The following is a 42,443-nucleotide window of genomic DNA, read 5'->3' as shown; positions in this document are numbered from 1 at the left end:
GTACGGTTTGATGAGGGGAAGCTGAGAGTAAAAGAGACAGCATGAGCTGTCCCTTTGAAATCAGTTTTCTACTCTACAAGCAATATGTCATAATGGGTAAAAAATTTTATTTATTTCCGTTCATGTGTCAATTACTCTCGTATTTTTACGAACGATTGTCCGTTTTTAACCGTTTAAACGGTGTTAAAATATTACATAGAAACAAAAAAGAAAGGATTAGATCCGGTGAAAAAAATATGGTCCGTCATAATGGTCATAGCCGTTTTTTTCTCGTTAATGATTGTAAGCAAAGCTCAAGTAGTTAAGGCAAATTCCGAAAATGAATATTGGTTTCTAATGATACAAAATGCTTATGACACACAAATGGGAATAGGTGGGAAAAGTGGAACAAAAGAAGAGATATTTCAATTTTTAGGCCCTTATTTTACGGATGAATTTAAAGAAAAATTTTTTCAAGAGCATGTCTATTTTATTCAAGACAAATATTTTGTGCTTGGAACAGATAATCCTGTCTATTATATCCCTTTATTTTCATATAGTGAAAAAACAAAAACGTTAAAAGTCAACAATAATGAAGTAATCGTCTATGAATATTTTCCGCCAAAAACTTTAGGTCCGGTAAAACATAATGGTCTTTATGAAGGGGTAAAATTAGTGAAAAAGGATGAGGGCTGGAAAATTCATTCAATAATAAAGCATAAAGAAATCATTGATTTCATTCACAAATTGGAACCAGAAAATAATCTTCATAGCCAAAATGAGTCAAAGATGAGAATTGCAAAGAAACTGTACGAAAAACCAATATTATTCGTTAGCTTATTTTTCAAACTAATTAGATAAAGCTTCCTATAATGGGGAGCTTTTTTTGTTGTTAGATATAGTAAAAGATGTAACATCCATGATGGATAAAATTCTTATCATTGAAAAAGATAACAATATCTCATGAGTTTTAAGGAGGAGCAAGAATGTCGTTGTTAGAAGGAATATTGAAGCGCTTACGAAATTTGCAAGAAGATCCGAAGAATAATGAACGTTATTTCGAGATAAACGGGAAAAAGAAGTGTAAAGTAAGTTATATACGAAATACTTCATCTTATGAGCTAAAAATTTTTAACGTGCAAGGAGGAAATGGTACATACCAATTTGATGACATTGATATGACGGCTATAGAAATATATGATTTATTGCAAAGTGAGAAAGAACAGTAAGTAGTTCTTTCTTTTTTATTGTCATTTATTGTTCATCAGTACCGCTTGGGCAATTTTTTATCGAACGTAAAAACTTTTCAGCATTCGTGCATAAAATAATAATAACGATATTTCCGAAATTTCTACTTTAGTTTTTAATACTTTTCAAGTAAATCAAATTGAAATATGTTAAAATGTAATCGAATGTTATTTTGGAAATGGGGAGTTTTCGCCATGATAAGTCTTCAAACGGGAGAGTTGCTAAAAGGGAGCATTGAAGAATTAATAATTCCATCAGAACGTGTTGCTCATGTTCAAGTAGGTAACAGTTTAGAACATGCCTTGTTAGTTTTATCAAAAAGTGGTTATACAGCTGTGCCTGTATTGGATCCAAAATATAAACTTCACGGATTAATAAGCACCCCATTAATCATGGATGCAATTATGGGAATAGAAAGAATTGAATTCGAAAAACTTGACCAGATTAAAGTTGAAGAAGTTTCCGATAAAACGACACCAGTATTAAAAATCTACGATTCTTTTAGTAAAGGATTGAAATCATTAATCAATCATCCGTTTGTATGTGTCGAAAATGAAAAAGGAATCTTTGAAGGAATTTTAACTAGAAGAGCGATGTTAAAAAAACTAAATAGTTATTTACAAAAAATTAATCATCAATATGAATAAAATCCACACGAATGTGTGGCTTTTTTTAATTTTCCTTCATAAGATAGACAACCTCTCTACAAATTCACAGGAATTTGAAAATATAATATAATAAAAAATACAAAAAGTAATAAGTAAATCTTATAAGGCAGGTGAAGGGATGACTTTTTCAGAATTTCAACTATTATCCGTTCTTGCCCAAGAGATGAATATGAGAAAAGCTGCTGAACGCTTATTCGTTTCCCAACCAGCACTTTCCCAACGACTGCAATCGATAGAGAAAGAGTGGGGGGCAAAACTATTTATTCGTTCTCAAAAAGGTTTGACATTAACCCCAGTGGGAGAAATTGTTGTAAAGTTTGCAAAACAAGTAATTGAAATGGAAGAAAAAGTGCGAGAAGAAATCCAGTCGTTAGAATCAGAAGTTCACGGAACATTAAAAATCGCCTGTGCGTCTATTGTTGGACAAAATTGGTTGCCTCAAGTATTAAAAAGATTTGTCGAACGATATCCCCATGCAAAAATTTCATTAATTACCGGTTGGAGTAGTGAAATATTAAAAGCAATATACGAAGATCAAGGACAAATTGGAATTATTCGAGGGACACCTGATTGGAAAGGTGTTAAAATTCATCTATTTAAAGACCACTTATATTTAGTCGACCGGGAAATTCAAAAAGTCGAAGATATTTTAAAAACCAATCGTCCATTTATTCAATTTAAAAGTGATTCAAATTATTATCAAGAAATTCAAGATTGGTGGCACCGTCAATTTCAAATGACTCCAAAGCGTACCATCATTGTTGATCAAATTGAAACTTGTAAACAAATGACATTAAACGGAATCGGCTATGCCATTCTTCCGGAAATTACTTTAAATGGGGAAGAAGAAAACATTTATAAAATCCCTTTACTTGATGATAAAGGAGAACCGATTGGTCGAGATACATGGCTTCTAGGTTATGAAACTTCTTTTCAGTTAAAACAAGTGAAGGCATTTATTGAAATTATAAAAGAATTTTTATATAAGAAAGATTAATAAGCCATTGTCTAACTAGCAATGATTTGATAATGTATGACTAATCAACATAATGGGAGGAAAGAAAATGAAACAAATGGATGCAAATGAAATTATATCTTTTATTCAAAATAGTAAAAAATCAACTCCGGTAAAGGTTTACATAAAAGGTCGTTTAAAAGGAGTTTCTTTACATTCAGATATTCAAGCATTTGTGAATGAAGATACTGCAATTTTATTTGGTGAATGGTCGCTAATCGAAGAAGTTTTGAATGAATGTAAAGATCAAATTGAAGATTATGTCATTGAAAATGATCGTAGGAATTCAGCTATTCCGTTATTAAATTTAAAAAACATTAAGGCAAGAATTGAACCAGGTGCAATAATTCGTGACCAAGTAGAAATCGGTGATAATGCTGTAATCATGATGGGTGCTGTTATTAACATTGGGGCGGTCATTGGTGAAGGTACAATGATTGATATGAATGCCGTTTTAGGAGGTCGAGCAACAGTAGGGAAAAACTGCCATATTGGTGCTGGAGCGGTATTAGCCGGAGTCATTGAACCACCTTCCGCTAAACCGGTGATTATTGAAGATAATGTTTTAATCGGTGCTAATGCTGTTGTGCTAGAAGGTGTGACCGTAGGGGAAGGTGCTGTTGTTGCTGCAGGAGCAATTGTGGTAGACGACGTACCTCCATATACAGTGGTTGCTGGAACTCCAGCACGTGTGATTAAAAAAATTGATGAAAAAACGAAATCCAAAACAGAGATTAAACAAGAACTCCGTCAATTATAATCAAGTAGCGTGGATCATTTCCACGCTACTTTAGCTACAAAAAGGGGAGAATATGAATGCTTGAAGGGCTACAAACGTTTATAAAAATTCGTCGAGACCTGCATCAAATTCCTGAATTAGGTTATGAAGAGTTTAAAACACAACGATATTTATTAAATTATATTGAAAGCTTGCCGAAGGATCGATTAGAAATACGAACATGGAAAACCGGTCTAATTGTAAAAGTAAAGGGGAATAAACCAACAAAAGTTATTGGTTATCGAGCTGATATCGATGGATTACCTATTACAGAAGAAACCGGTCTTTCATTTCAATCGATTCATAACGGAAAGATGCATGCTTGTGGTCACGATATACATATGAGCATTGCTCTAGGAGTTTTAACTTATGTAATCAAACATCCCATTGATGATGATATCGTTTTTATTTTCCAACCGGCGGAAGAAGGGCCTGGTGGTGCACTTCCGATGCTTCAATCCAATGAGTTAAACGATTGGAAACCTGATCAAATTTTCGCTCTTCATATTGCCCCGGAATATCCTGTTGGTACGATTGCTTGTAAAAAAGGATTATTATTTGCTAATACATCAGAACTATTTATTGATTTAAAAGGAACAGGTGGTCATGCTGCCTATCCTCATCGTTCCAATGATATGGTTGTTGTTGCCAGCATGCTTGTTACACAATTACAAACGGTCATTTCAAGAAATATGGATCCACTTGATAGCGCTGTTATTACGATAGGGAAAATAACCGGTGGATATGTACAAAATATCATTGCAGAAAGTGCTAGACTTGAAGGAACAATCCGTACCTTATCGGAAAGTTCAATGATTACTATCAAAGAACGAATCGAAGCAATTGTGAATGGAATAGAAATTGGTTTTAACTGTAAGGCTACGATTGATTATGGGGCCAATTACTATCAAGTATACAATGATCCAAAATTAACAGAAGAATTTATGACTATTGCTCAACAGAAAGCAAAGGTCATCGATTGTAAAGAAGCGATGACAGGTGAGGATTTTGGTTACATGTTAAAAGAAATACCAGGCTTTATGTTTTGGTTAGGAGCAGATTCTAATTACGGATTACACCATGCAAAATTAAATCCGAACGAAGATTGTATAATAGTGGGGATAGATGTAATCATTGAATATATAAATAAAATAGGTAAAAGAAATAGATAGCTATACATTATTAAAATCCACGATACCCCATTTTATGGTAGAAAAAATTCATGAGCAACGAATAAATGACCTCGATACTGAACCGAGGTCATTTTCCATGATTACACCTAAATAAATATTTTTTTATTTATAACATGATCTGCTTAATATAGAAGGATTGTTAGGTGAAAGGAACTTTTAAATCTTCTTATATCTATTTTAGATTAATTACTATGATTGCAATACAAAAACCTTGATTAGAGTTTACCTTTTATACATGTGCTCTATTCGGGGAAGGTTCATCGTGAAGAGTCATTATTCTCACATTATCTTGTAGAAACGATTGATTTTCTTCTATATAGTAATGCACCTAAAATAAAGGATATTATTCCCCATGCAACTAATACACCAATACCTAACCAGTAATTGCCTGTAAGGATTCCTTCTCCATATACCATTGAATCCCGAATGCCTTCCGCAAAATAAGTTAGTGGGAGAATATAGGAAACTGGTTGAAGCCAACTTGGCATAGTTTCAACCGGAAAGAATACCCCGCTTAAAAACATCATAAGGAAACTGGCAATATTTCCAACTCCCATATATGCTTCCGTTGTTTTGCTATAGGAAGATATGAAATAACCTATAGCATTAAAGGATAAAGCCCCTAATAAAAAGACAATCATTAAGCTCATGAAATTTATATGGAGATTTGCTCCAAAGATAACACTACCAATGAAAGTTAAAAGGATAAGCTGGATAATTGCATAAATGACTCGCATGATCATATCACTAAATCCAAATATGCTCATATTTGCAGGAGTCATTCTTAAACGTTTTAATAATCCTTTTCTTCGCATTTCCACAAAACCTACCATGCCAAACAATCCACCTTGGGCTATAGATAGAGCAATCATCCCTGTTAAAATAAAGTCTTGATATTCAATATTTTCTTTTCCTGAGGAAATAGCTTCAAAATCTAAACGGTATGTCGGAGTAGCTTGGGCCATGGCAAGATTCGTTGATTGAATATATTCATCTAAAATTCCCCGTACAGCCTGAGTAGTTACACTTTGCTCGTCTTCTTTATTAACCATTAAAAGAAAAGATCCTTTATTTTCTGTTCCAGGTAAAACAATAGCCGCATCTATTTCTTTCTCTTTTAATAATTTTTCTGCTTTTTCTTTCGTTACATTTTCTGACTCAATCTGAAATACAGGAACTTCTTTCAATTGACTAAATATCATTTCTGATTCTGAATTCACATCTTCTTGAACAAAAACAACTTTCGCTTCAAAATCTTCATTTGAATTGCCGCTAAATATCACCATAAAAATAACCATTAAAATTACCGGAAAGAAAATTCCCCAAAACCATGATTGTTTTTCACGTAATGTCATCCTTAATTGAGTTTTAAACATTTCGATAAATTGTTTCATTTTAATCCCTCCATTCTTTCCCCGTATAAGCAATAAATACATCCTCTAAACTCATTTCGTGAATGGAGACTTGATCTACTTGATATCTCTTTTCTTTTGTAAAACCAAATAATTCATATAAGCTAACTTCCGGATTGTTCGTCCAAAGTTTTAGGGATACTCCATCTCGCTCCACCTTTTCTACAGTAGATATATTGTTGATATATTTTTCTGCATCCTTAGCTGCTAGCTCTCCATCTTGGAAAGTTATTAAAATCTCTCGTTCTTTTGTTAACTGTTGTATAAGCGCTTTTGGAGAGTCAATAGTAATTACTTTCCCTTGATCCACAATACATACCCTATCACTTAATGTTTGTGCTTCTTCCATATAGTGTGTTGTTAAAATTGTGGTTTTTCCTAATTCTTTTAGTTTAAAAATGATATCCCAAATATTGCGACGGGCTTGTGGATCAAGACCAGTTGTAGGTTCATCAAGGAAAATGATTTCTGGATCATTGATCATCGCTAATCCTATGGCTAAGCGTTGACGTTGCCCCCCTGAAAGTTTCTTCACTTGTTTTTTTCGATGATCTGTTAAATTAACCATTTCTAATATTTCTTTCGTTGACCTTGCTTTAGGATAAAAAGAAGCAAATAAATCTAAATTTTCTTCAGGTGTAAGTAAATCAAACATTGCACTTGTTTGTGGTTGAACTCCTATTTTTATTTTGATTTCATCTGCATTTTTATCCCAAGTTAATGTCCCAAAACGTATTTCACCTTGGTCAGGTTCTACTAATCCTTCAATCATTTCCAAAGTGGTTGTTTTTCCTGCCCCGTTTGGACCAATGATGGTGAAAATTTCCCCAGCTTCAACAGAAAAGCTAATGTCTTGGACAGCATGAACACTTCCAAAAGATTTTTTTAAATGTTCCACTTCTAAAACCGGCATTTGTTCATCCTCTCTTTCTTATCCATTCATACAAAGTTAATTTTATATGAAAATTCCATATTTAATACCATTTTTTTTGAGTTTTTTAAATTAATTGAATTTTTACTTACCTCAGCCACACACTCACCTCCAAGCTTACTTTCATACGAAATAATGCTTCAATAAGTAGTTTCATGACTGTTTGTCCAATTATATGCATACATTGGTTTTAGGAGGGATGGAAATGTATCAATGGAAAGTTTCTAATATCCTACGATATATTGTTGCCTATATATTTACCATTTCGGGATTAAAGAAATTACTAAATGAGGAGATTGCCGATCATTTTATGAATTTAGGCACTTTCTATACGAAACTAACGTTGTATATTGTTGCATTACTAGAAATAGTCTGTGGCATATTAATAGCTTTCAATAAATGGGTAAAACTTGCAAGTATTCCGCTAATCATCATAATAATTGGAACATTTTAATCACAAAAGTACCGATACTTCATACCAGTCTACTTTCTCTTCCAAGCTAAATTAGATATCGCTATGCTTGTCTTATTGATTGTTGTCTATCAAGAACATTCATCTTGATCCATCCATGCCTTTCCAATATATGTAAATAACACAGAAACTAGCAAGAAAGATTTTACCCACTCTAAACTTCCACTAGGTAAGGAATTAAGATGTGAGTTTCTTTTTTTTGTAAAATTGTTATAATTTAGAACGAATGTTCTTGTAGTATGGAGGAAATATATGGAGTTAGTTTTTTATGAGGAGAAATACAAGGATAAAATAATTAATTATGAATTAACAGATGAACAACTCCGCTATACTGGACATCCCGTAGAATGGATCCATTTATCCAATATGGATCCAAGTCGTTATTCTGTTTTAGCCTTGGAAAAGGGAAACCTTGTTACATTTTTTGTATTACATAAAAATGAAGGGGTAAAACCTTATTCCGATAATATTCATGCCATTATTAAGAGCGTTTTCCACCGATTTCCGATACCAAGGGATGGGATATGCGAAAAAAGCATTAATGTTATTACCTCCATTTGTGAAAGTGAACTTCAATGATATTAATGAAATTGTTTTAGCCGTTAATGTACAAAATGTGGTATCACAGAAACTATACAAAAAATGTGGATTTATTGATAACGGTGTTCGGAAAATGGGTAAAAAAGGTGAACTTATCATAATGAGTTACTATTTGTAATGAAAACTAAAATAGCAAAAGGATAGATGTTAGGAAGTTTACTTAAACATCTATCCTTTCCATTTTGATCGTTTGATTTGTAACGCGAAATTCAGCTTTCTATTTCCTCATTTTCTGTATTTACCATAATAGCGGCCACACGAGTCAGCCTTTCATAGAAGGCTTCACCAGCAGGATGTTTATCTAATCCTACCTCTTGGAATGCTTCTTTCATGCATCTTAACCAGCATTCTGCCCTTTTTGGAGTAATTTTAAATGGCATATGACGAAGCTTCATCATTGGCGACCCAAATTCTTGACTATATAAAGGTGGACCTCCTAAAAACTGCGGCAAAAATAATTTTTGCTTCCGTTTAATTTCTTCCATATCTCCTTTAAATAACGGAGCTAAATCTGGATCCGCATACACTTTTGGATAAAAATGATTAACTAGCTCATCTATCTTTTCCGCACCTATTTGGTCATATAGACTACCTTGTATATCCGGCTCATTCACGGTTTTTTTACCTCCTTCCATCATTTAAAAATCATTATACATGGTTTGCTTTTTTTGCCTCGTGATTTATATCACACTTAAAGAACAATTCCATTTCTTAAGTACAAATATTAAAATGAGAATGTTTTGCTCCTTCACATAAAGGCAGGAGTATCCATTTATGGGTCTCTTCCATTTCAGTCGTAGTTTTATTATTTTTGGAAAGATTTCATTTCGGCATATGTTTGTCGAAATATGTATTATATTTACATAATTTTTTTAATTTTCGAAATAATAATTTAAAAGTTCATGATCACGTTTAATTCGTAAAAAATATGGGAAAAACAATGTGTAGGGCATACATATCTCTATCTTTTTGTCTTTTTAAGTTACATTTGTTGAAAAGAAAAAATATTATGCCTATAATAGTTCATGTCGAAAGGGAAAATTTTTCCCGATTAAAATTACATATGGAGGGATTTTTAATGCCAGAGCGTATGGTAGGAAAACAAGCTCCACGTTTTGAAATGGAAGCAGTTATGCCTAACAAAGAGTTTGGGAAAGTAAGTTTAGAAGAAAATATGAAAAATGATAAGTGGACAGTTCTTTTCTTCTACCCAATGGATTTCACATTTGTATGTCCAACAGAAATTACTGCAATGAGTGATCGCTACGAAGAGTTTGAAGACTTAGATGCAGAAGTAATCGGAGTTTCTACTGACACTATTCATACTCACTTAGCTTGGATTAATACTCCTCGTGACAAAAACGGACTTGGAGATATTAAATATCCATTAGCTGCTGATACTAACCATGTTGTTTCTCGTGAGTATGGTGTATTAATTGAGGAAGAAGGAGTAGCTCTTCGCGGTTTATTCATTATTAGTCCAGAAGGCGAACTCATGTATCAAACAGTTTTCCATAACAACATCGGTCGTGACGTAGATGAAACATTACGTGTTCTTCAAGCATTACAAACAGGCGGTCTTTGCCCTGCAAACTGGAAACCAGGTCAAGAAACTTTAAATGTGTAATGTATCTTTTCAATAATGAGGCCTAACGATATGTTAGGTCTTTTTTCCGATATTATCCCAGGAGGAGATTTCACATGAAATTACGTGAACCAATGCCAGAACTTACTGGTGCAACAGCATGGTTAAACGGTGAAGTAACTAGAGATGATTTAGTCGGCGAAAAACCGACATTAATTCATTTCTGGTCCATTAGCTGTCATTTGTGTAAAGAAGCAATGCCACAAGTTAATCAATTTCGTGATCAATACAAAGATAAATTAAATGTAGTTGCTGTTCATATGCCAAGATCCGAAAATGATTTGGATTTAGAAGAAATTAAAAAAGTTGCCCAAGAGCACGGAATTACACAACCAATTTTTGTCGACAGTGAACATAAACTAACTGATGCATTTGAAAACCAATATGTTCCTGCTTACTATGTATTTGATAAAGATGGTAATTTACGCCATTTCCAAGCAGGCGGCAGTGGAATGAAAATGTTAGAAAAACGTGTAAATCGTGTATTAAACGAAATGGAAAATGCACAATAATTATTAATTAGTTCAAAATATTGCTCCTGAACTAGATAAGCATGTTTATCTAGTTCAGGATTTTTTTATGAATTGTAGTTGAAAGAAAGCTATAGAATAAAATTATTATTTTATTTGCAACTTGAACGTTTGAGGATGAATCTTCCTAACTAGTGATTAAAAAATCTTGCAAGTCGTATTGATTTATTTGCAAGTCGAACAATCGAAGTTGATTTTCTATCAAAAAGGAAGGATTGGCTTGAGCCAATCCTGACCAATGGAATGTATATTTGCAACTCTGCTAATGGAATTTGAAAGTTTTTGAATCATTCTTGTAACTTTTCAATTTTATTTGCAACTAGAAAATATCGTATTTGCAAGTGAAAATGATAAATTTGTAATTATCGAAACATTATTTGTAACTTGTGAATATGAACTTGCAAGTCTCTTATAAATCTTGCAACTAAGTTGATTTTATTTGCAAGTGAACATTCAAGAGTAAATTTGTTAAATAAGTGATCGAAAAATCTAGGAACTAAACTATTCTTTGCTAAAAACTAAAAGTAAAATTATGTAACTCCAGTCATTGACAAAGTACCTTTCATGTGTATCAACTTCAATTTCCGTCATATTAAATGGCTCCTACTGAATGTTCATCATCCTATTTATCAAACTTTTCAAAAATAAAAAAAAAGTAAAATAAAATAGTGGAAATTTATTTCGAAAACCGTTATATTTAAATATACGTTTGTCAATTTACTTCAAAGAGGGGGAGTCGAGCATGGAAACCTTTAAAAAGTTAAAAAGGTTTTATTGGCCGTATCGAAAATATTTCTACATATCGGTCATTTTCATGTTGTTACTAACATTTATTACAGTCGTTTATCCAATCATATTACAATTGACGATTGATGAAGTAATCATAAATCAACAATTTAATTGGATTCCATATTTATCGATTGGATTTATCCTCATAATGGTTGTTAAAGGGGTAGCAACATTTATTCATCAATATACTGGAGATTTATTCGGAATTACATCTGTATATAAACTAAGAAACTCTTTATATGAAAAACTTCAATTTTTGCCATTTCGCTATTATGATAATGCAAAAACTGGTGACTTAATGTCACGACTAACGGCGGATGTTGAGGGATTTCGTTTCTTTTTATCATTTGGAATCGCGGAATTTATTCGTTTCCTTTTATTAATTACGATTAGTGTTAGCGTTATGTTCTATTATTCTATATCATTAACAATTGTTACGATGCTAGCAATGCCATTTTTAGCTGTAGCTGTATATCAGTTTGAAAAGAAAGTACATCCAGCTTTTCGAGGCATTCGAAAATCGTTCGGAAAATTAAATACAAATGTTCAAGAGAATATTAGTGGGATTAATACGGTTAAATCTTTATCAAGAGAAGAGTTCGAAATTTCAAAATTTAATCGTTCGAATGGCGATTATCGCAAGAACTATATTTTTACATCAAACATTTGGGCGAAATATTTCCCTCTCATGGAGTTTATCGGAAATTTAAGCGTGGTGTTTTTACTATCATATGGTGGTTACCTTGTTATAAATGATGAAATTCGACCTGGGGAGCTTGTCGCATTCTATAGTTTAGTTGGATATATTATTTTTCCAATTATGAACTTGGGATTTGTCATCAATATGTTTTCACAATCAAAAGCTTCAGGGGAACGTCTTCTTGAAATATTAGAGGAACAAAATGAAATCGTTGAAAAGGAATATCCTATTTATCGCGATAAACTACAAGGACATGTTGAGTTTAAAAATGTCACATTGAAGTACCCAACCGATGAAAAAGCGGCATTACAAGATATCTCGTTCGAAGCGCAGCCGGGAAAAGTCATCGGTTTGATTGGATCAACAGGAGCGGGAAAAACGAGTATTACTCAACTAATTACTCGTTTTTATGAACCAATAAAAGGAGAAATCCTCATTGATGGTATTCCAATCAAAGAATATTCTCTCACATCATTAAGGAAAAATATCGGTTTTGTTTTGCAAGAGTCGTTTCTATTTTCGTCTACAATCAAAGCTAATATTTCTTACGGTAGACCTGATGCAACCATGGATGAAATTATACAAGCGGCAAAACTAGCACAAGCACATGATTTTATTATGGAGCTTCCAGATGGATATGATACCCTTCTTGGAGAAAGAGGAATGGGATTATCTGGTGGACAAAAACAAAGAATTGCTATCGCAAGAGCTATTTGTTTAAACCCTAGTATTTTAATATTGGACGATGCGACGAGTGCAGTGGATATGGAGACAGAGTTCCAAATTCAAAAAGCGCTAAAAGAAGTTATGAAAGGAAGAACGACATTTATTATTGCACACCGCATATCATCTTTAAAACATGCAGATGAAATAATCGTATTAGAAGAAGGGAAAATCGTCGAACGTGGTGTCCATGAACAGTTAATTCATAACAATGGTCCGTATCAACGGATATATGACATTCAATACAAAGATCAAAAAATCCTTCTTCAGTCGCAAATGGGGTGAAAGCATGGAAATCGCAAATAAAAAGAAAATTAACCCAAACGTTTTAAAAAGGTTTCATTATTCACAAGATTCAGCGATAGAAAAACCTTTTAACTGGAAACAAATGATGAGACTATTAACTTATATGAAACCTTATTCAAAAAATTTGTTGCCCGCTTCTATTATCATGGTGATGCTTTCAACAGCCGTTCGTTTAGTCATACCAATCTTAATCGGGGTATATACACTGGAAAAAGCGATTGTTGAAAAAGATACGAATCTTTTAATCACTTTAGTAGCAGTTATTGGAAGCTTATATGTTATATCATATGTGGCGAACTATTTCCGAATTAAATGGATGAATCAACTTGGCCAAAACGTTATTTATGATTTACGTAAACATTTATTTACTCATGTGCAAGGTTTATCTCATCGATTCTTTGATTCAAGGTCTGCCGGATCGATTTTAGTTCGTATCATGAATGACATCAACTCACTACAAGAACTTTTTACGAATGGTGTCATAAATCTTCTTATGGATATCGTTATGTTAATTGGGATTTTTATCATTTTGTTTACTTTAAGTCCTGAATTGACATTGGCAGTAATGGTTGTTTTACCATTAATGTTCTTTATAACAACGAAATTAAGAAGGAATATTCGCCGCTCTTGGCAAGATGTTCGGATCAAACAATCAAAATTAAACTCACATTTAAATGAAAGCATTCAAGGAATTCGCGTGACCCAATCTTTTACACAAGAACGTGAAAATATGGCTTTCTTTGACGGCATCAATCATGAAACATTCGAGTCATGGAGAATCGCAACGAAGAAAAATGCTACTTTTCGTCCATTAGTAGAGTTGACAAATGCTTTAGGTACCGCTGTTCTCATCTGGTACGGTGCTCATCTTATTTCTAACGGAACAATTGGAATTGGAGTATTTGTTTCATTTGCTTTTTATCTTGGAATGTTCTGGGAACCAATTTCAAGACTTGGGCAAGTGTATAATCAATTATTAATGGGAATGGCTTCTTCAGAAAGAATTTTTGAATTTTTAGATGAAAAACCGATCGTTTCCGAAAAAGAAAAAGCAGTTGATTTAGGAGATGTAAAAGGTCATATTCAATTTGATAACGTTGTCTTCTCCTATGATGATAAAAGAACGGCGTTAAATGGAGTAAGCCTTGAAATAAAAGAAGGGCAATCGGTTGCACTTGTTGGCCATACCGGGAGTGGAAAAACGACGATAGCCAATTTAATAAGCCGATTTTACGATCCGACTAGCGGTTCGGTAAAAGTAGATGGTCATGATTTACGAGATGTATCCATCAAAAGTTTAAGAAGAAATATTAGTATTGTTTTACAAGATACATTTATTTTTTCGGGTACGATCATGGAGAATATTCGTTTCGGAAGGCCAGATGCTACGGACGAAGAAGTAATGGAAGCAGCAAAAGCGATTGGTGCTCATGCGTTTATTGAAAAACTACCTAATGGATATTTTACTGAAGTTGAAGAACGAGGAAATATACTATCGGTAGGACAACGTCAACTTTTATCTTTTGCACGTGCATTACTTGCGGACCCAAGAATTTTAATTTTAGATGAAGCAACCGCTAGCATAGATACAGAAACGGAAGTTAAAATACAAGAAGCATTGAAGAAGTTATTAAAAGGAAGAACATCCATCATCATCGCTCACCGTTTATCTACGATTCGTGAAGCGGATCATATTTTCGTATTAGATCATGGAAATATAATCGAACAAGGCAACCACGATGAATTAATGAAGCAAAAAGGTGAATATTATCATTTAGTAACAACACAATTCCAAATGTTAAATGAATAATTGCAAAAGTTGTCCGATTTTAGGGCAACTTTTTTTGTGTATCAGAAACCTTTCTATCCCTCTTTCGTCTAAAATAATAAAAAGAAGGTAGGGATACCGTTGAGAAAAATCGTGATCGTGACTTCGCTGTTCATTCTTTCATTCCTTCTAATCTCATGTAGCAACAATACTATTGAAACTAAAGAGGAAAAAGGAAAACAAATTGGAAGTTTTGAACAAGGAAAAGTAGCAGAAGATCAAAGTATTGATATAGAAAGAAAATTAATGGTTGCGAGCAAAGACCAACTAGAAACACTTAATCAGAAGGTCATTTATGAAGGTAATATGGAAATCGAAGTAAACGACTTAGTAAGTATGGAAAGATGGCTAAATGAGTTTTTATCAAAAAACAATGGATATATCGTCTATTCGAACGTGGAAAAAGTAGAAAAAGAACCGTTGAAAGGATTTTATACCGTTCGAATTCCATCCGAAAATTTGCAACAATTCATGGATACATTAGAAGAGAAAGCTAATCACCTCATAAAAAGAGAGATGAATGGTCAAGATGTAACAGAAGAGTATGTGGATTTAGAGTCGAGATTAAAATCAAAGCAAGTAGTCGAAAGCCGTTTATTGGAATTAATGAAAAATGCTAAGGATACAGAAGATTTATTAAAAATATCTGAAAGCCTTGCTAAAGTTCAAGAGGAAATTGAAACAATACAAGGAAGAATGAAATATATTGACAATCGTGTAGATCTAGCTACTTTATCTATCGTTATGTATGAATCAGATGGTTCAAAAATCCAGCACGAATTCAATACGTGGGAAAAGACAAAGAAACAATTTATTACAAGTATAAATGGTGTGCTCCAATTTTTTTCAATGATATTCGTTATAATTGTTGGGAATTCACCTATAATTCTCTTATTTGGAGGGATATTAGCGGTTGTCTTATTTGTCATAGTGAAGAAAAAACGAAAAAACAAAAAAGTACCTGAAGAACAAAATTAATACTAAATAATTGTGTGGTAAAATGGAGGCATAGGTTTATACATGGAGTGATAACTGTGAAAAAAGTATTTGCTGTCATCGGATTAGGTCGATTTGGAGGTAGTATTTGTCGAACACTCATTGAAGAAGGAGCGGAAGTTTTAGCGATTGATGTGGATGAAGATCGTGTCAATGAATTTGCTCCTATCGCCTCCCATGCCGTTATTGGGGATACGACGGATGAAGCCGTATTAAAAAGTTTAGGAATACGCAATTTTGATCACGTCATCGTTGCCATTGGTGATAATATTCAAGCAAGTATCCTTACGGCGATTATTTTAAAGGAGCTTGGTGTGAAAAATATAACCGTAAAAGCTCAAAATGATTACCATGAAAAAGTATTAAGAAAAATTGGTGTGAATCATGTTGTTCACCCTGAGAGGGATATGGGGAAAAGATTAGCTCATCATATTCTTTCAAAAAATGTATTAGATTATTTAGAGCTTTCGGATCAGCATAGTATTGTAGAGATTATGGCGAACGATTCCATTGACGGACGATCGATATTAGAGTTAGATATTCGTAAAAAATACGGAATCAACATCGTCGGAATTAAGAGAGGAAAAGACATTATCATTTCTCCACAAGCAACAGAAGTCATTCAAAAAAATGATATATTAATTGTCATCGGCGCTGATAACGACATTGACCGCTTCCAAAAAAAAGTAATGGAATAAAGAAAAGCGGAGGCGAGCGTTTAGTGGCGTACGAACGGGAGGCACTCCTGCACTGAGAAAAAGGAAACACGGGCGTAATAATAATTTCATAGACTATAATAAAAGCTCTCTCTTCATAAGAAGAGAGAGCTTTATAGTATCAAACTTCCATAATAATTGGTAAAATCATTGGCCGACGTTTTGTTTTTTCATATAGGAAAGGAGCTAAAATATCCGTAATTTCATTTTTAATTTCAGACCATTGATTAGTTCTTCTTTCCATAACTTTGCTTAAATGTTTAGCAATGAGAGCTTGTGCTTCATTGATTAAATCACCGGATTCTCTCATATAAACAAATCCACGAGAAATAATATCAGGACCTGCGGCAATTTTAAATTCCTTCATATTGATGCTTACAACAACAATGACAAGTCCTTCTTCGGATAAAATTTTTCGATCTCTTAATACGATATTTCCAATATCACCGATACCGCTACCATCAATGTAAACAGAACCTGAAGGAATTTTTCCAGCAATCTCTGCAGAATCTTCGGTTAATGCTAATACTTCTCCATTATCCATAATAAAGCAGTTTTCTTCTAAAACCCCGCAATCTTGTGCTAGTTTTGCGTGAGTAATTTGCATCCGGTATTCACCGTGGATAGGCATAAAGAATTTTGGTTTCATTAAGCGAATCATCAATTTTTGTTCTTCTTGTCCACCATGACCAGAAGTATGAATATCATTCAAAGAACCGTGAATAACTTCAGCTCCAGCACGATATAACATATTAATCGTACGATTGACACTAATGGTATTGCCAGGGATTGGAGAAGATGAAAAGACAACCGTATCTCCAGGGATTATTTGAATTTGTCGATGTGTTCCGTTGGCAATACGTGATAACGCCGCCATTGGTTCTCCTTGACTACCGGTACATAAAATAACGACTTGATTAGCCGGTAATCGATTTAATTGATGAGCATCAATAAACGTGTCTTTTGGACATTTAATATATCCTAGTTCTTGTCCAATCTCAATGGCTGCATCCATGCTTCGTCCAAATACGGCAATTTTTCTACCGTTTTTAACAGCCGCTTCGGTTACTTGTTGGAGACGATGAATGTTTGATGCAAACGTAGCAAAAATGATTCTTCCGTCCACTTTTCTAAAAATATCGTGAATGCTTTCCCCAACTTTCCGTTCAGACATGGTGAATTCAGGAATTTCACTATTTGTACTGTCCGAAAGAAGACAAAGAACACCTTCTTTTCCGATTTCCGCCATTTTCGTTAAATTTGCTGGTTCCCCAACAGGAGTAAAATCAAATTTAAAGTCTCCTGTATGTACGATATTTCCGGAAGGGGTTTTCACTACAATCCCGTATGAATCTGGAATACTGTGGGTTGTTCTAAAAAATGTAACAGCAGTATGTTCAAATTGAATTATGTCATCCTCTTTAATTTCATGTAGTTTTGCTTGTCTTAGTAAGCCGTGTTCTTCTAACTTATTCTTTATTAACCCAAGGGCTAATTTTCCACCATAAATAGGAATGTTAATTTCCCTTAATAAATATGGTATTCCTCCGATATGATCTTCGTGCCCATGCGTGATGAACAGGCCTTTAATCTTTTCCACATTTTTAACCAAATAGGTGTAATCAGGAATGACATAATCAATTCCAAGTAATTCTTCTTCAGGGAATTTGATTCCGGCATCAATGACAATAATTTCATCTTGATATTGAACAGCATATGTATTTTTTCCGATTTCACCCAGTCCGCCTAGTGCAAAAACTGCCGTTTGATTATTTTTTAAAAATTTCATATTATTCTACCCCATCAATTTAAAATTTTCTTGATTTTGTTCATACTCTAAATATGCACCGTCCAAAGGTTGTATATGCTCGATATTATATGGCGTATCGGATAATTTTTCACGAACCTCTTTTTCAGACTCCGCTTCAATGTATAAAGATTTCGTTCTTTCCCTTACAGGAACTTGTACTTTATTTTCTTGGTAGTAAACTTTAAAAATCATTGTTCAATCTCTCTCCTTGTACCGTTTTTATAACTTTTTCTATTATAACTAAAATTTTCTACTATTTCATCAAGCATTAAATAAAATGCAAGAAGCACGCTAATAAAGAATAAACCCTTCTGAAATAGAAGGGGTTTAAATATTAGGCAATTTGTTTCTTTCTTAGAATATCTCTCCACTGTTTGATTAGCTTTTTCCGAAGCTTCTTAAACATTGTGGATGACCTCCTTGTACTTATATTTTAAAAGGAATCCTCGTCCAATGTAAAGATTTTCGTTTGTTCATATTATATGAAAATTGTCCTATTCTATTTCGTGGTTATTGATGGAAATGTTATGATAATAAAGGGTAATTTTATCTTAAGGAGTTTTAGACATGAGTAAAATGATATTTTTTGATATTGACGGAACATTGCTGGATCATGAGAAAAAGATTCCTTCCAGTACTAAGTTTGCCATTGAACAGCTGAAAAAGAACGGGATTTTTGTAGCAATAGCAACAGGAAGAGCGCCATTTATGTTTGATTGGATTCGACAGGAGTTGGATATTGACTCTTATGTAAGTCTAAATGGACAATATGTTGTTTTTGAAAATCAGGTGATTTATAAACAGCCATTAAACCAACAATTATTACATCAATTGAATAAAGATAGCGGCGAAAGAGGACATGCGTTAGTATATTTAACTCATCAAACGATGAAAGCAAGCCATGAGAAAAATAAGATGATTCACGAAAGCTTAGATACTCTTCATTTCCCTTATCCTGATGTAGAACCTGAGTATTATTTAAACCATGAAATTTACCAATCGCTATTATTTTGTGAAGAAAAAGATGAATCTTATTATCGAAAAAATTATGATCGTTTTGAGTTCATACGTTGGCATCGTTATTCATTAGATGTCTTACCAAAAGGCGGTTCTAAAGCATTAGGAATCAAAAAAATGATTGAAAAATTGAACATTCCTATGGAAGAGGTGATCGCATTTGGAGATGGATTAAATGATGTAGAAATGCTTCAAACAGTTGGTTATGGAGTAGCAATGGGGAACGGTTGTGAACAAGCAAAAAAAGTCAGTGAGCTAGTTACAAAAGATGTGAGTGAAGAGGGAATATATCATGCGTTGAAGACGCTGAGTCTTATATAATGGAGTGAAAAGTGCGGGAAGTCCGCACTTTTCATTTTTATCTTTCAATTGGAATACCATCAATTTTTTTAAATGGATCATTTTTGTCGATATGGTCATAAAACATAATCCCGTTTAAATGATCAATTTCATGTTGAAAAACAATAGCTGGATAACCTTTAAGTTTTAATTTAACTTCATCACCATTTAGATCATAAGCCTTGACCGTAATTCTTGCATATCTAGGGACGTATCCCGGAATTGGTTCATCTACTGATAGGCATCCTTCACCGGAAGTTAAGTACGCTTTTTCAACCGAATGACTAATAATTTTTGGGTTAAAAAGAGCATAGCTATATAATTTTCCTGATTCATCTACTGTATGAACAGCAATCATTCGTTTTGATACATTAATTTGTGGAGCCGCTAAACCAACTCCTGGTCGAAGTTTATATTTTTCAGCGATTTCAGGATCTTGACTGTTTTTAACATATTCAAGTAGACTCATTAAAATTTTTTTATCTTCCTCACTCGGCGGAAGTGTGACTTCTTCGGCTACTTTTCTTAATGTTGGATGTCCGTCCCGAATAATATCTTTCATTGTAATCATATTTTCATTCCCCTTCATACATAGTTCTGAAAATAGTCTATCAAATTAAACAACATTAATAAATGATTTCAATATATGGACATATTTTTTCATTCAACTGAATCTGATACTGTAATGGGACAAGCAATGCTTTACATGTATTGCCAAAAACAGCCTGTATCGATATAGTAGAAGATGAAGAGGATTGGGGGATGAACGGTGAATAAGATAAAAAAGTTTTTATTAACAGTAGTAATCATAGCAATATTTGTTCTAACTGGCTGTTTTAATCGTCAAACTCCTGAAGAAAAGATTTATGAAATTTTGGAAAATGTCGTCAAGTTGGAAGAAGTATTTGAAGATCAACAAAAACCATTATTGGATTTGGAAAATGAAGAAAAAGCACTCTATGACCAAATCATTTCGTTAGGAATGAAAGAGTATGATAAGATTGTTGAATTATCCAATAAAGCCATTGAAATTGTTGATAAACGAAAAGAGTTAATGGAAAAGGAAAATAATAGTATTTTATTAGCGAAAGAGGCATTTGTTAAGATAGAACCAATCATAAGTGAAATAGAAGATGACAAAACCAAAAAACTAGGAGAAAAACTCTATGATACAATGATGAAACGTTATGAGGCTCATGAACAATTATTTGAAAAATATATGGAAGGTTTGTCTTACGATCGCCAGCTGTACGAAATGTTAAAGAATAAAGAAATGTCGATGAAAGAACTTCAAGATCAAATCGAAAAAATTAACAAAACATATGAAGAAGTGATTGAAGTCAATCAATTGTTTAATGATTCAACAAACCAATATAACCAAGAAAAGATGGAATTTTATAAGCAATCAAAATTAGATGTTGAATTTGAAAAATAGTTCAACTGCCTTTATGGCAGATTTTTTTGTTATCTTCGAAAAAACTCATTATTTTTTTGTATATGAAAATTACATTAAGGAATGTAGTTTTTCCTTTATTAAAATAATTTTCCTCTTGACAACTACACTATAACAGATCTCGAAAAGGAAAGGTGTTTATAATACAGAAGAAACAAAATAAGTAGTACAGTTTAATGTGAAGAAGTTTTATCATATATAAAAAATGTTGGTATTTACCTAGTATAAACGATTTCGTTGACGCTATTCAACGAAATGGTGTAAACTGTTGTTGTATTAGTTAAGTATTAATATTTATTAGTACAGATTGATTTTTGTTAAAGGTACATCCATATGGAAACTATTACTAATAGAATCCATTGCTGCTATGTTTTACTTTATGTCATTTAACAAATAATGATGATGATTAAGTTCAAAGGAAAGGACGAGGTGATTAAAATGGCATCAAAGGCAAAAAAGCAATTTAAGTTTGATGCAAATGCCCAGCTTGAAAAAATTCATGAGCAATTTCCAACTTTTCAAATTTTAAATGAGGAAGGGGAAATTGTTAACGAAAGTGCTGTTCCTGATTTAACAGACGAACAGTTACAAGAATTAATGAGCAGAATGGTTTATACAAGAATTCTTGATCAGCGAAGCATCTCTTTAAACCGTCAAGGACGCCTTGGATTCTATGCTCCGACTGCCGGTCAAGAAGCATCGCAAATTGCTTCCCATTTTGCATTAGAAAAAGAAGATTTCATTCTTCCAGGGTATCGCGATGTACCGCAATTAATTTGGCACGGATGGCCTTTACATCAAGCATTTTTATTTTCACGCGGACATTTTCTAGGTAACCAAATGCCAGAAGGATTGAACGTTTTACCACCACAAATTATTATCGGGGCACAATATGTACAAGCTGCCGGTGTAGCACTTGGATTGAAAAAACGTGGCAAAAAATCTGTAGCTATTACATATACAGGTGACGGAGGGTCTTCACAAGGAGATTTCTATGAAGGAATTAACTTTGCAGGTGCATATCAAGTACCAGCGATTTTCGTCGTGCAAAATAACCGATTTGCTATTTCTACTCCAGTAGAAAAACAAACGGCTGCTAAAACGATTGCACAAAAAGCCATTGCAGCAGGAATTCCAGGTATTCAAGTAGACGGAATGGACCCATTAGCTGTTTATGTAGCTACGAAAGAAGCTAGAGAACGTGCGATAAATGGAGAAGGACCAACATTAATTGAGACATTAACTTATCGTTATGGACCTCATACAATGTCAGGTGATGACCCAACTCGATATCGTTCATCTGAATTAGATAATGAGTGGGAGAAAAAAGATCCGCTAGTGCGTTTCCGTAAATATCTAGAGAAAAAAGGTATCTGGAACGAAGAAATGGAAACAGAAGTCATCGAACGTGCAAAAGAAGAAATTAAAGAAGCAATCAAAAAAGCGGACGAAGCACCAAAACAAAAAGTGACAGACTTAATTTCTATTATGCATGAAGAATTACCATACAACTTAAAAGAACAGTTTGAAATATATAAAGAAAAGGAGTCGAAGTAAGCCATGGCGCAAATGACAATGATTCAAGCAATCACTGACGCGTTGCGGATTGAATTACGCAACGACCCAAATGTTCTTGTATTTGGTGAAGACGTTGGGGTAAACGGAGGAGTATTCCGTGCGACAGAAGGATTGCAAGCAGAGTTTGGGGAAGATCGTGTATTTGATACTCCTTTAGCTGAATCTGGAATTGGCGGTTTAGCCATTGGACTTGCTCTTCAAGGATATCGTCCTGTTCCGGAAATTCAATTTTTTGGTTTCGTTTATGAAGTAATGGATTCAATTAGCGGACAAATGGCTCGTATGCGTTATCGTTCCGGTGGACGCTACCATGCACCAATTACTGTTCGTTCTCCATTTGGTGGAGGAGTCCATACGCCGGAACTTCATGCAGATAGTTTAGAAGGTTTAGTTGCACAACAACCTGGATTAAAAGTTGTTATCCCTTCTACACCATATGATGCAAAAGGATTATTAATTTCAGCGATTCGGGATAATGACCCAGTTATTTTCCTTGAGCATATGAAATTATATCGTTCTTTCCGTCAAGAAGTGCCAGAAGGTGAGTATACAATTCCAATCGGAAAGGCAGATATAAAAAGAGAAGGTAAAGACATTACGATCATTGCCTATGGAGCAATGGTTCACGAATCATTAAAAGCTGCAGAAGAACTTGAAAAAGAAGGATATTCTGCAGAAGTCATTGATTTACGTACAGTTCAACCTTTAGATATTGACACTATTATTGCTTCTGTTGAGAAAACTAATCGTGCCATTGTTGTACAAGAGGCACAAAAACAAGCCGGAATTGCAGCAAATGTTGTAGCGGAAATTAATGATCGCGCAATTTTAAGTTTGGATGCACCGGTATTGAGAGTGGCGGCACCAGATACTGTTTATCCATTCTCTCAAGCAGAATCTGTATGGTTGCCTAACTATAAAGATGTTATTGAAACAGCGAAAAAAGTTTTAACTTTTTAATGAATTGAAATGTGAGAAGGTCTTTCCTTCTCACATCTTATAACACGTATTTAGGTAGCAGAAATTAGAATAGGAAGGTGAGTTCCTGTGGCGTTTGAATTTAAACTCCCGGATATCGGGGAAGGTATTCACGAAGGTGAAATTGTAAAATGGTTTGTTAAGCCAGGCGATGAAGTAAGTGAAGATGACGTACTATGTGAAGTTCAAAACGATAAAGCGGTAGTAGAAATTCCATCTCCAGTTAAAGGAAAAGTTTTAGAAATTAAAGTAGAAGAAGGAACAGTTGCAACTGTTGGACAAACATTAGTCACATTTGACGCACCGGGGTATGAAAATTTAAAATTTAAAGGTGATGATCATAGCAACGACACACCGCAAGAAACAGCAAAAGAAGAGATTAAAGCAGAAGAAGCAACTACTGAAGAAAACGTAGAACAAAAACGTGTCATTGCAATGCCTTCTGTTCGTAAGTATGCGAGAGAAAAAGGTGTTGATATTCGCCTAGTTACTGGCTCTGGAAAAAATGGTCGTATATTAAAAGAAGATATTGATTTGTTTGTAGCTGGTGGTCAGTCTGAACAAGTTGAACAAGAAACTCCACAAGCTGAAATTCAAACAAAAGTAGAAGTAGAGAAAAAACCTGTCATTCCTGCTGGTGAAGAATTCCCTGAAACTCGTGAAAAATTAAGTGGAATTCGAAAAGCTATTGCAAAAGCAATGGTACATTCAAAACACACTGCCCCTCATGTAACATTAATGGATGAAGTTGATGTTACAAAATTAGTGGCACATCGTAAGAAATTTAAAGAAATTGCAAGTGAAAAAGGTATTAAGCTAACATTCTTACCGTACGTTGTGAAAGCTTTAGTTAGTGCATTACGCGAATATCCTGCTTTAAATACTTCTATCGATGATGCAACAGAAGAAATCGTCCATAAGCATTATTATAATATTGGTATTGCAGCTGATACTGACAAAGGCTTATTAGTACCGGTTGTGAAACATGCAGATCGTAAGTCAGTCTTTAACATTTCTAAAGAAATTAATGAACTAGCAGTAAAAGCACGTGAAGGAAAACTTACTCCGAATGAAATGAAAGGTGCTTCTTGTACGATTACAAATATCGGTTCTGCAGGCGGTCAGTGGTTTACACCTGTTATTAATCACCCTGAAGTAGCTATTTTAGGAATTGGACGCATCGCTGAAAAACCAGTAGTTCGCGACGGTGAAATTGTTGCAGCACCTGTTTTAGCATTATCTCTAAGCTTTGATCATCGCATGATTGACGGTGCAACAGCACAACATGCACTCAACCATATTAAACGTTTATTGAATGACCCAGAATTATTACTGATGGAGGCGTAAAAAATGGTAGTTGGAGATTTTCCTATTGAAACAGATACTATAGTCATCGGTGCTGGCCCCGGCGGATATGTAGCAGCTATTCGAGCAGCACAACTTGGTCAAAAAGTAACGATTGTTGAAAAAGAACACTTTGGTGGAGTATGTTTAAATGTTGGATGTATTCCATCAAAAGCTTTAATTCATGCCGCACATACTTATGAATCTGCAAAACATTCTGAAGACATCGGAATCGTTGCTGAAAATGTAAAACTAAACTTCGAGAAAGTCCAAGAATGGAAATCTAGTGTTGTTAAAAAGTTAACTGGCGGTGTTGAAGGCTTATTAAAAGGAAATAAAGTAGAAATGGTAAAAGGTGAGGCGTATTTTGTAGACGCTAATACGCTTCGTGTGATGAACGAAAATTCTGCACAAACTTATACATTTAAACATGCCATTATTGCAACAGGTTCTCGTCCAATTGAATTACCATCATTCAAGTATTCAAAGCGTATCATTAATTCAACTGGAGCGTTAAACTTACAAGAAGTTCCTAAGAAAATGGTTGTAATCGGTGGCGGTTACATTGGTGCTGAATTAGGTAACGCTTATGCAAGCTTTGGTACAGAGGTTACGATTCTTGAAGGTGGAGAAGATATCCTATTAGGATTTGAAAAACAAATGACCGCCCTTGTGAAACGTAATCTAAAGAAAAAAGGCGTGGAAATTATCACAAAAGCAATGGCAAAAAGTGCTGAAGAAAATGAGAATGGCGTTGTTGTAACCTATGAAGTGAAGGGCGAAGAAAAGAAAATTGAAGCTGACTATGTATTAATTACTGTCGGTCGTCGTCCAAATACTGATGAGCTTGGATTAGAGCAAGTTGGTATTGAACTTACTGAACGTGGTTTAATTAAAATTGACAAACAATGCCGTACAAATGTAAACAATATTTTTGCTATTGGAGATGTTGTTGAAGGTCCTGCTTTAGCTCATAAAGCATCTTATGAAGGAAAAGTAGCGGCGGAAGCTATTAGCGGTCACCCAGCACAAATTGACTACTTAGCGATCCCAGCTGTTGTTTTCACAGATCCTGAACTTGCAACTGTTGGTTATACTGAACAACAAGCGAAAGAAGAAGGAATCGAAGTTGTGACAGCTAAATTCCCATTTGCAGCAAATGGACGTTCTTTAGCATTAAACAACCAAGAAGGATTCTTAAAACTTGTTACTCGTAAAGAAGATGGCTTAGTGATCGGTGGACAAATCGCTGGTCCTGGTGCTTCTGATATGATTGCTGAAATTGGTTTGGCGATTGAAGCAGGTGTAACAGCAGAAGATATAGCAATGACCATCCATGCTCATCCAACATTAGGAGAAATTACAATGGAAGCAGCTGAAGTTGCTATTGGATTACCTGTCCATATTTTAAAATAAGACATATATTAAACCCCCAATATCACTTTTCTCGTGAATTGGGGGTTTTATTGTTGATATTGGGATAAAGTTTTCGTAACGGGTTGTATAATCTCTTCTTTAGAAACAGCCCCACTAATATTAACTAAAATATCGTCATTAAAAATAATTAATAGACAAGGAGATTCTTCAATGTTTAGTCTTTTTAAATATTCATCATCTTTTTGGAATTGTAAAACGGTTAATTGGTTGATATCCTCTGGAAAGGTGTTCATTAATTCAATTAAGGCATCATAATACACACTTTCATTCAAATAATTCTGTTTATTCGATACAAATAAAATATGGGGCACATCTTTCTCCAGCCCTAACTGTTTATATATAGGTTCTTTTTGCGTGCAAGCAGATAATACAAAAATCATTGAAAATATATAACAAACATGAAAACGATTTAATTTCCTCATACCTACTTCCTTCTTCCTATATATTGTATAAGTCCAATAAGTAAATAGGCATTGTAATTGTAAATTTTATGTAGTTCCCCATCATTTTATCATATAAAAGAAAATAGGTGTTTATTGTCATCTAATTGTTATAGAAATGAAAAATAGTTTAAGGAGGACATACATAAATATGAATATAAAGTAGAATGAATTGAGGCAATGGAGATGAACTATTATATTGTTTGTTTATTTCAATTATTTTTATGGAGTGGTTTTTCTTTAGCGTTATGGTTATCAAATAAGGATCATTTGCTTTATAAGACTTTATTATTCTTGATTTTTGTTTATTTTGCGTTATTAATAGGGAAAAGGTATTTATCTAATTGGAAACAAGTTTGGCTGATGGTAGTTATTAGTTTAATTGCTTACTATTCCATCCATGAAGGATTAAAATTTTTTAGTAAGGCGTTTAATTGAAAAAAAGATCGGCGAAAAGCCGATCACAAACTTCGATTCGGTTGTTTTTTGTCTTTGGGGTATTCACGTTTTAATGATTGAATCAAGGATATAATCATTAAAATCATAATTATCGAAAATGGCAGTGCTGCAATTATAGACGCTTTTTGTAAAGCGGTTAATCCCCCTGTATAAAGCAAAATGACAGCCGTAGCTGATTGAATGATTCCCCATACTAATTTCAGACTATTTGACGGATTTAAACTACCGTTAGAAGATTGCATTCCTAAAACAAATGTTGCTGAATCAGCAGAAGTAATAAAGAATGTGCTAATTAAAATAATCGCTAAAACGGATAGGAATGTTGACCATGGGAAATGTTGAAAGACTTCAAAGAGTGCTACTTCCATTCCTTGATTGGAGATCACATCCATAATGGTTCCGGACTCATTCATTTCAATGAATAATGCTGAACCACCAAAAACAGAAAACCATAGGGCACCTAATATTGTTGGAACCGCTAGCACACCACTCACAAATTCTCGAATCGTTCTTCCCTTTGATATTCTGGCAATAAACGTACCTACAAACGGAGCCCACGCGATCCACCAAGCCCAGTAAAAAATGGTCCAATCTTGAAACCATGAAATATTTTCAAAAGGACTTAAACGTAGACTCATTGAAGGTAAGTTTTGTACATAGGATCCGATAGTAGTAGTGAATAAATCCATGATTCTGCTTGTTGACCCAAAAAATAAAATAAACAGTAGCAATGAGATCGCTAGTAATACATTGATATTACTTAAATATTTGATCCCTTTGTTTAAACCAGTTTGGGCAGAAATCATAAATAATATCGTAACAGCAATAATAATAATTAGTTGAGTAGAAAATTGATTATCAATGCCGTCTATGAGATAAGAAAATCCTCCGCCAATTTGAATAGCGCCAAGACCTAAAGAAGTTGCTACACCAAAAACAGTAGCAAATATTGCGATTACATTGATCATTACACCTATCATACCATCCACTTTTCGACCTAAAATAGGTCTTAAAGCAGAACTAATAACCCCTGGCTGTCCTTTTCTGAATTGAAAGTAAGCAAGAGCTAAAGCAACTATGGCATAAATAGCCCATGGATGTAATCCCCAATGAAAGAATGAGTAACGTAAAGAAGCTCTAGCAGCTTCAGGTGTACCACCTTCTTCAAATGGTGGTTCATAGTAATGATACATAGGTTCAGAAACACCCCAAAATACAAGGCCAATCCCCATACCTGCACTAAATAGCATCGCGAACCAAGTTATATAATTATATTCTGGTTTCGCATCATCTTTCCCTAGTCGAATATTGCCATACTTACTAAAGATTAAAAATAAGGCAAAGAGTAAAAATAATGTGCCCGATATTAAATAAAACCAACCAAATTTTTCTAAAATAAATTCGTGGACGATTGATGTTACATGATCTAAATTTCCTTTCGGCATCAATCCCTTAGGTACCAGTCCCCATATAATGAATAATATGGTTACAAAGACAGATACCTTAAAAACGGGTGTTAGCCTACTCATCAAATCCCTCCTATTCTAGTTTTATAACTTTTGGGGAATTATGGGGGCTTCCAACAATGAACCATTCTAACATAGATTCATTTCTGTTTAAAGGAATGAGCCTCATCTATCATTCTAATAAAAAATAACCGGGATCACCGGTTATTTTCTCGGATAAAAATACATGATTCGTTTATTAAATAAGTGGAGCTCACCTTTTAACTTTTTTGCTAAAAACTTTGCGAATTCATTGGCTTTCCCTTTGTCTCCAATACCTGAATGAGGATGGAGGGATATTTGAATAAAAGAACAATCAGACTCAGTTTCATTTCCAACACCAACAAGGATTAAATGATATCTTGGTTGGGCGCTTGAGTATAAATAAAAAGAGTAATCTTTTCCTTCGCTTGGCTCTTTTATTTCATACGGAAAAGCAGCTTCATCATATTCCCAATTTAATTGTTTACCAGTTTTATTGGTCAGTTCTTTATAATAACGAAACAACTCTTTTACTTCTTCTATAGAAACCGTTTGTTTTTTGGATTGATCTACTAATTTAATAATTGTGCTTTCGCTCAAATCAAACCCTCCCGTCCATTTTTTATAATTTTATCATTTTTTGAATAATTTCGACAATGTGAAGCTAGTGTTAATACAATCTATTCCTATGAATTAGAATATATTATTGAACAAATATTGAGTGTAAATGTGTTATACAATTTAGGCTTGAAATATAAAATAGTATGTAATATTATTAAATTGTAAAGCGTTTTCATGATTTTAAACTTAAGGGAGGCTACCATGGGTACAATTGTTTGCCAAACTTGCGAGTCAACCATCGATCATTTTGAGGATGAGAAAGTAACCGTTCTTTATGGAAAATGTTGTGAGTGTGAGGGTAAAAATAAAGAATAAGTGATGAGTATATGTTGGAAGCATCCTTGATTAAAGAATGCTTCCTTTTTATTTTTATCGGATAATATAATAATTTGTAATTTTCTAAAAAATAGTTTGCATAAATGAAAAAAATGGTAAAATACAGTTAGGTACCCAAATATTGGTCCTTCAACCCAAACAATTGCAGCCTCTTCGTTTATAAAAATAAAATGTAGAAGGTGTAAAAAATGAGTATAAAAATGGAGAAAGTTTTCGTCACATTTAATCGTCATAGTAATAGCACCGTCCATGCGTTAAACGGTATATCTCTAGAGGTGAAAAAAGGTGAATGGCTAAATATATTAGGTCCATCAGGATCAGGGAAAACAACCTTATTGAATGTAATTGGAGGAATGATAAAGCCGACGGAAGGGGAAATCCAAATTGAAGGAGAACTCTTAACCGACTTTTCTAGTAATCAATTACAAGAGTATCGTAGGAATAGAATCGGGTATATTTTTCAAGATTACCGTCTATTTGACCAATATACGGTTTTAGAAAATGTGATGATTCCACAGTGGCCGTACATGGATAAAAAAGAATTAGAAAAAAAGTCTGTCAAAGTTTTAGAGAAACTTCAAATGAATCATCGATTGCATTCTTTGCCCAATGAATTGTCCGGGGGAGAGAAACAGCGAACGGCCATCGCAAGGGCTTTATTACATGGACCTAGTATATTGTTGTGCGATGAACCTACCGGTAACTTAGATGAGGAAAACCGAAATAATATATTAACGATTTTGCATACTCTCCATCAAGAAGGGATGACAATTATACTAGTTACTCATGATTTAGAAGTTGCTACATGGGGAGATCGTAAAATTTATATTAGAGATGGACGAATACAGGAAATGGTGAAAATATGAAGCAGTTATTATGGAAACATTGGAAACGAAAAGGTTTTTCTTATGGTTTAATGGTACTTGCGTTAGTATTAGTTTTCTCATCATTGCCAATCTCAATAACCTCTTTACAGCATGCCCATCGGCAAGTAGAATCTGATATTACTTATTACTCGAGAGGAAGTTATGATTTGCTTGTTCGATCCAAAGAGAATATCCATCCATTAGAAGAACAATTAGGAATCGTTCCAGAAAATTATATTGGTTTCGGCAATGGTGGCATTTCTATCGAACAATGGAATAATATAAAAAATCGTGAGGATATTGAAATCGCTGCACCTGTTGCGTCATTAGGGTATTTTCCGGGAATTAATTCAAATATGTCCGTATATCCTCCCGAAACGTCTACGAGATATTTAGCTCAATTTTATACGTTTGATGGAGTTCATCAATACCCTTATGGCAAAGAATACGCATGTATCCATTTGGAGTCAACCATTAAACAATATCCCTTTCAAAGTTTAACGAATGATGAAGATAGTTTAAACCAATGTTATGATGGTGGAAGGACCCAATTTTTAATGCCTCCAACTTTTCATTTATTAGTGGGGATTGATCCTGAACAAGAAGAGCGATTAACTGGTATTTCCTTTAATGGAATACATCCGGAATCTATGAAAGTTGGGTGGGGTACTCTTTGGAAAAACGATTACATCCCCCATGCAAAGGTTGTACCTATTCTAGAAGTGAAATCTGATCCAGTTTCATTAGGCGTAAACGTACAAGTGGATACGCTAGATTTATCTTTAGAAGAAATTCAACAATTTCGAAAAGACTTAAAACTAGATGTACTTGATGAAAAAACAAATACCGTACCTGATTATTATACATTTAGATTTTATGAGCCAGTATATACCGAACTTTTAAATAAGCTTTTAACGATGAAAGCGTTAGATCGTAAATCATATTCAGTGCCGATAGGTGAATATATTCAAGCATTCGACCAATCGAAATATTCTCCATTTTTAACAAAGGAAGGAAAAATTGAATCTTTATTAAATGAGCAAATCGGGATGTTTGAAGAGGGATATCATGCAACCACGAAAACAAGTTATTTAGGACTCCACTATCAAGCCGGTCATGTCACTTATGAGTTGGATGACCATAAGGTAAAAATAAAAAAAATAAGGGATGACCAAGGGATACCGATTTATAGAGAAATGATTCAAAAAGGTAAAGAGGTAGAACGCCATGAAGACTATGAAGATATTTCTGTAGTTATTGACCCTGTTGGGGAAGTAGAAGTAGGAGAACATAGAGAAAAGCTTGCATCAAGCCCACTAGGAATCTATCAATTTGCTCCTGTATATTTTGTCGGAGATGGGAAAGAGAAAAAGAAAAAAATGATGCCAACCGTTTCACCAGGAAGTTTTGTATCTCCTCCTGCTCAAGGAGTCACAAATATGGAAGGTGCGGCAATTATTAAAGGGAATAGGCCAATTGATGCGATTCGTGTGAAAGTAGCTGGATTGGACGGATATACAGAAGAAGCAAAAGAAAAAATTGAAAAAGTAGCAAAAGAAATTGAACAAATGGGTCTGCATGTAACGATTGTCGCTGGTGCTAGTCCGAAAAAGTTGCAAGTTGATGTTGAAGGAATAGGTTTAGTGGAAGAATCTTGGACAACACTAGGTGCAGCTGGGACTATTGTTAGTGAATGGAGTGCAACTAATCTCATTTTAGGTGTTTTGTTTATCTTAGTAGCTTTTATTTATATTTGGAATCGGATGATATTTTGGCAGGTTAGTAAGAAAAGCGAATGGATATTATTTTCTCATCTAGGATGGAATAGGAACCATATTTTCCGTCTTTCGAGATTAGAAATCATATCTGTTCTATTCGTATCTTTTATTATTTCAATACCAACTTTATGGTCTGTTCAAAAGGGGATGGAGTTACCATCGACAATTTATATTTGGCAGCCCATCATGTTAGCAGTTATGTTACTTTTCATGATTATTTCGATTTATTGGAAAATAAAGGGGATTGAAAAAAGGAATGAAAATAGAAATATATCATGGGCAATTCGTAACAAACATCACTTTTTAGTAATAAAAAATATTTTATATTATGCAAAATATATTCGTTCATCCTTTTTACAATTATTATTAGTTAGTGCCCTATCATCGTTTGTTTATGTATCGCTAACAGAAACAGTAAATCGAACAAATACTACTTTACTAGGTCAATTTATTAATACTCAAATTAGTTCTTGGCATGTTGTATTAATTATTATTGCCTATTTGCTGGCATTCTTTACATTGGCTGAAAGTTTAATGTCCATGGTGAAAGTAAGGGAAAAAGAACTAGCAATCTTTAAAGCTATTGGGTGGAAAAAATCTCATATATTAAAGCTTCATTTAAAAGAAGTAATGATATGGAGTTTTACCTCAATCTTTTTGGGAACAATGATTAATGGACTATTCTTTTCTTTCATTTATTCTTTGAATACTGCAGTTGCATTTACATTATTTCTATCAATGGTTAGTTTTTTCTTTTTGGTTATCCTAATATCATGGATTCAACTTCGTATATATTTAAGAAAGTTTACATAGGAATAAGCGCGTGAATGCTCCTCCTTTTATGGTAGACAGATGAAAAACAAAAAATTGCTTCCTTTTTATGGGGAGCAGTTTTTGCTATAAAAGAGCCAAAACAAAAATTTTACCACTTTCTTTTCAAAAAATTTATTTTGGTTAATATTAATATATTTATTGGGGTTTTTTAACATGTTTTCTCCTTGCATTTTCCCAAAAAAACTTTTCTAACAGCAACAACCATATCAAAAACAAAAGCGGCTTTAGTCCAGTTAAATAATTCAGGACTAAAGCCGCTAATATTCATTTTATGTTTTCCACTGTCTACTTAACAGGGGGAAGTTCAAATTTCACATGCCTTTGTTTCTAACGAATGGCTTTATGTTCTTTAATCACTCGTAATGTTTTTAGTTCAGGATCCTCTGGTCCTTGAACAGGAAGCCCAGCTTCTATATTTTTTTGAATGTAGATAAGATTCTCTTCGGTGATGATTTCACCAGGAATAAAAATTGGGATTCCTGGAGGATAAACCATTACAAATTCCGCAATAATTCTTCCATTCGATTCCTCGAATGGAACGATTTCTGTTTCTGCATAAAAAGCATCTCTAGGTGATATTGCTAGTACCGGTATATCAGGTAGTAACACTTGGTCGATCGTTGTTTCTTTAGCATATGTTTCAAATTCTCTAGACATATGTTGTAACGCTTTTATCAATATATTGGCTTCTCGTTCAGTATCCCCTGAAGTGACAATACATAAGATGTTGTATAAGTCAGAGAGCTCAACCTCAATGTTATATACTTCACGAAGCCATTTTTCTGCATCATGTCCAGTAATTCCAAGGTCCTTAACAGAAATAATTAATTTGGTAGGATCAATGTCAAAAACAGCATTCTTTGCTACTATTTCTTTTCCAACACAATATAAATGAGGGATTTTATTTATTTCGGATCTTATATAATTAGCTAAGTCTATAGATTTTTGAATGAGTTCTCTTCCTTTGATAGCCAATTGTTTTCTCGCAACATCAAGGGAAGCTAATAATAAGTAAGAAGTAGAAGTTGTTGTCAGCATACTTAAAATGGATTGCACTCTCTGAACTGAGACAAGTCCTTCTCTCACATTTAAGATCGAACTTTGAGTCATTGATCCCCCAAGTTTATGAACGCTTGTTGCCGCCATGTCTGCTCCGGCCTGCATAGCAGAAATCGGCAAATCTTCATGGAAATGAATATGAACTCCATGAGCTTCGTCTACGAGCACTGGAACGCCATAACCATGAGCAATGGTGACGATTTTTTTCAAATCAGCAACGACGCCAAAATAGGTTGGATTAATGACTAGAACTCCTTTTGCATCTGGATGCTGTTGAAGCGCTTTTTCTACAGATTCTGTAGTAATACCGTGAGAAATACCTAAATCTTCATCAACTTCTGGATGGATAAATATTGGAATGGCTCCAGCAAAAACAATAGCAGACATTACAGATTTATGCACATTGCGTGGGACTATAATTTTATCCCCAGGACCACATACGGTCATAACCATTGTCATAATGGCACCGCTTGTACCTTGGACCGAAAAAAATGTATAGTCTGCCCCGAATGCTTCAGCGGCAAGTTCTTGTGCTTTTTTTATCATTCCTTTTGGCTGATGTAAATCATCTAGGGGGCTAATATTGATTAAATCAATTTTAAATGCATTTTCTCCAATATAATCGCGAAATTCCGGGGCTAAACCGACTCCTTTTTTATGCCCAGGAATATGAAATTGGATCGGTTCTTTTTTTGCATGTTCAACAAGACCAGTAAACAGTGGCGTTTCGTTTTGTGACAATATTGACTACACCTCATTATATTAGAATCCTAAAAACAGAAAGATTATAGCATCATTTTTTTTTCTTGCATAGAGACATATCAATTATATATTTTCCAATTTGAAAACTAACTATCTTTTCAAGCAGGAATCGTAAGTGTGAAAAATTGATATTCTTTTCTCTGTGGTTGATGAAAATATCGTAATAATGGAGTATATCTTTAAAACTCCATAATATTTTGCGAGGAAATATGTTAAAATTTCCATCAAGGGGGGAGAGTCAAATGAAGTGGGAAACGAGAGTAACGAAATTATTAAATATTCGCTATCCAATTATTCAAGGAGGACTAGCTCATTTAGCCTATGCGGAGTTAGCTGCTGCCGTTAGTAATGCAGGAGGATTAGGTCAAATTACGGCGTTGTCCTTAGAACATCCGGAAGATTTGCGAAAAGAAATTCATAAAGTAAGAAACTTAACTAATCAACCTTTTGGTGTTAATTTTGCCATTGGTCAACATGGTCGTCCCTTTACAGATTTTTTACAAGTTGCCGTTGAAGAAAAAGTTCCTGTCGTATCTGTTACAGGTGGAAATCCAACCTCATTTTTTGATTATTTAAAAGGGATTGATATGAAAAAATTAGTTTTAGTTGCATCAAAAAGGCAAGCAATAAAAGCAGAAAGTCTTGGTGCCGATGCGGTCATGGTCGTTGGTCAGGAAGGAGGCGGACATTTAGGAAAAGATGACATCGGTACATTTGTTCTTGTTCCACAAGTTGTCGATAGTGTTTCGATCCCAGTCATTGCCTCTGGAGGTATTGCTGATGGGAGAGGATTAATGGCAGCCTTAAGTTTAGGTGCAGAAGGAATAGAAATGGGCACCCGATTTATTGCAACGAAAGAATGTGTTCATGCACATGAAGCGTATAAAAAAGCAATTGTTGAAAGTGATGAAACAAATACTGTTGTCATCAAAAGAACACTAGGGGCACCGGGGAGAGCCCTCAGAAATAAATGGACAGAACAAATATTAAAAATTGAACAAGAAAATGGTACATATGAACATTTAAAAGACTATATTTCTGGAAAAGCTAATAAACGATATGCCAATGAGGGTAAATTAGATGAAGGATTTGCATGGGCGGGACAGGCGATTGGTCTAATTAAAGATGTCCCGACTGTAAACGAGCTATTTAATCGAATGATTCAACAAGCTAACGAAATACGAAAAAAATGGTCAGAACAATAAAGGAGATTTAATATGGAATATTCATATCCCATTTCTATGGATTGGTCAACAAAAGAAATTATTGATGTAGTTCGTTTTTTTGAATTGATCGAAAAAGCATACGATTCTTCTGTCATGCGTGAAGATCTCCTCAAAGCATATAAAAGATTTAAGGAAGTTGTTCCAAGTATAGCTGAAGAGAAAAAATTATTTAAAGAATTTCAAGAAGTGAGCGGATTTTCTTCCTATCATGTTGTAAAAGAAATGAAGGAACATCCAGAAAACGTGAAAATATCGATGAAAAAGAAATAAAAGGAAGCCTCTTTCAATAAGAAAGGGGCTTATATTTATGATAACTTATATAAAGGTATTAAAGTTTTAAAAGTTGATTCAAAAGTATTTAGTAATTGTTCTCCACTCATGTTTATGACTTCATTTTGCGGCAAGTGAATTCCACATAAAATTTCTGCTTTCTTTACTTGTTGTAGACGTACAAACATTTTTAGTAGATCATCTTTTGATAACTCTTGATGTTTAAAAGCATCCGGTTTTGTATGGTCGAGTGACCAAACAAAATGTTTAGGAATGGTTGTATAAATCTCATCTAAATGTTGCTCCATTTTCTTTCCAATTTCTTTCTTCATCGTAGCTTCATAAATTAGTGCATACCATACAAATACGTGTGTTTCCCATAGTCCAATTTGAAAGTGAGGAACCATTTTATATCCACGAGGGTTTGGAGCAAATGCTACCCATGTGTCATTTGGTGGATTTACCGTTCTTCTTGCATGCTTGGCAACGTGCGCAAACATTTCTTCCCCGACAAGTGAAGATAAAATGGGAGAAAAATATTTACCTAAAAATTCAAGCTTAGGTCGGATTTCACTAATTAATGCATTCATTCTATTATCTAATCCTTCTATTTGAAACACATGAAAATCTTTTTCTGTAAATCCTTGAAAACTCATAACAACCTCCAAAAAATGTATAATTTTATCGATTATTTTAACATATGAACGTTTGAATGAAAAAAAAGTTGCCCGAGCATGAATTGGAAGTCATTTTCAGTTGCATGTTTATAAAAACCTTCATACAATATAGATAATAAATCTGAAAATTCCGATATTTAAGGAGGTGCTTGTTGTGAAACAATTAATGAAACCTATTAAAAAGATGGAAGAAAATCAAACGAAAATTCGTGTTTTACGGTTAGAATTGGATTACGAACTAGCGGTATTATACGAAGCTCTTCAAAATAAACATGATGATAAAGTAAAAGAATCGAAAGAAAAGCTGAACAAAATTCGAAATGAGCTAATTTTATATCAAGCATTGTAACAAATGAAGAAAGGAGTAAGGTCAATTCATGCATTATATAACAAAAAGAATAATTGTCTAAAAACGGACTCTTTCAAAAGAAGTGAAGGAGTTCGTTTTTTGTTTTACAATAAGCATTTTCATAATTGGACAAATTATAAGAGAAGATAGTTGATAGTCAGAAAAAGTTTTATTACCCTAAAAGAAATGGAAATGTTGGAGGAAAAAAAGATGGAACTTTGGAATGAAATAGATCAGTTAGCTAGAAATTGGATTAATCAAGCAGGAGATCAAATTCGAGCGTCGTTTCAAAAAACATTAAATATAGAATCAAAAGCGAATCGAAACGATTTAGTTACAAATATTGATAAAGAGACCGAACAATTTTTTATTGGAAAAATTAAAAGTACATACCCTGAGCATCGAATTCTTGGTGAGGAAGGTTTTGGGGATGAATTAAAGTCAATGGATGGTATAGTTTGGATTATAGATCCGATTGATGGGACAATGAACTTTATACATCAACAAAGAAATTTTGCAATTTCTATTGGTGTTTATGAAAATGGGATAGGAAAACTTGCTTATATTTATGATGTTGTTCATGATGAATTATATTTTGCAAAAAAAGGTGAAGGGGCTTTTTTAAATGGCGAAAGAATTCAACCACTTCGAAAAGTAAAAACGGATGAAGCCATTATTGCATTAAATGCTACATGGTTAGTGACAAATAAACATTTAGATCATCACTTAATGTCCTCACTTGTCCGTAAAGTTCGCGGAGTAAGATCCTATGGTTCTGCTGCTTTAGAAATGGTGTATGTTGCAACAGGGAGATTAGATGCTTACATAAGTCCAAGACTTGCACCATGGGATTATGCAGCAGGAAAATTAATTGTTGAAGAAGTAGGGGGAAAAGTTTCAACGTTTGAAGGTAACGAAGTATCACTCATCCAAAAAGGAACGTTATTTGTTAGTAATCCATTTATTTATGATGAATTATTAAATGATTATATTAAAGTTGCTAAAATACAAACGGATAGGAAATAGTTCCTATCCGTTATAATTTTCCTTCATTTCTCCACTTTCTTTTTGTTGCGATTCCCATGGCCATAGATAAAAGCGATAAACCTACGGAAATACTAGCAATTAAAATGCTTTTTTCACTAATCGCAATTCCAATACCCATAATGGAGGCAGTTGCTAATACCGCAAAAAAGACAAAAATCCACTTAATATTCTTCATTTTTGTTCTTTCACCTCTAATCTCTTTTAATATTGTACAAAATATAAATAAGATTTTCTACTTAAAATTCAATGATGTGTTATAATAACATAGTTAATTTACTTGAAAGCAGGAGATTGTATGGAGAAAAGAAACAACATTCGAAATATAGCGATCATTGCTCACGTTGACCACGGGAAAACTACATTGGTAGATCAGCTATTGCGCCAATCAGGAATTTTCCGTTCTAATGAAGTTGTTCAAGAACGAGCGATGGACTCTAATGATATAGAAAGAGAACGTGGAATTACAATTTTAGCGAAAAATACAGCTGTTCAATATAAAGATGTAAAAATTAATATATTAGATACACCTGGACATGCTGATTTTGGTGGCGAAGTTGAACGAATCTTAAGGCTAGTTGATGGTGTATTACTTGTTGTTGATGCATTCGAAGGTTGTATGCCACAAACTCGTTTCGTATTAAAAAAAGCATTAGAACAAAAATTGACTCCGATTGTCGTTGTTAATAAAATTGACCGAGAATTTGCAAGACCTGAGGAAGTAGTAGATGAAGTACTAGAGTTATTTATTGAACTTGGTGCAGATGATGATCAGCTTGAATTCCCTGTTATTTATGCATCAGGGATTAATGGTACGGCTAGTACAATACCTGATCATCAAGAAGAAACAATGGAACCGTTATTTGAAGCCATTATTGAGCATATTCCAGCTCCTTTAGATAATCGTGAAGAACCATTACAATTTCAAGTAGCATTACTTGATTATAATGATTACGTAGGAAGAATTGGAATTGGCCGTGTGTTTCGCGGAACAATGAAAACGGGACAACAAGTTGCATTAATGAAGTTAGACGGAACGATTAAACAATTTAGAGTGACTAAAATGTTTGGCTTTTTTGGATTAAAACGTGAAGAAATTACAGAAGCATATGCTGGGGATCTAGTTGCCGTATCAGGAATGGAAGATATTAATGTAGGAGAAACAGTCGTTCCTATCGATCATCAAGAGCCTCTACCGCCATTAAGAATTGACGAGCCAACATTAAAAATGACTTTTTTAGTTAATAATAGCCCGTTTGCTGGAAAAGAAGGTAAATACGTAACAGCAAGAAAATTAGAGGAGAGATTGTTAGCTCAATTACAAACTGATGTTAGTTTGCGCGTAGAAAATACGGAATCTCCAGACGCCTGGATAGTTTCCGGTCGTGGCGAGTTACATTTATCCATTTTAATTGAGAACTTAAGAAGAGAAGGATATGAACTTCAAGTATCAAAGCCTGAAGTTATTATTCGTGAAATTGATGGGGTTCAATGTGAACCGTTTGAACGCGTCATTATCGATGTTCCTGAAGAGTATACTGGGGCCGTGATGGAGTCGTTAGGTACAAGAAAAGGTGAACTACTTGATATGGTGAATAATGGAAATGGACAGGTTCGTTTAGTTTTCTCCGTACCTTCACGTGGTTTAATTGGTTACTCAACAGAATTCCTAACGATTACAAGAGGTTATGGAATTATTAACCATTCATTCGACCGTTATGAACCGGTTGTACCTGGACAAATTGGTGGTAGAAGACAAGGGGTTTTAGTGTCATTAGAAACAGGAAAAGCGTCATCTTATGGTATACTTCAAATAGAAGATCGAGGAACTATTTTTGTCGAACCTGGAACAGAAATTTATGCAGGTATGATTGTTGGTGAACATAACCGCGAAAACGATTTAACCGTAAATATTACAAAAGTGAAACATGCCACAAACATTCGTTCAGCAACAAAAGAACAAACAACTACGATGAAAAAACCAAGAATCTTTTCATTAGAAGAAGCATTACAGTATTTGAACGATGATGAATATTGTGAAGTGACACCAAAGTCAATACGGCTAAGAAAGAAAATATTAGATAAAAACGAAAGAGAACGACAAGCGAAGAAGAAAAAACTTGCTCATTAATAAGGTGAGAGGAGGAAAGACTGTTGATTAGTTTAGAAAGTCGCCTGACGTTTTTTGCTTCCCTTTACCAAGTAGATAAAAATCCTGAATTGGGAATGTGGTTATTATATTTAACTATCTGCTTATTATCGATTATTGTTTATAAGCTTGGTTTTGCTAGAAAATTACCTTTGTTAAAATCATTAATCGTTTATACTTTTCTCATATTAGGATGTACAATACTATCTTTTTTAGGTGTCTTTTTACCAATTGCGGAAGGATTAATTGTAGCCGCATTAATATTAATCATCTATCGAGTTAGAAGATACTTTGAACATGATGGGGAAGCTAAGGCAAAATAAAGGGGAAATGGACATGCGTTCATTACAAGATGCCGTTTATAATTGGTTGTCGATTAAAGTAGTGGCTGATCATCGTCCAGAAGATACAGCAGCAAGGGAAACAACGGCTATGTTTTATGAAATTTTAAAGAGCGATTTCAATATGGAACAAGTAGATGTATATTCCGATGAGGAAAAATATGTTGTAGACATTCAAACTTCCGATGAAAAGAAAACGTATCGGTTTCCGAGAGAACTCATTGACTCCATGATTGAACATATAAACAGAGAACCGGAAAAATTTAAAAATTACGATGAATAATTGAAAAAACCAGTGGAATTTTACATGAAGTAAAATCTACTGGTTTTTTATTTTGATTTAGCTACTTTAATAAATTTTAGTTACCATACCAAATGTTTAAGGAATAAATTTAGAGGAGAAACAGTTGAATTTGACGAAATAAATAAATAAAGGGGATAGGAGAGGAATTTTATGCTTTTCGGTATATTGGTGGTATACGGTATAATAGCTGGTGTTTTCATTTCAAAAAAGAAAATGAAAATGTCTCAGGCTACAATACCTTTGATAGCATTCGCAATTCTTTCAAGTGTTGCTTTAGGTCAAAATTATACAGCAAGCTTAATTTCCGAAGCTAACGACGGAATTGGGATTTCTAATTTTTTGGCTAAATTTTTATTACCAGATGACCAATGGACAAAAGAAATGTTTTTATCGAGGTTTGAATTATACCTTAGCATTTCTATTGTATTGATTATTTTATATTTTATTATAGTTATTGTGGAGAGACTGAAACTGAATGTTAAACATAAAGCTTAATCCAATTTTACAAGTTATATAAAAAACTTTAGCAATTTAAAGATTAGGATATATAAAAAGGCACTAACGCTGTAAGTTAACGTTCGTGCCTTTTTTGTGAACATTTAAACAGTTGAATCAAATCATTGATGAGACTTTCCTTCAAGAATTGTTAATAGTTAACGTATCTCAGTGCAGGAGTGTCTCCCGTTCGTACGGCGTTCTAATTGTGCCTTCGCTTTTCTATGTCTAGCTGCGGCACGAACGCCTAGTGAACGATGACCTCTCTCTCTTGCGATAAGTCAACAACGACTCGTGTCTCGTCGTGTTTCCTTTATCTCAGTGCGAGAGGCCCTCCCGTTCATACGGCGTTCTAATTGTGCCTTCGCTTTTCTATTGTCTAGCTCGGCTCGCAGTGGCTTGCGAACGACCCACTCCTTCCCCTACGATAAGTCAACATCAGCTCGTCCCTCGCTGTGTTT

General features: G+C 34.1%; 43 protein-coding genes and 1 pseudogene. 32 read left to right on the top strand and 12 right to left on the bottom strand.

What is annotated here, in order from left to right; genetic code table 11:
• The first annotated feature begins 225 nt into the window (after positions 1 to 225).
• From AC3ASS_RS05520 to AC3ASS_RS05495, 6 genes are all read left to right on the top strand, one after another.
• Complete coding sequence (locus tag AC3ASS_RS05520; protein WP_488282517.1) at positions 226 to 840, top strand: DUF3993 domain-containing protein; 615 nt, start codon at positions 226 to 228, stop codon at positions 838 to 840.
• A 125-nt stretch (positions 841 to 965) separates the two neighbouring features.
• Entirely contained in the window at positions 966 to 1,208 is a 243-nt protein-coding gene (locus tag AC3ASS_RS05515; protein WP_488282516.1) for a DUF1797 family protein, read from the top strand.
• Positions 1,209 to 1,421: 213 nt separating this feature from the next.
• Positions 1,422 to 1,874: a cyclic-di-AMP-binding protein CbpB gene (gene cbpB / locus AC3ASS_RS05510; protein WP_488282515.1), complete on the top strand. Its 453-nt coding sequence runs from the start codon at positions 1,422 to 1,424 to the stop codon at positions 1,872 to 1,874.
• 139 nt (positions 1,875 to 2,013) lie between these two features.
• A complete protein-coding gene (gene ccpC, locus AC3ASS_RS05505; protein ID WP_488282514.1) occupies positions 2,014 to 2,892 on the top strand; it encodes a transcriptional regulator CcpC in 879 nt (292 codons plus the stop codon).
• Between the two features lie 67 nt (positions 2,893 to 2,959).
• The gene (dapD, locus tag AC3ASS_RS05500; protein WP_488282513.1) at positions 2,960 to 3,670 is read left to right on the top strand and encodes a 2,3,4,5-tetrahydropyridine-2,6-dicarboxylate N-acetyltransferase; all 711 of its coding nucleotides are present in this window, start codon (positions 2,960 to 2,962) and stop codon (positions 3,668 to 3,670) included.
• Positions 3,671 to 3,726: 56 nt separating this feature from the next.
• Positions 3,727 to 4,860, top strand: coding sequence for an N-acetyldiaminopimelate deacetylase (locus tag AC3ASS_RS05495; protein ID WP_488282512.1), 1,134 nt, complete (start codon positions 3,727 to 3,729; stop codon positions 4,858 to 4,860).
• Positions 4,861 to 5,165: 305 nt separating this feature from the next.
• Here AC3ASS_RS05495 and AC3ASS_RS05490 read toward each other — a convergent pair whose 3' ends face one another.
• Both AC3ASS_RS05490 and AC3ASS_RS05485 read right to left on the bottom strand, forming a co-directional pair.
• Complete coding sequence (locus AC3ASS_RS05490) at positions 5,166 to 6,275, bottom strand: ABC transporter permease (RefSeq protein WP_488282511.1); 1,110 nt, start codon at positions 6,273 to 6,275, stop codon at positions 5,166 to 5,168.
• 1 nt (position 6,276) lies between these two features.
• The gene (locus tag AC3ASS_RS05485; RefSeq protein ID WP_488282510.1) at positions 6,277 to 7,206 is read right to left on the bottom strand and encodes an ABC transporter ATP-binding protein; all 930 of its coding nucleotides are present in this window, start codon (positions 7,204 to 7,206) and stop codon (positions 6,277 to 6,279) included.
• A 223-nt stretch (positions 7,207 to 7,429) separates the two neighbouring features.
• On the opposite strand from AC3ASS_RS05485, the gene AC3ASS_RS05480 reads away from it, so the two are divergent.
• On the top strand, positions 7,430 to 7,678 hold the full coding sequence (locus AC3ASS_RS05480) for a DoxX family protein (RefSeq protein WP_488282509.1): 249 nt from the start codon (positions 7,430 to 7,432) through the stop codon (positions 7,676 to 7,678).
• Between the two features lie 270 nt (positions 7,679 to 7,948).
• Positions 7,949 to 8,414, top strand: a pseudogene (locus AC3ASS_RS05475) (GNAT family N-acetyltransferase).
• 91 nt (positions 8,415 to 8,505) lie between these two features.
• Here AC3ASS_RS05475 and AC3ASS_RS05470 read toward each other — a convergent pair.
• Complete coding sequence (locus AC3ASS_RS05470) at positions 8,506 to 8,910, bottom strand: globin domain-containing protein (protein ID WP_488282508.1); 405 nt, start codon at positions 8,908 to 8,910, stop codon at positions 8,506 to 8,508.
• Between the two features lie 464 nt (positions 8,911 to 9,374).
• Between AC3ASS_RS05470 and AC3ASS_RS05465 the strand changes: the two genes are divergently transcribed.
• The 6 genes from AC3ASS_RS05465 to AC3ASS_RS05440 all read left to right on the top strand — a co-directional run bounded on the left by AC3ASS_RS05465 (position 9,375) and on the right by AC3ASS_RS05440 (position 16,511).
• On the top strand, positions 9,375 to 9,923 hold the full coding sequence (locus AC3ASS_RS05465) for a peroxiredoxin (protein ID WP_488282507.1): 549 nt from the start codon (positions 9,375 to 9,377) through the stop codon (positions 9,921 to 9,923).
• A 74-nt stretch (positions 9,924 to 9,997) separates the two neighbouring features.
• On the top strand, positions 9,998 to 10,453 hold the full coding sequence (locus AC3ASS_RS05460) for a TlpA family protein disulfide reductase (protein ID WP_488282506.1): 456 nt from the start codon (positions 9,998 to 10,000) through the stop codon (positions 10,451 to 10,453).
• A 760-nt stretch (positions 10,454 to 11,213) separates the two neighbouring features.
• The gene (locus tag AC3ASS_RS05455; protein WP_488282505.1) at positions 11,214 to 12,968 is read left to right on the top strand and encodes an ABC transporter ATP-binding protein; all 1,755 of its coding nucleotides are present in this window, start codon (positions 11,214 to 11,216) and stop codon (positions 12,966 to 12,968) included.
• A 4-nt stretch (positions 12,969 to 12,972) separates the two neighbouring features.
• Positions 12,973 to 14,799 carry an ABC transporter ATP-binding protein gene (locus tag AC3ASS_RS05450; RefSeq protein ID WP_488282504.1) on the top strand — a complete coding sequence of 609 codons (1,827 nt, stop codon included), beginning with the start codon at positions 12,973 to 12,975 and terminating at the stop codon, positions 14,797 to 14,799.
• A 99-nt stretch (positions 14,800 to 14,898) separates the two neighbouring features.
• Positions 14,899 to 15,795: a DUF4349 domain-containing protein gene (locus tag AC3ASS_RS05445; protein WP_488282503.1), complete on the top strand. Its 897-nt coding sequence runs from the start codon at positions 14,899 to 14,901 to the stop codon at positions 15,793 to 15,795.
• Positions 15,796 to 15,851: 56 nt separating this feature from the next.
• A complete protein-coding gene (locus AC3ASS_RS05440; RefSeq protein ID WP_488282502.1) occupies positions 15,852 to 16,511 on the top strand; it encodes a potassium channel family protein in 660 nt (219 codons plus the stop codon).
• 139 nt (positions 16,512 to 16,650) lie between these two features.
• Here AC3ASS_RS05440 and rnjA read toward each other — a convergent pair whose 3' ends face one another.
• Positions 16,651 to 18,318, bottom strand: a complete 1,668-nt coding sequence (gene rnjA / locus AC3ASS_RS05435; protein ID WP_488282501.1) for a ribonuclease J1 — start codon at positions 18,316 to 18,318, stop codon at positions 16,651 to 16,653.
• A gap of 6 nt (positions 18,319 to 18,324) precedes the next feature.
• Positions 18,325 to 18,531, bottom strand: a complete 207-nt coding sequence (locus tag AC3ASS_RS05430) for a DNA-dependent RNA polymerase subunit epsilon (protein WP_488282500.1) — start codon at positions 18,529 to 18,531, stop codon at positions 18,325 to 18,327.
• Between the two features lie 375 nt (positions 18,532 to 18,906).
• On the opposite strand from AC3ASS_RS05430, the gene AC3ASS_RS05425 reads away from it, so the two are divergent.
• Positions 18,907 to 19,677, top strand: a complete 771-nt coding sequence (locus tag AC3ASS_RS05425) for a Cof-type HAD-IIB family hydrolase (RefSeq protein ID WP_488282499.1) — start codon at positions 18,907 to 18,909, stop codon at positions 19,675 to 19,677.
• A 37-nt stretch (positions 19,678 to 19,714) separates the two neighbouring features.
• Here the strand turns inward: AC3ASS_RS05425 and def are convergent, their stop codons facing one another.
• On the bottom strand, positions 19,715 to 20,266 hold the full coding sequence (gene def / locus AC3ASS_RS05420; RefSeq protein ID WP_488282498.1) for a peptide deformylase: 552 nt from the start codon (positions 20,264 to 20,266) through the stop codon (positions 19,715 to 19,717).
• Positions 20,267 to 20,464: 198 nt separating this feature from the next.
• On the opposite strand from def, the gene AC3ASS_RS05415 reads away from it, so the two are divergent.
• From AC3ASS_RS05415 to lpdA, 5 genes are all read left to right on the top strand, one after another.
• Positions 20,465 to 21,130 (top strand): YkyA family protein, encoded by a 666-nt coding sequence (locus AC3ASS_RS05415; protein ID WP_488282497.1) that lies wholly within the window; start codon positions 20,465 to 20,467, stop codon positions 21,128 to 21,130.
• A gap of 456 nt (positions 21,131 to 21,586) precedes the next feature.
• Positions 21,587 to 22,705, top strand: a complete 1,119-nt coding sequence (pdhA, locus tag AC3ASS_RS05410; protein ID WP_488282496.1) for a pyruvate dehydrogenase (acetyl-transferring) E1 component subunit alpha — start codon at positions 21,587 to 21,589, stop codon at positions 22,703 to 22,705.
• A 3-nt stretch (positions 22,706 to 22,708) separates the two neighbouring features.
• Positions 22,709 to 23,686 (top strand): alpha-ketoacid dehydrogenase subunit beta, encoded by a 978-nt coding sequence (locus AC3ASS_RS05405; protein ID WP_488282495.1) that lies wholly within the window; start codon positions 22,709 to 22,711, stop codon positions 23,684 to 23,686.
• An 87-nt stretch (positions 23,687 to 23,773) separates the two neighbouring features.
• Positions 23,774 to 25,051: a dihydrolipoamide acetyltransferase family protein gene (locus AC3ASS_RS05400; protein WP_488282494.1), complete on the top strand. Its 1,278-nt coding sequence runs from the start codon at positions 23,774 to 23,776 to the stop codon at positions 25,049 to 25,051.
• 3 nt (positions 25,052 to 25,054) lie between these two features.
• The gene (gene lpdA, locus AC3ASS_RS05395) at positions 25,055 to 26,464 is read left to right on the top strand and encodes a dihydrolipoyl dehydrogenase (RefSeq protein ID WP_488282493.1); all 1,410 of its coding nucleotides are present in this window, start codon (positions 25,055 to 25,057) and stop codon (positions 26,462 to 26,464) included.
• Positions 26,465 to 26,511: 47 nt separating this feature from the next.
• Here the strand turns inward: lpdA and AC3ASS_RS05390 are convergent, their stop codons facing one another.
• On the bottom strand, positions 26,512 to 26,907 hold the full coding sequence (locus AC3ASS_RS05390; RefSeq protein ID WP_488282492.1) for a hypothetical protein: 396 nt from the start codon (positions 26,905 to 26,907) through the stop codon (positions 26,512 to 26,514).
• 204 nt (positions 26,908 to 27,111) lie between these two features.
• On the opposite strand from AC3ASS_RS05390, the gene AC3ASS_RS05385 reads away from it, so the two are divergent.
• Positions 27,112 to 27,363, top strand: a complete 252-nt coding sequence (locus AC3ASS_RS05385) for a hypothetical protein (protein WP_488282491.1) — start codon at positions 27,112 to 27,114, stop codon at positions 27,361 to 27,363.
• 23 nt (positions 27,364 to 27,386) lie between these two features.
• Here AC3ASS_RS05385 and AC3ASS_RS05380 read toward each other — a convergent pair whose 3' ends face one another.
• On the bottom strand, positions 27,387 to 28,913 hold the full coding sequence (locus AC3ASS_RS05380; RefSeq protein WP_488282490.1) for a glycine betaine uptake BCCT transporter: 1,527 nt from the start codon (positions 28,911 to 28,913) through the stop codon (positions 27,387 to 27,389).
• A 141-nt stretch (positions 28,914 to 29,054) separates the two neighbouring features.
• Positions 29,055 to 29,471, bottom strand: coding sequence for a DUF1885 family protein (locus AC3ASS_RS05375; protein ID WP_488282489.1), 417 nt, complete (start codon positions 29,469 to 29,471; stop codon positions 29,055 to 29,057).
• 222 nt (positions 29,472 to 29,693) lie between these two features.
• Here AC3ASS_RS05375 and AC3ASS_RS05370 point away from each other — a divergent pair, with 222 nt between their 5' ends.
• From AC3ASS_RS05370 to AC3ASS_RS05360, 3 genes are all read left to right on the top strand, one after another.
• Positions 29,694 to 29,807, top strand: coding sequence for a GapA-binding peptide SR1P (locus AC3ASS_RS05370; protein WP_488282488.1), 114 nt, complete (start codon positions 29,694 to 29,696; stop codon positions 29,805 to 29,807).
• 209 nt (positions 29,808 to 30,016) lie between these two features.
• The gene (locus AC3ASS_RS05365) at positions 30,017 to 30,694 is read left to right on the top strand and encodes an ABC transporter ATP-binding protein (protein WP_488282487.1); all 678 of its coding nucleotides are present in this window, start codon (positions 30,017 to 30,019) and stop codon (positions 30,692 to 30,694) included.
• Positions 30,691 to 33,285 carry an FtsX-like permease family protein gene (locus AC3ASS_RS05360; RefSeq protein ID WP_488282486.1) on the top strand — a complete coding sequence of 865 codons (2,595 nt, stop codon included), beginning with the start codon at positions 30,691 to 30,693 and terminating at the stop codon, positions 33,283 to 33,285. The genes AC3ASS_RS05365 and AC3ASS_RS05360 overlap by 4 nt, the downstream gene beginning before the upstream one ends.
• A 348-nt stretch (positions 33,286 to 33,633) precedes the next feature.
• Here the strand turns inward: AC3ASS_RS05360 and AC3ASS_RS05355 are convergent, their stop codons facing one another.
• Entirely contained in the window at positions 33,634 to 35,106 is a 1,473-nt protein-coding gene (locus AC3ASS_RS05355) for an aminotransferase class I/II-fold pyridoxal phosphate-dependent enzyme (protein WP_488282485.1), read from the bottom strand.
• A gap of 263 nt (positions 35,107 to 35,369) precedes the next feature.
• On the opposite strand from AC3ASS_RS05355, the gene AC3ASS_RS05350 reads away from it, so the two are divergent.
• On the top strand, positions 35,370 to 36,332 hold the full coding sequence (locus AC3ASS_RS05350; RefSeq protein ID WP_488282484.1) for an NAD(P)H-dependent flavin oxidoreductase: 963 nt from the start codon (positions 35,370 to 35,372) through the stop codon (positions 36,330 to 36,332).
• A gap of 12 nt (positions 36,333 to 36,344) precedes the next feature.
• A complete protein-coding gene (locus AC3ASS_RS05345) occupies positions 36,345 to 36,623 on the top strand; it encodes a UPF0223 family protein (protein WP_488282483.1) in 279 nt (92 codons plus the stop codon).
• A 35-nt stretch (positions 36,624 to 36,658) separates the two neighbouring features.
• On the opposite strand, the gene AC3ASS_RS05340 is transcribed toward AC3ASS_RS05345, so the two are convergent.
• Positions 36,659 to 37,279, bottom strand: a complete 621-nt coding sequence (locus AC3ASS_RS05340) for a YktB family protein (RefSeq protein ID WP_488282482.1) — start codon at positions 37,277 to 37,279, stop codon at positions 36,659 to 36,661.
• A 175-nt stretch (positions 37,280 to 37,454) separates the two neighbouring features.
• On the opposite strand from AC3ASS_RS05340, the gene AC3ASS_RS05335 reads away from it, so the two are divergent.
• Complete coding sequence (locus AC3ASS_RS05335) at positions 37,455 to 37,649, top strand: hypothetical protein (RefSeq protein ID WP_488282481.1); 195 nt, start codon at positions 37,455 to 37,457, stop codon at positions 37,647 to 37,649.
• A gap of 210 nt (positions 37,650 to 37,859) precedes the next feature.
• Positions 37,860 to 38,675 (top strand): inositol monophosphatase family protein, encoded by an 816-nt coding sequence (locus AC3ASS_RS05330; RefSeq protein WP_488282480.1) that lies wholly within the window; start codon positions 37,860 to 37,862, stop codon positions 38,673 to 38,675.
• Positions 38,676 to 38,685: 10 nt separating this feature from the next.
• On the opposite strand, the gene AC3ASS_RS05325 is transcribed toward AC3ASS_RS05330, so the two are convergent.
• On the bottom strand, positions 38,686 to 38,871 hold the full coding sequence (locus AC3ASS_RS05325; RefSeq protein ID WP_488282479.1) for a YlaF family protein: 186 nt from the start codon (positions 38,869 to 38,871) through the stop codon (positions 38,686 to 38,688).
• A gap of 120 nt (positions 38,872 to 38,991) precedes the next feature.
• Here AC3ASS_RS05325 and typA point away from each other — a divergent pair, with 120 nt between their 5' ends.
• The 4 genes from typA to AC3ASS_RS05305 all read left to right on the top strand — a co-directional run bounded on the left by typA (position 38,992) and on the right by AC3ASS_RS05305 (position 41,982).
• Positions 38,992 to 40,824, top strand: coding sequence for a translational GTPase TypA (gene typA, locus AC3ASS_RS05320; RefSeq protein WP_488282478.1), 1,833 nt, complete (start codon positions 38,992 to 38,994; stop codon positions 40,822 to 40,824).
• 26 nt (positions 40,825 to 40,850) lie between these two features.
• Positions 40,851 to 41,165, top strand: coding sequence for a YlaH-like family protein (locus AC3ASS_RS05315; RefSeq protein WP_488282518.1), 315 nt, complete (start codon positions 40,851 to 40,853; stop codon positions 41,163 to 41,165).
• Between the two features lie 13 nt (positions 41,166 to 41,178).
• Positions 41,179 to 41,466, top strand: coding sequence for a hypothetical protein (locus AC3ASS_RS05310; RefSeq protein ID WP_488282477.1), 288 nt, complete (start codon positions 41,179 to 41,181; stop codon positions 41,464 to 41,466).
• Between the two features lie 171 nt (positions 41,467 to 41,637).
• On the top strand, positions 41,638 to 41,982 hold the full coding sequence (locus AC3ASS_RS05305) for a hypothetical protein (RefSeq protein WP_488282476.1): 345 nt from the start codon (positions 41,638 to 41,640) through the stop codon (positions 41,980 to 41,982).
• The last annotated feature ends 461 nt before the right edge of the window (positions 41,983 to 42,443 follow it).

This window comes from Bacillus sp. JST-5 (assembly GCF_057747715.1).
Note: the sequence above shows the minus strand (reverse complement) of the source record. Positions and strands in the feature narration are given on the sequence as shown.

What these genes read in the sequence shown, in the direction of transcription:
- AC3ASS_RS05385 (WP_488282491.1), top strand. Translation starts at nt 27,112, where the DNA reads ATGAACTATTATATTGTTTGTTTATTTCAATTATTTTTATGGAGTGGT.
- AC3ASS_RS05380 (WP_488282490.1), bottom strand. Translation starts at nt 28,913, where the DNA reads ATGAGTAGGCTAACACCCGTTTTTAAGGTATCTGTCTTTGTAACCATA.
- AC3ASS_RS05340 (WP_488282482.1), bottom strand. Translation starts at nt 37,279, where the DNA reads ATGAGTTTTCAAGGATTTACAGAAAAAGATTTTCATGTGTTTCAAATA.
- AC3ASS_RS05350 (WP_488282484.1), top strand. Translation starts at nt 35,370, where the DNA reads ATGAAGTGGGAAACGAGAGTAACGAAATTATTAAATATTCGCTATCCA.
- AC3ASS_RS05360 (WP_488282486.1), top strand. Translation starts at nt 30,691, where the DNA reads ATGAAGCAGTTATTATGGAAACATTGGAAACGAAAAGGTTTTTCTTAT.
- AC3ASS_RS05480 (WP_488282509.1), top strand. Translation starts at nt 7,430, where the DNA reads ATGTATCAATGGAAAGTTTCTAATATCCTACGATATATTGTTGCCTAT.
- cbpB (WP_488282515.1), top strand. Translation starts at nt 1,422, where the DNA reads ATGATAAGTCTTCAAACGGGAGAGTTGCTAAAAGGGAGCATTGAAGAA.
- AC3ASS_RS05305 (WP_488282476.1), top strand. Translation starts at nt 41,638, where the DNA reads ATGCTTTTCGGTATATTGGTGGTATACGGTATAATAGCTGGTGTTTTC.
- def (WP_488282498.1), bottom strand. Translation starts at nt 20,266, where the DNA reads ATGATTACAATGAAAGATATTATTCGGGACGGACATCCAACATTAAGA.
- AC3ASS_RS05365 (WP_488282487.1), top strand. Translation starts at nt 30,017, where the DNA reads ATGAGTATAAAAATGGAGAAAGTTTTCGTCACATTTAATCGTCATAGT.
- rnjA (WP_488282501.1), bottom strand. Translation starts at nt 18,318, where the DNA reads ATGAAATTTTTAAAAAATAATCAAACGGCAGTTTTTGCACTAGGCGGA.
- AC3ASS_RS05325 (WP_488282479.1), bottom strand. Translation starts at nt 38,871, where the DNA reads ATGAAGAATATTAAGTGGATTTTTGTCTTTTTTGCGGTATTAGCAACT.
- pdhA (WP_488282496.1), top strand. Translation starts at nt 21,587, where the DNA reads ATGGCATCAAAGGCAAAAAAGCAATTTAAGTTTGATGCAAATGCCCAG.
- AC3ASS_RS05450 (WP_488282504.1), top strand. Translation starts at nt 12,973, where the DNA reads ATGGAAATCGCAAATAAAAAGAAAATTAACCCAAACGTTTTAAAAAGG.
- AC3ASS_RS05490 (WP_488282511.1), bottom strand. Translation starts at nt 6,275, where the DNA reads ATGAAACAATTTATCGAAATGTTTAAAACTCAATTAAGGATGACATTA.
- AC3ASS_RS05330 (WP_488282480.1), top strand. Translation starts at nt 37,860, where the DNA reads ATGGAACTTTGGAATGAAATAGATCAGTTAGCTAGAAATTGGATTAAT.
- ccpC (WP_488282514.1), top strand. Translation starts at nt 2,014, where the DNA reads ATGACTTTTTCAGAATTTCAACTATTATCCGTTCTTGCCCAAGAGATG.
- AC3ASS_RS05495 (WP_488282512.1), top strand. Translation starts at nt 3,727, where the DNA reads ATGCTTGAAGGGCTACAAACGTTTATAAAAATTCGTCGAGACCTGCAT.
- AC3ASS_RS05465 (WP_488282507.1), top strand. Translation starts at nt 9,375, where the DNA reads ATGCCAGAGCGTATGGTAGGAAAACAAGCTCCACGTTTTGAAATGGAA.
- AC3ASS_RS05515 (WP_488282516.1), top strand. Translation starts at nt 966, where the DNA reads ATGTCGTTGTTAGAAGGAATATTGAAGCGCTTACGAAATTTGCAAGAA.
- AC3ASS_RS05370 (WP_488282488.1), top strand. Translation starts at nt 29,694, where the DNA reads ATGGGTACAATTGTTTGCCAAACTTGCGAGTCAACCATCGATCATTTT.
- AC3ASS_RS05425 (WP_488282499.1), top strand. Translation starts at nt 18,907, where the DNA reads ATGAGTAAAATGATATTTTTTGATATTGACGGAACATTGCTGGATCAT.
- dapD (WP_488282513.1), top strand. Translation starts at nt 2,960, where the DNA reads ATGAAACAAATGGATGCAAATGAAATTATATCTTTTATTCAAAATAGT.
- AC3ASS_RS05390 (WP_488282492.1), bottom strand. Translation starts at nt 26,907, where the DNA reads ATGAGGAAATTAAATCGTTTTCATGTTTGTTATATATTTTCAATGATT.
- AC3ASS_RS05345 (WP_488282483.1), top strand. Translation starts at nt 36,345, where the DNA reads ATGGAATATTCATATCCCATTTCTATGGATTGGTCAACAAAAGAAATT.
- AC3ASS_RS05405 (WP_488282495.1), top strand. Translation starts at nt 22,709, where the DNA reads ATGGCGCAAATGACAATGATTCAAGCAATCACTGACGCGTTGCGGATT.
- AC3ASS_RS05485 (WP_488282510.1), bottom strand. Translation starts at nt 7,206, where the DNA reads ATGCCGGTTTTAGAAGTGGAACATTTAAAAAAATCTTTTGGAAGTGTT.
- AC3ASS_RS05430 (WP_488282500.1), bottom strand. Translation starts at nt 18,531, where the DNA reads ATGATTTTTAAAGTTTACTACCAAGAAAATAAAGTACAAGTTCCTGTA.
- AC3ASS_RS05310 (WP_488282477.1), top strand. Translation starts at nt 41,179, where the DNA reads ATGCGTTCATTACAAGATGCCGTTTATAATTGGTTGTCGATTAAAGTA.
- typA (WP_488282478.1), top strand. Translation starts at nt 38,992, where the DNA reads ATGGAGAAAAGAAACAACATTCGAAATATAGCGATCATTGCTCACGTT.
- AC3ASS_RS05455 (WP_488282505.1), top strand. Translation starts at nt 11,214, where the DNA reads ATGGAAACCTTTAAAAAGTTAAAAAGGTTTTATTGGCCGTATCGAAAA.
- AC3ASS_RS05460 (WP_488282506.1), top strand. Translation starts at nt 9,998, where the DNA reads ATGAAATTACGTGAACCAATGCCAGAACTTACTGGTGCAACAGCATGG.
- lpdA (WP_488282493.1), top strand. Translation starts at nt 25,055, where the DNA reads ATGGTAGTTGGAGATTTTCCTATTGAAACAGATACTATAGTCATCGGT.